This is a genomic window from Mycobacterium sp. UM_Kg1, assembly GCF_000972925.1.
Lineage (GTDB): Bacteria > Actinomycetota > Actinomycetes > Mycobacteriales > Mycobacteriaceae > Mycobacterium > Mycobacterium hiberniae.
The window spans coordinates 1-43,778 of record NZ_JRMK01000020.1; the positions used below are offsets into that span (position 1 = coordinate 1).

Annotated in this window: 45 protein-coding genes, 1 tRNA gene and 1 pseudogene; 19 read left to right on the forward strand and 28 right to left on the reverse strand. The window is 67.2% G+C overall.

The window, feature by feature from the left end; translation table 11 throughout:
• From LI92_RS22920 to LI92_RS05055, 6 genes and pseudogenes are all read right to left on the reverse strand, one after another.
• Window positions 1-574 (reverse strand): annotated as a pseudogene (locus tag LI92_RS22920) (hypothetical protein); the annotation flags it as partial.
• 566 nt (window positions 575-1,140) lie between these two features.
• Window positions 1,141-2,028 carry an SDR family NAD(P)-dependent oxidoreductase gene (locus LI92_RS05035; protein WP_046316640.1) on the reverse strand — a complete coding sequence of 296 codons (888 nt, stop codon included), beginning with the start codon at window positions 2,026-2,028 and terminating at the stop codon, window positions 1,141-1,143.
• Entirely contained in the window at window positions 2,025-2,450 is a 426-nt protein-coding gene (locus LI92_RS05040; protein WP_046316642.1) for a carboxymuconolactone decarboxylase family protein, read from the reverse strand. The genes LI92_RS05035 and LI92_RS05040 overlap by 4 nt, the downstream gene beginning before the upstream one ends.
• Window positions 2,451-2,460: 10 nt before the next feature.
• Entirely contained in the window at window positions 2,461-3,321 is an 861-nt protein-coding gene (locus tag LI92_RS05045) for an NAD(P)-dependent oxidoreductase (RefSeq protein WP_046316644.1), read from the reverse strand.
• 74 nt (window positions 3,322-3,395) lie between these two features.
• Window positions 3,396-4,148 carry an SDR family oxidoreductase gene (locus tag LI92_RS05050; protein WP_046316646.1) on the reverse strand — a complete coding sequence of 251 codons (753 nt, stop codon included), beginning with the start codon at window positions 4,146-4,148 and terminating at the stop codon, window positions 3,396-3,398.
• 31 nt (window positions 4,149-4,179) lie between these two features.
• Window positions 4,180-5,649 carry an aldehyde dehydrogenase gene (locus LI92_RS05055; protein ID WP_046316649.1) on the reverse strand — a complete coding sequence of 490 codons (1,470 nt, stop codon included), beginning with the start codon at window positions 5,647-5,649 and terminating at the stop codon, window positions 4,180-4,182.
• A 197-nt stretch (window positions 5,650-5,846) separates the two neighbouring features.
• Between LI92_RS05055 and LI92_RS05060 the strand changes: the two genes are divergently transcribed.
• From LI92_RS05060 to LI92_RS05105, 10 genes are all read left to right on the forward strand, one after another.
• A complete protein-coding gene (locus LI92_RS05060; protein WP_152665341.1) occupies window positions 5,847-6,467 on the forward strand; it encodes a TetR family transcriptional regulator in 621 nt (206 codons plus the stop codon).
• Window positions 6,467-7,693: a cytochrome P450 gene (locus tag LI92_RS05065; protein ID WP_046316654.1), complete on the forward strand. Its 1,227-nt coding sequence runs from the start codon at window positions 6,467-6,469 to the stop codon at window positions 7,691-7,693. The genes LI92_RS05060 and LI92_RS05065 overlap by 1 nt, the downstream gene beginning before the upstream one ends.
• The gene (locus tag LI92_RS05070; RefSeq protein ID WP_046316656.1) at window positions 7,694-8,521 is read left to right on the forward strand and encodes an SDR family oxidoreductase; all 828 of its coding nucleotides are present in this window, start codon (window positions 7,694-7,696) and stop codon (window positions 8,519-8,521) included.
• Window positions 8,518-9,915 carry a lanosterol 14-alpha demethylase gene (gene cyp51 / locus LI92_RS05075; RefSeq protein ID WP_046316658.1) on the forward strand — a complete coding sequence of 466 codons (1,398 nt, stop codon included), beginning with the start codon at window positions 8,518-8,520 and terminating at the stop codon, window positions 9,913-9,915. Before LI92_RS05070 ends, cyp51 begins: the two co-directional genes overlap by 4 nt.
• A 19-nt stretch (window positions 9,916-9,934) precedes the next feature.
• On the forward strand, window positions 9,935-10,141 hold the full coding sequence (locus LI92_RS05080) for a ferredoxin (protein WP_046316660.1): 207 nt from the start codon (window positions 9,935-9,937) through the stop codon (window positions 10,139-10,141).
• 2 nt (window positions 10,142-10,143) lie between these two features.
• Window positions 10,144-10,698 (forward strand): nuclear transport factor 2-like protein, encoded by a 555-nt coding sequence (locus tag LI92_RS05085; RefSeq protein ID WP_046316662.1) that lies wholly within the window; start codon window positions 10,144-10,146, stop codon window positions 10,696-10,698.
• A 27-nt stretch (window positions 10,699-10,725) separates the two neighbouring features.
• Window positions 10,726-11,832, forward strand: a complete 1,107-nt coding sequence (locus LI92_RS05090; RefSeq protein ID WP_046316664.1) for an NAD(P)H-dependent amine dehydrogenase family protein — start codon at window positions 10,726-10,728, stop codon at window positions 11,830-11,832.
• Window positions 11,833-11,850: 18 nt separating this feature from the next.
• Entirely contained in the window at window positions 11,851-12,591 is a 741-nt protein-coding gene (locus LI92_RS05095) for a glucose 1-dehydrogenase (RefSeq protein ID WP_046316666.1), read from the forward strand.
• A 51-nt stretch (window positions 12,592-12,642) separates the two neighbouring features.
• On the forward strand, window positions 12,643-13,893 hold the full coding sequence (locus LI92_RS05100) for a cytochrome P450 (RefSeq protein ID WP_502691400.1): 1,251 nt from the start codon (window positions 12,643-12,645) through the stop codon (window positions 13,891-13,893).
• A gap of 139 nt (window positions 13,894-14,032) precedes the next feature.
• Window positions 14,033-15,160: an NDMA-dependent alcohol dehydrogenase gene (locus LI92_RS05105; RefSeq protein WP_046316668.1), complete on the forward strand. Its 1,128-nt coding sequence runs from the start codon at window positions 14,033-14,035 to the stop codon at window positions 15,158-15,160.
• A gap of 205 nt (window positions 15,161-15,365) precedes the next feature.
• Here the strand turns inward: LI92_RS05105 and LI92_RS05110 are convergent, their stop codons facing one another.
• Complete coding sequence (locus LI92_RS05110; RefSeq protein WP_046316722.1) at window positions 15,366-15,896, reverse strand: YceI family protein; 531 nt, start codon at window positions 15,894-15,896, stop codon at window positions 15,366-15,368.
• Between the two features lie 111 nt (window positions 15,897-16,007).
• On the opposite strand from LI92_RS05110, the gene LI92_RS05115 reads away from it, so the two are divergent.
• Window positions 16,008-16,412 (forward strand): HIT family protein, encoded by a 405-nt coding sequence (locus LI92_RS05115; RefSeq protein WP_046316670.1) that lies wholly within the window; start codon window positions 16,008-16,010, stop codon window positions 16,410-16,412.
• A gap of 3 nt (window positions 16,413-16,415) precedes the next feature.
• On the opposite strand, the gene LI92_RS05120 is transcribed toward LI92_RS05115, so the two are convergent.
• Both LI92_RS05120 and LI92_RS05125 read right to left on the reverse strand, forming a co-directional pair.
• The gene (locus LI92_RS05120) at window positions 16,416-17,879 is read right to left on the reverse strand and encodes a sensor histidine kinase (RefSeq protein WP_046316672.1); all 1,464 of its coding nucleotides are present in this window, start codon (window positions 17,877-17,879) and stop codon (window positions 16,416-16,418) included.
• Window positions 17,880-17,920: 41 nt separating this feature from the next.
• Window positions 17,921-18,640, reverse strand: a complete 720-nt coding sequence (locus LI92_RS05125) for a response regulator transcription factor (protein WP_046316674.1) — start codon at window positions 18,638-18,640, stop codon at window positions 17,921-17,923.
• A gap of 109 nt (window positions 18,641-18,749) precedes the next feature.
• Here LI92_RS05125 and LI92_RS05130 point away from each other — a divergent pair, with 109 nt between their 5' ends.
• Both LI92_RS05130 and LI92_RS05135 read left to right on the forward strand, forming a co-directional pair.
• Window positions 18,750-19,523 carry a hypothetical protein gene (locus tag LI92_RS05130; RefSeq protein WP_046316676.1) on the forward strand — a complete coding sequence of 258 codons (774 nt, stop codon included), beginning with the start codon at window positions 18,750-18,752 and terminating at the stop codon, window positions 19,521-19,523.
• Window positions 19,524-19,594: 71 nt separating this feature from the next.
• Window positions 19,595-19,669, forward strand: a tRNA-Thr gene (locus LI92_RS05135).
• 60 nt (window positions 19,670-19,729) lie between these two features.
• On the opposite strand, the gene LI92_RS05140 is transcribed toward LI92_RS05135, so the two are convergent.
• From LI92_RS05140 to LI92_RS05155, 4 genes are all read right to left on the reverse strand, one after another.
• Window positions 19,730-20,593 carry an alpha/beta fold hydrolase gene (locus LI92_RS05140; protein ID WP_046316678.1) on the reverse strand — a complete coding sequence of 288 codons (864 nt, stop codon included), beginning with the start codon at window positions 20,591-20,593 and terminating at the stop codon, window positions 19,730-19,732.
• An 87-nt stretch (window positions 20,594-20,680) separates the two neighbouring features.
• Window positions 20,681-21,547: an SDR family oxidoreductase gene (locus LI92_RS05145; RefSeq protein WP_046316680.1), complete on the reverse strand. Its 867-nt coding sequence runs from the start codon at window positions 21,545-21,547 to the stop codon at window positions 20,681-20,683.
• A gap of 2 nt (window positions 21,548-21,549) precedes the next feature.
• Window positions 21,550-22,371 carry an SDR family oxidoreductase gene (locus LI92_RS05150; protein ID WP_046316682.1) on the reverse strand — a complete coding sequence of 274 codons (822 nt, stop codon included), beginning with the start codon at window positions 22,369-22,371 and terminating at the stop codon, window positions 21,550-21,552.
• Between the two features lie 44 nt (window positions 22,372-22,415).
• Window positions 22,416-23,348 carry an enoyl-CoA hydratase gene (locus LI92_RS05155; RefSeq protein WP_046316684.1) on the reverse strand — a complete coding sequence of 311 codons (933 nt, stop codon included), beginning with the start codon at window positions 23,346-23,348 and terminating at the stop codon, window positions 22,416-22,418.
• Window positions 23,349-23,447: 99 nt separating this feature from the next.
• On the opposite strand from LI92_RS05155, the gene LI92_RS22925 reads away from it, so the two are divergent.
• Both LI92_RS22925 and LI92_RS05160 read left to right on the forward strand, forming a co-directional pair.
• Window positions 23,448-23,621 (forward strand): hypothetical protein, encoded by a 174-nt coding sequence (locus LI92_RS22925; RefSeq protein WP_109559861.1) that lies wholly within the window; start codon window positions 23,448-23,450, stop codon window positions 23,619-23,621.
• Window positions 23,621-25,114 (forward strand): alpha,alpha-trehalose-phosphate synthase (UDP-forming), encoded by a 1,494-nt coding sequence (locus tag LI92_RS05160; protein WP_286134870.1) that lies wholly within the window; start codon window positions 23,621-23,623, stop codon window positions 25,112-25,114. The genes LI92_RS22925 and LI92_RS05160 overlap by 1 nt, the downstream gene beginning before the upstream one ends.
• A gap of 44 nt (window positions 25,115-25,158) precedes the next feature.
• Here LI92_RS05160 and LI92_RS05165 read toward each other — a convergent pair whose 3' ends face one another.
• The 13 genes from LI92_RS05165 to LI92_RS05225 all read right to left on the reverse strand — a co-directional run bounded on the left by LI92_RS05165 (window position 25,159) and on the right by LI92_RS05225 (window position 37,425).
• On the reverse strand, window positions 25,159-25,698 hold the full coding sequence (locus LI92_RS05165; protein WP_046316724.1) for a hypothetical protein: 540 nt from the start codon (window positions 25,696-25,698) through the stop codon (window positions 25,159-25,161).
• Window positions 25,699-25,715: 17 nt separating this feature from the next.
• Window positions 25,716-26,204 (reverse strand): hypothetical protein, encoded by a 489-nt coding sequence (locus tag LI92_RS05170; protein WP_046316726.1) that lies wholly within the window; start codon window positions 26,202-26,204, stop codon window positions 25,716-25,718.
• On the reverse strand, window positions 26,201-26,866 hold the full coding sequence (locus tag LI92_RS05175; protein ID WP_046316687.1) for an Rv1363c family protein: 666 nt from the start codon (window positions 26,864-26,866) through the stop codon (window positions 26,201-26,203). Before LI92_RS05175 ends, LI92_RS05170 begins: the two co-directional genes overlap by 4 nt.
• Window positions 26,863-28,551: an MCE family protein gene (locus LI92_RS05180; protein ID WP_046316689.1), complete on the reverse strand. Its 1,689-nt coding sequence runs from the start codon at window positions 28,549-28,551 to the stop codon at window positions 26,863-26,865. The genes LI92_RS05175 and LI92_RS05180 overlap by 4 nt, the downstream gene beginning before the upstream one ends.
• 6 nt (window positions 28,552-28,557) lie before the next feature.
• The gene (locus tag LI92_RS05185) at window positions 28,558-29,733 is read right to left on the reverse strand and encodes an MCE family protein (protein WP_046316692.1); all 1,176 of its coding nucleotides are present in this window, start codon (window positions 29,731-29,733) and stop codon (window positions 28,558-28,560) included.
• Window positions 29,730-31,055 (reverse strand): MCE family protein, encoded by a 1,326-nt coding sequence (locus LI92_RS05190; protein WP_046316694.1) that lies wholly within the window; start codon window positions 31,053-31,055, stop codon window positions 29,730-29,732. Before LI92_RS05190 ends, LI92_RS05185 begins: the two co-directional genes overlap by 4 nt.
• Window positions 31,052-32,110 (reverse strand): MCE family protein, encoded by a 1,059-nt coding sequence (locus LI92_RS05195; protein WP_046316696.1) that lies wholly within the window; start codon window positions 32,108-32,110, stop codon window positions 31,052-31,054. Before LI92_RS05195 ends, LI92_RS05190 begins: the two co-directional genes overlap by 4 nt.
• Window positions 32,097-33,134, reverse strand: a complete 1,038-nt coding sequence (locus tag LI92_RS05200; protein ID WP_046316698.1) for an MCE family protein — start codon at window positions 33,132-33,134, stop codon at window positions 32,097-32,099. The genes LI92_RS05195 and LI92_RS05200 overlap by 14 nt, the downstream gene beginning before the upstream one ends.
• The gene (locus tag LI92_RS05205; protein WP_046316700.1) at window positions 33,134-34,306 is read right to left on the reverse strand and encodes an MCE family protein; all 1,173 of its coding nucleotides are present in this window, start codon (window positions 34,304-34,306) and stop codon (window positions 33,134-33,136) included. Before LI92_RS05205 ends, LI92_RS05200 begins: the two co-directional genes overlap by 1 nt.
• Before the next feature lie 40 nt (window positions 34,307-34,346).
• On the reverse strand, window positions 34,347-35,189 hold the full coding sequence (locus tag LI92_RS05210) for an MlaE family ABC transporter permease (protein WP_046316702.1): 843 nt from the start codon (window positions 35,187-35,189) through the stop codon (window positions 34,347-34,349).
• A complete protein-coding gene (locus LI92_RS05215; protein ID WP_046316703.1) occupies window positions 35,186-35,950 on the reverse strand; it encodes an MlaE family ABC transporter permease in 765 nt (254 codons plus the stop codon). Before LI92_RS05215 ends, LI92_RS05210 begins: the two co-directional genes overlap by 4 nt.
• A gap of 240 nt (window positions 35,951-36,190) precedes the next feature.
• Entirely contained in the window at window positions 36,191-37,102 is a 912-nt protein-coding gene (locus LI92_RS05220; RefSeq protein ID WP_046316704.1) for a 3-oxoacyl-ACP reductase, read from the reverse strand.
• A 128-nt stretch (window positions 37,103-37,230) separates the two neighbouring features.
• A complete protein-coding gene (locus LI92_RS05225; protein ID WP_046316706.1) occupies window positions 37,231-37,425 on the reverse strand; it encodes a ferredoxin in 195 nt (64 codons plus the stop codon).
• Between the two features lie 192 nt (window positions 37,426-37,617).
• On the opposite strand from LI92_RS05225, the gene LI92_RS05230 reads away from it, so the two are divergent.
• Both LI92_RS05230 and LI92_RS05235 read left to right on the forward strand, forming a co-directional pair.
• Window positions 37,618-38,796 carry an acyl-CoA dehydrogenase gene (locus LI92_RS05230; protein ID WP_046316708.1) on the forward strand — a complete coding sequence of 393 codons (1,179 nt, stop codon included), beginning with the start codon at window positions 37,618-37,620 and terminating at the stop codon, window positions 38,794-38,796.
• Between the two features lie 35 nt (window positions 38,797-38,831).
• Window positions 38,832-39,929 (forward strand): acyl-CoA dehydrogenase family protein, encoded by a 1,098-nt coding sequence (locus LI92_RS05235; protein WP_046316711.1) that lies wholly within the window; start codon window positions 38,832-38,834, stop codon window positions 39,927-39,929.
• Between the two features lie 18 nt (window positions 39,930-39,947).
• Here the strand turns inward: LI92_RS05235 and LI92_RS05240 are convergent, their stop codons facing one another.
• Entirely contained in the window at window positions 39,948-40,421 is a 474-nt protein-coding gene (locus tag LI92_RS05240) for a nuclear transport factor 2 family protein (RefSeq protein WP_046316712.1), read from the reverse strand.
• A gap of 29 nt (window positions 40,422-40,450) precedes the next feature.
• Between LI92_RS05240 and fadD17 the strand changes: the two genes are divergently transcribed.
• Window positions 40,451-41,968, forward strand: a complete 1,518-nt coding sequence (gene fadD17, locus LI92_RS05245) for a long-chain-fatty-acid--CoA ligase FadD17 (protein ID WP_046316714.1) — start codon at window positions 40,451-40,453, stop codon at window positions 41,966-41,968.
• 38 nt (window positions 41,969-42,006) lie between these two features.
• Here fadD17 and LI92_RS05250 read toward each other — a convergent pair whose 3' ends face one another.
• Window positions 42,007-42,552: a TetR/AcrR family transcriptional regulator gene (locus tag LI92_RS05250; RefSeq protein ID WP_046316716.1), complete on the reverse strand. Its 546-nt coding sequence runs from the start codon at window positions 42,550-42,552 to the stop codon at window positions 42,007-42,009.
• A gap of 190 nt (window positions 42,553-42,742) precedes the next feature.
• Here LI92_RS05250 and LI92_RS05255 point away from each other — a divergent pair.
• On the forward strand, window positions 42,743-43,778 hold a 1,036-nt coding region (locus tag LI92_RS05255), incomplete at its 3' end, for a cytochrome P450 (RefSeq protein ID WP_046316718.1).

Consider the following 43,778-nt stretch of genomic DNA (forward strand, 5'->3'; position numbering starts at 1 on the left):
CCCCGCCATTGAGCCCGGCCACCCCCGCAACACCGGCACCCCCATCGCCGAACAAGAACCCGCCGTCACCGAGATCGCCGAACCACCCCGACCCGCCCAACAACGACTCGTTGGCCCCGGCGAACCCATCCAGGCCGTTACCGATCAACGCCCGCCCGAACAGGTCCACGAACGGCTGGTTGATCAACTCCAGAAACGGCTGGTTACCAGCGATGAAGTCCTGCGACAAGGTGTACAGGGGCAGGTACAACTGCTCGTGGTAGAACGTCGCCACCGCGAGATCGAACTGCTCGAACACCCCATAGAAGAACTCCGCGGCATCTGCCGAGCCCGCGTCGCCGAACCCCGCCCACAGATCCGCGTCCACTAATGCCTCAGCCGGCTCCGGTCCCTCAAGCCACCCCGCCCACACAACCGGATCCAGCAGATCCTCAAAATCCGCCGCCGCCACCGGCGCAGGCGACAACCCCACCGCCAAGAACGCGGCAACAGCACTACCGGCCCCCACCGCAGCACGCCCCACCGAACGCCGACCCGACGAACGGACAACTTTGCTGTTGCAGTGACGAGCCACGTGCTGCTCCTGGATTGGCGGGTCCTCAACCGAGGGTGCGGCGATTCCGCGAAGACGGAAGCTACCTAAGCGCCGTTATGGCCGCCAATCGAAACTGGAGAGAAGTTTTCCGATGTGGACCAAATGAGAGTGAATAGGCCCTAAACAGCCAGGTCGCCTTCACTTGGGCGATGATGTCCATCACAGAAGACAGCTGAAGTGAAATTACTCATAGGGCAACTAACCGAATGGTGGTTTTTCCCTGAGAACTGACGCAATCCCGCGTCGGTGATTCTTGCCCAAGACCACGGTAACGCCCAAACGAGCCCAGCGATAGGCGTTTGTCGGGGTACTTTTCTCCACTTATCTCCCAGCTGATCCGCAGCGGTCCAGCGACGATGCCCGCCGACCCCGACTTCCAATGCCCTTCAGCCGCGCCCACTACCACGAGGAGCACACCCCACACCCGACTCTCAGCGCGATGCGCCGCGCGCCACTGGTCGCATGGCCGGCCCGCATCTGCCTGCAAGCAGACGACGGACGCAGGAAAAAATGGCACCGATGCCGTGGACAACCGTCCGGACCGGTCAGATCTTCGCCACCATCGCGTGCAACTCTTCGAAGGACCACGGCGCACAGCTCTGGTGGTCGCGGTAGCCCAGAACCGCCGGAACCGGCCGCTCGAAACGGCCCACGAAACCCCCCGATGCCAGAAAGACCGACCCGGTCACGCCGGCCGCCCGGTCACTGGCCAGATAGGCATACAACGGTGCGACATAGTCGGCGGGAGCCGGATCCAGCGACGCCCGCATGCTGATCTCGTCGAGCAGCCCGCGGGCGTGCAGATCGCGGATGTGTTGCTCGTAGTCCTCACCGGTGGACAGTCGCGTCTTCGCACCGGGGCACACGACGTTCGCCCGCACCCCGTACTGCGCAAGTTCGGCAGCCACGGCCACGGTCAGCCCGTTGATCGCACCCTTACCGGCCGGATATCCCGTGCCGCCGTAGTCACCCAGGAACGCCACCGAACCGCTGTTGACGATCGAACCGCTGCGCTGCTCGGCCATGATCGGCGCGGCGGCCCGGCAGGTCTGAAAGACCGTGCCCAGATGGGCGTCGAGCAGCTCGTGAAACTGCGCGGTGGACACCGACAGGATCGAGGAGCCGGCGGGTTCGGCGATGCCGGCACAGTTGATCAGCACGTCCACACTGCGGTATTCCTCGCGACAGGCCTGCACCAGCGCCACGGCGGTCGCCTCGAGATGAGCGGCGCCGGATACGCCGACAGCGCGGCCACCCGAACCGGTGATCGCGCCCACCGTCTCGGCGACCGCGTCCGGGTCCCGGCCGTTCACCACCACTCCGGCGCCGCACTCCGCCAGCAGGTGCGCCACCGCTTGGCCGATACCCCGGCTGCCGCCGACGACGACGGCTCCCCGGCCGGCGAGCAAGTCCGGCGCGCCGTGCTGCGTCACTTGCCCTTCTGCTTGTCCAGCACCGCCGTGACGTTGGCCTTCTTGTCTTCGCCCTTGCCTTCGGCGGCGGCCTTGTTGCGCTTGGCGATCACCTTCTCGACCACGGCGTTGAGCACCGAACCCCGCGGAAAACCCACGTAGTGGGTGATGAAGATCGCCATCTCCCGCAGCTCGTCCTCAGTGAGCTCGCCGTTGTGCAGGGCCGCGTTGACCTGGATCTCCGCCAGATCCTTGTCGCCGACCGAGGTGACCACCGTCAGTGTCATCAACCGCTTGTCGCGCATGGAAAGCCCCGGGCGGCTCCAGATTCGGCCGAACAGGTGATCGGCGGTGAGCGCGAAGTACTCGCCCGGCATGTCGGGCATCTCCCAGGCGTAGACCTCATTCATCTTGGCCAGCCCGGTACGGCGCAGTTCGTCCATCAGATCTCTCCTAATCCTCGGCGTGCGGCACACCCAGGCCGGCCGCGAGTTGGGTCAATGCCACCTGGGCGAGCGGGAGGTCGACCCCGTTGGCCTGCCCCAGGCCCAGCGCGAGACGCAGGTCCTTCTCCCCGAGCTCACGGGTGTGGGTGAAGGCCTCGCGCAGGAAATGCCCTTCCGGTAGCGGGGCCGTGGAGTCGAGAAACATAATCGCGCCGGGTCCGCCGGCGAGGGCATCGGTGTGCCGCACCACCCGGCCCAGGGCCTGCAGATCCAGCCCCGCCGCCTCGGCCAACTTCATAGCCTCGCCGGCCGCCGCAAAGCCGGTGAACGTCAACATGTTGCGCGCCAGCTTCATCCGGGTTCCAGCGCCGGGCCGCCCGGCGTGGATCACCAACGACGCCCACTGCTTGAACGCCGGCTTGATCTGTTCGTAGACCGCCCGCTCGGCACCGACCATGGTGGCCAGTTGGCCCTTCTCAGCCGCACCGGCACCACCGCTGACCGGTGCGTCGATGACGTGAATACCCTGCTGCGCCAGCTCTTCGGCCAACTCGGCGGCCGTGGTGTCGGCGATCGTCGAGTGAATCGCGATGACGGTCCCCGGCTTGGCCGTGGTCACCAGTTCGGCGACCACCTGGCGGACCTGGGCATCGTCGAGCACCGTGATGCTGATGATGTCGGCGCTCGCTCCGACCTCGGCGATACTGTCGGCGGCGCGGGCCCCGGCCTGCGCCAGTGGCGCCATCGCCTCAGCACGCAGGTCGAATACCGTCAGACCGCCGGGCCATTCGACCAGCCGCTGGGCCATCGGCGCACCCATGTTCCCCAGCCCGATATAGCCCAGGCGGGGTGTTTCCGTTGCCGTCATACGTTCGGGCTCCTTCTCATCGCTTCGTCACCTTCGCCGTGCGGCCGGGGATCCCGGCACTCCGTCTGCGCCGGTCAGGAGCGGATGATCTGTCCACCATCAACGTTGAAGATCTGACCGGTGATCCACGACGCCTGGTCCGACAGCAGGAACAGACACATCGGGACGAGATCCTCGGGCGTGCCCATCCGGGCCAGCGGCAGCTGCTGCACCATCTGCTTGACGATGGCCTGCGGGGTGGTGACCCGGTTGGCCTCGGTGTCGATCGGCCCGGGCGCGATCGCGTTGATCCGGATGTTGCGCCAGCCCAGTTCGCGAGATAGCTGTTGGGTCAGGCCGTTGACGCCCACCTTGGCCAAGCCGTAGAAGTTGGCGTAAACCCATGCCGCCGTGGAGGACTGGTTGACGATGGCGCCACCGCCGCGCTGGGTCATGTGCTCGTAGACAGCCCGGGTGCAGATCAGCGCACCGTCGAGGTTGACGCGCATGAACTTCTCGTAGTAGTCCCAGGGAACGGTCAACAGACCGTCGAGCTTCATTCCACCGAAGATCGCGGCGTTGTTGACCAGGTAGTCGATCCCGCCGAACTCCGCCACGGCGGCAGCCGCCATCGCCTGGGCCGACTCCACGTCGGAGACATCGACCGGCACGGCGATGGCCTTGCCTCCGTCGGCGACGATCTGCTCGGCCACGGCCTTCGCGCCGTCGAGGTTGATGTCGGCGACCACCACCGCGGCACCGCCTGCGGCCAGGGCCTGGGCGTAGGCCTGCCCGATCCCGCCACCGGAGCCGGTGACAATTGCCACCTTGTCGTCGAATTGGCCCATCTGTTGTTCTCCCTTGATCCGGTGTTTGTCGCTAGTTCGCCGCTGTGGCAATGGCTTTGATTTCCAGGTATTCCTCGAATCCGGCCAAGCCCATTTCCCGGCCGTTGCCGGACTGCTTGTATCCGCCGAACGGCACATCCGCGGAGTACCAGACGCCGCCGTTGACGTTGACGGTGCCGGCTCGCAACCGTGCCGCCACCCCGGCCGCCCGCTGCGGGTCGGCGCCGTAGACGGTGCCGGACAACCCGTAGGGCGAGTCGTTGGCGATGCGGACCGCGTCGTCGTCGCCGTCATGCGGGATCACGGTGAGCACGGGCCCGAAGATCTCCTCGCGGGCCACCCGCGCCTCATTGGTCAACCCGGCGATCACGGTGGGCTCGATGAAGAAGCCGGCGGGCTGGTCGGCCGGACGTCCACCACCGCAGGCGAACTCACCGCCCTCGGCGATGGCGAGGTCCAGGTAGCTTTGCACCCGGTCGCGCTGGCGCGCCGAGATCAGCGGTCCGCAGACAGTCCCGGGCTTGGACGGGTCGCCGGGCTTGATCGAGCCCATGGTGCGGGCGGCGATGGCGACCGCCTCGTCGTAGCGGGCCCGCGGCACCACCAAGCGGGTGGTGATGGCGCAGCCCTGCCCGGCGTGCAGACAGACCGAGAATGCGGCCACCGAGCAGGCCGCAGCCAGGTCGGCGTCGTCGAGCACCAGGAACGCGGACTTGCCGCCCAACTCCAGGAACACCTTCTTGATGGTGGCGGCGGCATCGGCCATCACGCTGCGCCCCGTGGCCGTCGATCCGGTGAAGGAAACCATGTCCACCCGGGGGTCTTTGGCCAACATGGCGCCCAGCGCATGGTCGGTCGAGGTGACGATGTTGACCACACCCGGGGGGATGTCGCTGTTCGCGACGATCAGCTCTCCGAGCACCGCGGCAACCCACGGGGTGTCGGGCGCCGGCTTGAGGACGACGGTGTTGCCGGCGGCCAGCGCGGGGCCCAACTTGGCCAGGTTGATCTGGTGCGGGAAATTCCACGGGGTGATGGCGCCCACCACGCCGACCGCCTCGCGCACCACCGTGCGCCGCGTCGGGATGCCCAGCGGGGCAGCCTGCCCGAGATCCTGTGTCCACGCATAACTCTCGGCCGTGTCGGCGGCGAACCCGAGGTCGCCGATCGGCCCTTCCAACTGCGCGCCGGCCGTCAGCATCCGCGGCGCGCCCACGTCGGCGATAGTCAGCTCCCGCAGTTCCTCGACGTGCTCGCGCATCGCGTCGCGCAGCTGGCGCACACACCGCACCCGCAGCTCGGTGTTGGTCGACCAGTCAGTCTCATCGAAGGCCCGGCGCGCCGCACCGATGGCGCGGTCCATGTCGGCGGCGTCGGCATTGGCCGCCTCACCGAGCACCTCTTCGGTGGCCGGGTTGACGGTGGCGAAGCCGCCGGCTCCCCCCGAGGTCAGCTCGCCGCCGATGAGCAGCCGGCTCCCGCCGTCAGCCAGTAACGCCATCAGTCACTCCCACAGCTAGGTCGCAGTTGTCGCGTGGCGAACACCGCGAAAATAGACACATGTCCGTTATCGCCCCGTCGAACCCTAGACCGACAGTTGCCGAACCCGCAACCCTGTCGGCGTAAAACCGTTTATTCCCAGGGGACTTGCCGAACGATTCGCCATTCAGCTACGTTGGACACGTGTCCAGCGAATCGGTGGCGGCAGTCGCAGCGTCCAACGCTGCCCCGGCCGAGCCGGGAACTGCAACCAGCCCGGCCGCACCCCGGAACCGGCGCCAGGAGGAGACCTTCCGCAAGGTGCTGAGCGCCGGAGTGGAGATGCTGCGGGAGAAGTCGTACGCCGACCTGACCGTTCGCGCGGTCGCGGCGCGCGCCAAGGTCGCGCCGGCGACCGCCTACACCTATTTCTCGTCGAAGAATCATCTGATCGCCGAGGTGTATCTGGACTTGGTTCGCCAGGTCCCCTACTTCACCGACGTCAACGAGCCGATGCCGAGCCGGGTCAACCAGGCGCTGCGCCACCTGGCGCTGGTGGTCGCCGATGAGCCCGAGGTCGCGGCAGCCTGCACGGCGGCGCTGCTCAGCGGCAACAGCGACCCCGCCGTGCGGGCGGTGCGTGATCGCATCGGCGCCGAGATCCACCGGCGCATCACCTCGGCGTTCGGGCCCGGCGCAGACCCGCAGAAGGTCTCGGCCCTGGAGATGACCTTCTTCGGCGCCCTGGTCAACGCCGGCAGCGGCGCCTTCACCTACCACCAGATCACCGATCGGCTGGCCTACGTCGTCAACCTGATCCTCGAACCAGGAGCCCCGTGATGAGCCCGCAGGCTGTGACATCCGACCCCCCGGTCCTCAACCCGTACGACTACGACTTTCACGAGGATCCGTTCCCCTACTACCGGCGGCTGCGCGACGAGGCCCCGGTTTATCACAACTCCGAGCTCAACTTCTGGGCGATTTCGCGCCACCAGGATGTGCTGCACGGGTTCCGCAACAGCGAAGCCCTGTCCAACCGGGACGGGGTCTCCCTGGACCCGGTCTCACGCGGCCCGCATGCCCAGCTGGTGATGTCGTTTCTGGCCATGGACGATCCGCAGCACCTGCGGCTGCGGACCCTGGTGTCCAAGGGCTTCACCCCACGCCGGATCCGGGAGCTGGAACCGCAGGTGATCCGGCTGGCGCGCCAGCATCTGGACAATGCGATCCAGCCCGGAGCGGACGGCACCTGCGAGTTCGACTTCATCAATGACTTCGCCGGCAAGCTGCCGATGGACGTCATCTCAGAGCTGATGGGTGTGCCCGAGGCCGACCGGGCGCGGATCCGGGAACTTGCCGACGGGGTGCTGCACCGCGAGGACGGGGTGACCGACGTTCCGCAGTCGGCGATCCAGGCGTCGGTGGACCTGATGACCTACTACAACGAGATGATCGCCGAGTTCAAGAAGCGCCCCGCGGACAATCTCACCTCGGCGCTGCTGGAGACCGAGGTCGACGGCGACCGGCTGGGCGACCAGGAGATCTTGGCGTTCCTGTTCCTGATGGTGATCGCCGGCAACGAAACCACCACCAAACTGCTGGGCAGCTCGGTCTACTGGGGCCACCGCAACCGCGACCAGCTTGCGTCGGTGTTCGCCGACCGCTCGCGGATTCCGCTGTGGGTTGAGGAGACACTGCGTTACGACACCCCCAGCCAGATCCTGGCGCGGACCGTCGCGCAGGACTACACCCTGCACGGAACCACCATTCCCGCCGACTCGGTGGTGCTGCTGCTGCCCGGTTCCGGAAACCGCGACGAACGCGTCTTCGATGCCCCCGACAGCTTCCGGATCGGCCGTGACATCGGCTCCAAGCTGCTCAGTTTCGGCAGCGGGGCCCATTTCTGCCTCGGCGCACACCTGGCCCGGATGGAGGCGCGGGTGGCGCTCGACGAACTGTTCAACCGGATCAGCGACTACCAGGTCGACGAGGCCAACGCCGTGCGGGTGCACTCCTCCAACGTGCGCGGCTTCGCCGACCTGCCGATCACCGTCAAGGAGGCATAAGTGCCACGTTTCGACCCGTCCCCCGCCCGGCGGCCCGCCATCATCACGGGCGCGTCCTCGGGTATCGGCGCGGCCACCGCAGAAGAGTTGGCGCGCCGCGGATTCCCGGTGGCGCTCGGCGCCCGCCGCACCGACCGCCTTGCCGACCTGGTGGGCAAGATCCGCGACAACGGTGGCGAGGCAGTGGCATTCAGCCTGGACGTGACCGACGCCGACTCGGTCAAATCCTTCGTGGCGCAAAGCATCGACGCACTCGGCGACATCGAGTTGCTGGTTTCCGGCGCAGGCGACATGTACCCCGGCCGCATTCACGAGCTGCCCACCGAGGCATTCAACGACCAGATCCAGGTACACCTGGTCGGCGCCAACCGGCTGGCCACCGCGGTACTGCCCGACATGGTCGCCCGCCGGCGCGGCGACGTCATCTTCGTCGGTTCGGACGTCGCACTGCACCAGCGCCCGCACATGGGCGCCTACGGCGCCGCGAAAGCCGCGCTGGTCGCGATGGTGCGCAACCTGCGGATGGAATTGGAGGGCAGCGGGGTACGGGCCTCCATCGTCCACCCGGGGCCGACCCTGACCGAGATGGGCTGGAAGTTGTCGGCCGAACAGGTCGGACCGATGCTGGAGGACTGGGCCAAATGGGGCCAGGCTCGGCACAGCTACTTCCTTCGCCCAGAGGATCTGGCCCGAGCCATCGCGTTCGTCGCGGAGACGCCGCGCGGCGCACACATCGTCGACATGGAGGTGCAGCCGGAGGCGCCCCTGCTCGACACCGCCTCCGATCGCTACCACCTGCAACTGGGTGAGGAAGGAATGCCGTCATGACCCGCGAGATCGACGATGCCGCCGCCGGAGAAGCAGTGGCGGCGCTGGCGACAGAGGTTCCCCGGGTGTCGGGGGGCCAGGCCGAACACGGCCACCTCGAAGAGTTCCGCACCGACCCGATCGCGTTGATGCAGCGGGTCCGCGACGAGTGCGGCGACGTCGGCTGGTTCGATTTGGCCGGACGCAAGGTGGTCCTGCTGACCGGCGCCGAAGCCAACGAGTTCTTCTTCCGCTCCACCGACGACGACCTCGACCAGGCTGCGGCCTACCCCTTCATGACCCCGATTTTCGGCAACGGCGTGGTGTTCGACGCACCGCCGGAGCGGCGCGCAGAGATGTTGCACAACACCGCACTTCGCGGTGAGCACATGAAACGGCATGCCAGCACCATCGAATACGAAGTGCGCCAGATGATCGCCGACTGGGGCGACGAGGGCGAGATCGACCTGTTGGAGTTCTTCGCCGAGCTGACCATCTACACCTCGACGGCGTGCCTCATCGGCCGCAAGTTCCGGGAGGAGCTCGACAGCCGGTTCGCCAAGCTGTACTACGAACTGGAGAACGGCACCGACCCGCTGTGCTACGTCGACCCCTACCTGCCGATCGAAAGCTTCCGCCGCCGCGACGAAGCCCGCGTACAGCTGGTGGAACTCGTGCAGGGCATCATGGATGGCCGCCGTGCCAACCCGGAGACCGACAAGAAGCGCCGGGACATGATCGACGTGATGGTGTCGATCCCCGACGAGAACGGCAATCCGCGATTTTCCGCCGACGAGATCACCGGAATCATCATCTCGATGATGTTCGCCGGGCATCACACCAGCTCGGGCACCAGCGCCTGGACGCTGATCGAGATGCTGCGCCACCCCGAAGCCCACGCCGCTGTGATCAACGAGCTCGACGAGCTCTACGCCGACGGCGGCGAGGTGAGTTTCCATGCACTGCGCCAGATCCCGAATCTGGAGAACGTGCTCAAAGAGACGCTGCGGCTGCACCCCCCGCTGATCATCCTGATGCGGGTGGCCAAGGGCGAATTCGAGGTCTGCGGCTACCCGATTCACGAGGGCGACATGGTTGCGGCTTCGCCGGCCGTCTCCAACCGGATTGCCGAGAACTTCCCCGAACCCAATGCCTTCATTCCGGAACGCTACAACGAGCCCCGCGAGGAAGACGTCGTCCATCGCTGGACCTGGATCCCGTTCGGAGCCGGCCGGCACCGCTGCGTGGGTGCGGCCTTCGCCACCATGCAGATCAAGGCGATCTTCTCGGTCCTTTTGCGCGAGTACGACTTCGAGATGTCGCAACCGCCGGAGAGCTACCGCAACGACCATTCCAAGATGGTGGTTCAACTGGCCCGCCCCGCCAAGGTGCGGTACCGCCGGCGCAGCAAGTAGAGACCGAAGGAGCACGGTGATGGGCAGCTACACAGTGAAAGTGGACCTGGACTTGTGCCAGGGGCACGCCATGTGCGAACTGGAGGCACCCGACTACTTCCAGGTGCCCAGGCACGGCAAGGTCGAAATCCTGAACTCCGAGCCACCCGACTCCGACCGTGGTCAGATCAAAGAGGCCGTACGGGCCTGCCCCACCCGAGCGTTGTCCATTGAAGAGAAGGAATAGAGATGCCGACTTCCCACCCACACCCCCGCGAGGTTCTCGAGGACTGGGTCGAGCGCTGGTTGCAGGCCAACCGGGACGCCGAGGCGGCCGGTGACTGGCGGCCGCTGGCCGACTTCTACGCCGATGACGCCACCTACGGCTGGAACATCGGCCCCAAAGAGGACGTCATGTGCGTCGGCATCGACGAGATCCGCGACATCGCCCTGGGACTGGAGATGGAGGGGCTGGACAACTGGCAGTACCCGTACCAAAAGGTCCTCATCGACGACAAGCAGGGCGAGATCGTCGGCTTCTGGAAGCAGGTCGCCACAGACGCCGACGGAACCGAATCGGAGATCTACGGGATCGGCGGCAGTTGGTTTCGGCTCAACGCCGACGCCAAGATCGAATGGCAGCGTGACTTCTTCGACTTCGGTCACGTCCAGAAGCTCTACCTGGATCTGATGACAGCGGGCAAACTCTCCGCCGGCATGCAGAAACGCATCGAGCGCAGCCTGGCCGGCGAGAAGCTGCCCGGCTACTACCCGCTGGGCACATCGCCGGTTCCGCTCTGGTGAGACACGACTGAAATCCCAGGAGGTCTCGTGGCCCTACGCGTCGCTCTGATCGGCACCGGCAATGCCGGGCGCATCGCCCTGCGCGGGCTGATCACCAACCCCGCCTATGAGCTCACCGGGGTGTGGGTCGCCACGGCGGCCAAGGTGGGCCGCGATGCCGGCGAGCTCGCCGGTCTCGACATCCGGACCGGCATCGCCGCCACCGACGACTTCGATGCGATCATCGGAGCCGAGCCCGAGGCCGCGGTGTACTGCGCGATGGGCGACACCCGGCTGCCCGGCGCGATCAGGGACGTCTGCCGGCTGCTGGCCGCGGGTATCAACGTGATCGGGACGGCTCCGGGGGTGCTGCAGTACCCCTGGGGAGTCATCCCGGACAAGTTCATCGCACCCATCGAAGAGGCGGCCCGGAAAGGCAATTCCAGCGTCTACGTCAACGGCGTGGACCCCGGCTTCGTGACCGACCTGGTGCCGCTGGCCTTCACCAGTACCTGTGCGCACATCGAACAGGTCCGCTGCCTGGAGATCGCCGATTACGCAACCTACGACGGCGCCGAGGTCATGTTCGACGTGATGGGCTTCGGCAATTCGCTCGACGAGGTGCCGATGCTGCTGCAGCCCGGCATCTTAAGCGTTGCGTGGGGCGCGACGATCCGCGAGCTCGCCGCCGGCCTCGGGGTGACGCTGGAGGCCATCACCGACGCCTGCGAGCGCGAACCGGCCCCCGAGGCGTTCGACATCGCCGCCGGGCACATCCCGCAGGGCGGCGTTGCCGCACTCAAGTTCGAGATCAACGGCATCGTCGACGGCAAACCCCTGATCGTGGTCGAGCACGTCACCCGGCTGCGCAGCGATCTGCGGCCCGACTGGGCGCAGCCCGCACAGCCCGGCGGCTCCTACCGGGTAGAGATCACCGGCGAACCGTCCTACACGGTCGACATCTGCCCGACCAGCCGGCACGGCGATCACAACTACGCGGCGATCGCCGCCGGTGTGGGCCGGGTCGTCAATGCGATTCCCGCCGTCGTGGCAGCACCGGCGGGCATCGTCACCACCCTCGACCTGCCGTTGGTCAGCGGGCCCGCCGTCATAGCGGCCACCGGCGACCCCGGCACCGAAGACAACCAGCACTGACCGAAAGGCGGACGGCCCATGGGGCGGGTAGACGGCAAGGTAGCACTGATCAGCGGGGGCGCCCGGGGCATGGGCGCGGCGCACGCGCGGATGCTGGTCGATGAAGGCGCCAAGGTGGTCATCGGCGACGTGCTCGACCCCGAGGGCGAGGCACTGGCGGCGGAACTGGGCGACGCCGCGTTGTATGTCCATCTCGATGTCCGGGACCCCGAGCAGTGGGCTGCCGCGGTGGCGGCGGCCGTCGAACGGTTCGGGAAGCTGAATGTGCTGGTCAACAACGCCGGAACCGTCGCCCTGGGACCGCTGCGCAAGTTCGACCTGGACCAATGGCACAACGTCATCGACGTGAACCTCAACGGCACGTTTTTGGGCATGCGCGCCGCCATCGACTCGATGATCGCCGCCGGCGGCGGGTCCATCATCAATGTGTCCTCGATCGAGGGCCTGCGAGGTGCGCCGATGGTGCACCCCTACGTAGCATCGAAATGGGCCGTGCGGGGCCTGACGAAGTCCGCCGCGCTGGAGTTGGCGCGCCACAACATCCGGGTCAATTCGCTGCACCCCGGTTTCATCCGCACCCCGATGACCGAACACCTGCCCGAGGACATGGTGACCATCCCGCTGGGCCGGCCCGGTGAATCCGAGGAAGTCGCCACGTTCGTGGTGTTCCTGGCCAGTGACGAGTCTTCCTATGCCACCGGTTCGGAGTTCGTCATGGACGGCGGCCTGGTCACCGATGTTCCACACAAGACCGGTTGAGCCCGGCATCGGGATGACCGAGCGCTATTCGAGCTCCAACGACAATCAGAGGTGGCCGTCTTGACATCAGCTCAATCAGCCTGTCCCTTCGGGTCGGGATTCGACTTCACCGACCCGGATGTCCTGCTCAACGGAATGCCGATCAACGAGTTCGCCGAGCTGCGCAAGACCGCACCGGTCTGGTGGAACGAGCAGCCCGCCCACAGCAACATCTTCGATGACGGCGGCTACTGGGTCATCAGCAAACACCAGCACATCAAAGAGATCTCGCGCGACAACGACGTGTGGTCGACCAACGCCAAGGGCGCGGTCATGCGACTTCCCGACGGCATCACCGCCGACCAGTTGGACTTGACCAAGGCGTTGTTGATCAACCACGACCCGCCCGAGCACACTCGGCTGCGCAAGCTGGTCTCTCGCCTGTTCACGCCGCGCTCGGTGGCTGCCCTGGAGGAGAAGCTGGCCCATTCCGCCCGGGAGATCGTCGCCGCGGCCGCCGCCAAGGACAGCGGCAACTTCGTCGACGACATCGCGATGAAACTGCCGCTGCTGGCCATCGCCGATCTGATCGGGGTTCCCGAAGCCGATCGGGAAAAACTGTTTCACTGGACCAACTCGATCATGAACACCGACGACCCGGACTTCGACTCCGATCCGGCGATGGCCAACGCCGAGCTGATGGGCTACGCCTACACCATGGCCGAGCAGCGGAGGCGCTGTCCGGCCGACGACATCGTCACCCGGCTGGTCCAGGCCGACCTCGACGGCGAATCCCTGGGCGAGACCGAGTTCGCGTTCTTTGTCATCCTGCTGGCGGTGGCGGGTAACGAGACGACCCGTAACGCCATCACGCACGGTATCGACGCGTTCGCCGGGCACCCCGACCAGTGGGAGCTCTACAAGCGGCAACGGCCCGAGACCGCTGTCGACGAGATCGTGCGCTGGGCGACCCCGGTGCACTGCTTCCAGCGCACGGCCAGGGTCGACACCGAGGTCGGCGGGGTGGCCATCGGCCAGGGCCAGCGGGGCGGACTGTTCTACAGCTCGGCGAACTACGACGAGGACGTCTTCGACCGGCCGTTTCGCTTCGACATCCTGCGCGACCCCAACCCCCACCTGGCGTTCGGTGGGCAGGGCACCCACTACTGCATCGGTGCCAACCTGGCCCGGATGGAGATCCGGCTGATCTTCGACGAGATCGCCGATCAGCTCCCGGACATCACCAAGCTGGCCGAGCCGCAACGACTGCGTTCCGGCTGGATCAACGGTGTCAAGGATCTGCAGGTCGCCTACCACGGCTGAGCCGCCGGTCGCGCAACCGGATGCCGGTCGATGCATGGGGTGTTTGCGGGGACCTTAACGCCGCCCGGCAGCGGGTTATAGGCTCCGAGCAAGTGAACTGCCGGACGTCCCGGAAATTCAAGAGGAAAGCAGGTTTGCGGTGAAGACAAAGGGTGCGTTGCTCTGGGAGTTCAACAAGCCGTGGTCGGTCGAGGAGATCGAGATCGGTGACCCCCAGAAGGACGAGGTCAAGATCCAGATGGAGGCGGCCGGCATGTGCCACTCCGACCACCACCTGATGACCGGCAGCATCCCTATGGCCGGCTTCCCGGTCCTTGGCGGGCACGAGGGCGCCGGAATCGTGACCGAGGTCGGTCCCGGGGTGGAGAATCTGGCGCCCGGCGACCACGTCGTGTTGTCGTTCATTCCGTCGTGTGGCACCTGTGCGACCTGTCAGTCCGGCATGCGCAACCTGTGCGACCTGGGCGCCGGTCTGCTCAACGGCGTGGCGGTCAGCGACGGCACCTTCCGGGTCACCGCGCGCGGCCAGGGCGTCTACCCGATGACGCTGCTGGGCACCTTCTCGCCGTGGATGGTGGTGCACAAGTCCTCGGTGGTCAAGATCGACCCGTCCATTCCGTTCGAGGTTGCGTGCCTGGTCGGCTGCGGCGTCACCACCGGCTACGGGTCGGCTGTCCGCAGCGCCGACATCCGTCCGGGTGAGGACGTGGCGGTCGTCGGTGTCGGCGGCGTGGGCATGTCGGCACTGCAGGGCGCGGTCAACGCCGGGGCCCGCAACATCTTCGTCATCGACCCGGTGGACTGGAAGCGCGACCAGGCCCTGAAGTTCGGCGCCACCCACGTCTACCCGGACATCTTCGCCGCGATGGGTGGGATGATGGAGGTCACCCACGGGCTGATGGCGCAGAAGGTGATCGTGACCGTCGGCGAGGTGCACGGCGCCGACATCGACAACTACATGATCCTGACCGCCAAGGGCGGCACCTGTGTGCTGACCGCGATGGGGTCCATGCTGGACAACCAGGTCACGCTGAACCTGGCGATGCTGACGCTGCTGCAGAAGAACCTGCAGGGCACCATCTTCGGCGGCGGCAACCCGCAGTACGACATCCCGCAGCTGCTGTCGATGTACAAGGTCGGCAAGCTGAATCTGGACGACATGGTGACCCGCCAGTACAAGCTGGAGCAGATCAACGAGGGCTACCAGGACATGCTGGACGGCAAGAACATTCGGGGCATCATCCGCTACACCGACGCCGACCGCTAGCGCGGCGGAGCCGGGCGCGGCGGGTCGGCGTTAAGGGCCCCGCCGACCGCTAGCGCGGCGGAGCCGGGCGCGGCGGGTCGGCGTTAAGGGCCCCGCCGACCGCTAGCGCGGCGGAGCCGGGCGCGGCAGAAGACACCGGTTGACTCTGCGCCTACCAGGCAAGCTCCTCGCACTTTCGCCTGGTAGGCGCAGAGTCAACGAAAGACTAGGCGGGCCGGAACACCAGACTGGCTTTGAGCTTGGTCCGGTTGCCGACCATGCCCAGGAAGTTCCCCTCGACGGCGAACTGTTTACGGGTGACGGTCGCCTCGGTGTTCAGGCGCACGCCGCCGTCATCGAGCGGGGACACCTCAACGTTCAGCGGCAGTGCTCCGGTGATGCCCTTGACGGTCAGTTCGGCGTCCAGCCGGACGGTATCGCCACCGGTGGACTCGCCCCCGGTGACCACAACAGTGATGTCGGGGTAGCGGTCGGTGTCGAAGAAATTCGATCGGCGCAGATCGTGGTCGCGGGTGCCCAGTCCGGTGTTGATCGAGGCGGCCTTGACCTCGACCCTGCCGGTCACGGTCTTGTCGTCCTTGATCTGGCCCCTGCCGCTGAACTCGGTGAAGGCTCCCCGAACCTTCAGCGCTCCCCACATGGTGCCGTTCTCGAATCGGATGCTCGACTGGCCCGGATCCAGCTCCCAGGTGCCGACTGCCTCCGGGCTGCTCAGAAAGGTTGCGACAGATGACATCTCATCTCCTCGGCCGGCGGCTTTGAAAGCCCGCACCATGAGCATCAGCTCACCATCGATGATACGCAGCAGCGGCCGTTTCATCAGGCTCTCGGCGCATATGCTGAACCCATGACCACCGTCTTCACCAAGATCATCAACCGGGAGCTGCCCGGGCGTTTCGTCTACGAGGACGACGACGTCGTCGCGTTCTTGACCATCGAGCCGATGACGCAGGGCCACACGCTGGTGGTGCCCCGTGCCGAGATCGACCAGTGGCAGGACGTCGACGGCGCCGCCTTCGCTCGGGTGATGGCGGTGGCGCAGCGGATCGGCAAGGCGGTCTGTCGCGCGTTCGACACCGAACGCGCCGGGATGATCATCGCCGGTTTGGAGGTCCCCCACCTGCACGTGCACGTGTTCCCCACCCGCAGCCTGGCCGACTTCGGCTTCGCCGGCGTGGATCGCAGTCCCACGCCGGAATCGCTGGACGAGGCGCAGGCCAAGATCAAGGCCGCACTCGCCGAACTCGACTGAGGCTCAGACGATCTCAGCTGGAAGATCGACATCTGGAGCGGGTGCGCTGGCAAGACGCGGCAGCGCGACCCGGAACGTGCACCCCTGGCCCGGCGGCGAACTCACGGTCACGGTGCCGCTGTGCGCCCGCGTCAGCGAGTCGACGATCGAGAGCCCCAAGCCGGTGCCGCCGCTGGCCCGCGCCCGCGACGAGTCGGTTCGGAAGAATCGTTCGAAGACCCGTTCCAACTCCTGCTCGCTCATGCCCGGTCCATGGTCGACGACCTCGAGGATGGCGTCGTCGCCTTCGGTGCCGACGCGCACGGTGATCGGGGTTCCATCCGGGGTGTGTTGCAGCGCATTGGTGACCAGATTGCTCAACACCTGCCGCAGTCGCGCTTCGTCACCGAGCACCTCCGGCGTCCCCGGGCCGTCGAAGACCTCCAGCTCGACACAGCGGTCCGGTGCGGTGGCCCGGGCGTCGTGCACCGCGTCGGTGGCCAGCACCAGCAGGTCCACCCAGTGCCGCTCCAGCGGGCGCTGAGCATCGGTTCGGGCCAGGAGCAGCAGATCCTCGACGAGCAGTCCCATGCGGCGGGCTTCGCTCTCGATGCGGGACATCAGCAACTCCACATCGCGGGCAGCGCCTTGCCGGTAGAGCTCGGCGAAGCCGCGAATCGTGGTCAGCGGGGTGCGCAGTTCGTGGCTGGCATCGGTGATGAACCGACGCATCCGTTCCTCGGAGAGGCGCGCATTTTCCGCGGAGGCCGCCGACGAGGCCACCGCCTCCTGAATCTGGGCCAGCATGCCGTTGAGCGCTAGGGTGAGCCGTCCGACTTCGGTGCGGGGATCCCGTTCCGGGACACGGCTGTCCAACTGGCCGGCGGCAATGGCCGCCGCGGTCCGTTCCACCTCACCCAGCGGCCGCAGGCTGCGGTTGACCACCACGTATCCGACGGCTCCCAGCACCACCAGCACGCCAACGCCGATCGTCACCTGCCACCAGGCGACGTAGCGCAGTGTGGCCCGGGGATCGGAAAGATCCCTGGCCACGGTGATCAGCCGGCCGTTCTCACCGTGTACCGACAGGGCCCGCCACTGCACGCTGGAGCCGTCGACGGAGCCGATCGTGACCGGCACGGGCCCCACGTCGTTGTCCGCCGGCAGCAGCGGCTCGGCGTTCTGGTCATTGACCACCGTCCAGACCCTGCCGTCGGGGTCGACATCGCGGACGTAATAGCTCGTTGGGGGCCGACCGGCGTGGGGATCCTCGCCGTCCCGCGAGGGCGCCCGCGTTCGTTGTTCCAGGGCCCAGCCCTGGGAAGCGTCGATGAGGGTGGCGTCGATTCTGCCGATCAGACGGTGTCGCAAGATCGTGGTCACGGCGTACCCCTGCGCCAACAACCCGATGGCCACCATGGCCAAGGTGGCTGCGACCAGACTCACCTTGAGCGGCAAGATCTCTCGGAGGGGTTTGACCGTCCCCATGACTTACGACTGCATTCTGGCGTTCGCCGGCCGAACGCCGCTCATCGCGGCTCGCGAAGCACGTAGCCGACCCCGCGCAGGGTGTGCAGCAGACGCTTGTCCCCGGTGTCGATCTTGCGCCGCAAGTAGGAGACGTAGGACTCCACGACGTTGACATCGCCTCCGAAGTCGTAGCGCCACACATGGTCGAGAATCTTCGGCTTGCTCAGCACGGTGCCGGCGTTGATCACGAAGTACCGCAGCAGGGTGAACTCGGTGGGCGACAAAGACACCGGTTCACCGGATTTCCACACTTCATGGGTGTCCTCGTCGAGTTCGATGTCGGCGAACTTCAGTCGGGAGTTACGCGGCTCCTGGGCGCCCTTGCCCGCCCGGCGCAGGATGACGCGCAACCGGGCCACCACCTCCTCCAGGCTGAACGGCTTGGTCACGTAGTCGTCGCCGCCGAGCGTCAGCCCGGTGATCTTGTCCTGCAGAGCGTCGCGGGCGGTCAAGAACAAGGCCGGGGCGTCGATGCCGTCGGCGCGCAGCCGGCGCAGCACCCCGAAGCCGTCCATGCCCGGCATCATCACGTCGAGGATCACCGCGTCCGGTCGGATCTCCCGGGCGCGGTCCAGCGCCGCGGGGCCGCTGGAGGCGGTGTAGACCTCGAACCCCTGGAATTTGAGGCTGACCGACAACAGTTCGACGATGTTGGTTTCGTCGTCGACCACCAGGACGCGGGCCTCCGGTGCGGCGTCTTGCGCAGCTATTGCTCCCATACCGACAATTCCCTCGCGGACCGATGAAAATGACCTGGATATTGGCTGTACATTTGTTGTCAATCAAACTAGCCGATGGGCGCTCCGAACGGCCCCCTAGACTGGCCTCGTGAGCCTGGTCAAGCAGCTGGTCGCCGTGTACACCGCTCCGGCGCGTATCGGTCTGTCGATCGCCGACGCCGGCCTCGGCGTCGCCAGTACGGCACTCGGACTGGCACGGCAGGCACTCGGCGAAGCCGCAAAGCCGGGGTCGAGCAACTCCATGGCGCAGATCCTCGGTCTGGAAGACACCATCAGCCGAGCCAACCGGCTCGCCAAGTTGATGGACGACGACGCCCCGCTGGGGCGGGCGCTGGCGCCGGGAGGTCCGGCGGACCGGTTGCTGGCACCGGGCGGCCTGATTGACCAGTTGACCGGACCGGGAGGGGTCGTCGACCGGCTTACCGCCGAGGGTGGCGGCCTGCAGCGCGCTCTGCAGCCCGGCGGCCTGGTCGATCAACTGACCGACGAGGACGGGCTGATCGAACGACTGCTGGCCGAAGACGGCCTGGCCGACCGACTGCTGGCCGAAGACGGGCTGGCCGACCGGCTGCTGGCCGAAGGCGGGCTGATCGACAAGCTGACCGCCCGTAACGGACCGCTGGAGCAGCTCACCGGTCTCGCCGACACCCTGAGCCGGCTGGCCCCGGGTATGGAGGCCCTGGAGCCGGCAATCGAGACCCTGCAGGAGGCGGTGATCGCCCTGACGCTGGTGGTCAATCCGCTGAGCAATATCGCCGAACGTATTCCCCTGCTGCCCCGCCGATCCAGCCGGCGCTCGCCGACCCGGACGGTGCGCTCCCAACGCGTGATCGACCAGGACCCGACCGATCCCGCAAGCTGATCCCACCGCGATCGGGCGGTGCCCGGGTCTGCTGCGCTCGCGGCCGCCGCTTAAGCTGGCAGCACCAACCCGCCTCCTTAGCTCAGTGGTAGAGCACTCGCCTTGTAAGCGAGCGGTCGTCAGTTCAATCCTGACAGGGGGCTCCAAGAGATACCTGGTAGCGCGACCGCAGGCGCACGTGGCGGCCGGCCTCCCACTCCCGGCGGCTAGTGGTCGCGGGTCAGGTACTCCAGCACCACCCGGGTGAAGGCGTCCTTGGCCTCGATCATGGTCCAGTGCCCGCAGTTGGGGAACACGTGCACCTCGGCGTCGGGGATGGTCCGCATCGGGATCAGCGCCATGTCCAGCGGGCTGACCCGGTCGTCGCGGCCCCAGGTCACCAGGGTCGGCGTCTTGAGCCGGTGCATCATCGCCCACGGCAGCGGGGCCTTTGACGCCTGCATCATCTTCACCATGTTGGTGAAGGATTCCTTGCCGTACATCCGCCGGGCGCTGGCCAGGGTGTCGGGCTCGGTGGCCAGTGCCCACCGCTCCTCGATGAGTTCTTCGGTGATCACCGACGGGTCGTAGACCATCGAGTGCAGCCACCGCACCAGTGCCTCGCGACTGGGATTGTCGACGAAGTCCTGCAGCAGCCGGATGCCCTCGGCCGGTCCCGGGCTGAGCAGGTTGGTGCCGATCCCGCCGATGGTCACCAGTCGGTCGACTTTGTCGGGGTTGCCGATGGCGTAGCCGATGCCGACGCCACCACCCATCGAGTTGCCGACGATGCTGAACCGGTCTAGGCCCAGCGCCTCGGCGAAGGCCGGCACCGCCCCGAACGCCGTCACCATCGGATGCCCGCCGAAGTCGTCGCTGACCCCGAATCCGGGGAATTCCAGCACCAGGCAGCGGAAGCGTTCGGCGAACGCGGGCAGCACGCCGCGGTAGTTGCGCCATCCGGTCACCCCGGGGCCGGAACCGTGCAGCATGAGCAGCGTCGGCCCGTCACCGGCCTCGTGGTAGCGCAGCACCCCCTGCTCGGTGGTGACCTCGCGCAGGGTCTCGTCGTGGCTCAGCTCTGCCGGCATGTGTCTCCTCAGGATCCCCGAATCTCTTAGACACGCTAACGCCGAACTGCTCCGGGGACGGTGCCGGGGTCCGATCTCGCCGGCGAGCTAGCCGCGATCGGGCTCCGGCGACGTCGGCCGGAACTTGCCGAACCGCATCAGGTAGCGCGGCACACCCGTGGCACCGACACAGCGCGGCCAGTCGTCGGCGCGGAAGTAGGCGTCCGAACCGCCGTCGACGAAGATCACGCTGCCGCAGAGAAAATCCGCCGCATCCGAGAGCATGAACAGCATCCAGTCCGCCAACTGGGCGGGATCGCCGTAGCCGCCGACCGGCACCGGGAAACTGCGGACCGCCTTCTCCTGGCCCGGGGTCGCAAGCTGCTTTTCCAGCAGCGGTGTCATGATCGCCCCCGGCGCCAGGGCGTTGAGCCGGATGCCGGCGCCCGCCCAGGCCGGCTGGACCGCCTGCCGTCGCACCCACCGCGAGACGGCGATCTTGGAGGCCGCATAGGCCATCGACGGCGCACCGGGCCCGAACAGGCGCAGCCGGCGCACCGCCTTGGGCGCTTTGCCGGCGAGCAGTGCCCGCACCGCCGCCCCCGGCACCACCGGCACGGTGGTGGTCGAGTTGCTGGCGATCACCACCACTTTGGCTCCGCCGGCCGCGGCCAGCGCCGGTCGCCACGCCTGCAACAGGTCGACCACGCCGAAGTAGTTGACCTGCAGGATCAGTGGCACCGCCCGCGGTGTGGGTCCGACGCCGGCGGCCAGTACCGCCCCGTCGAGGTGTCCCCCGCAGCGCTCCAGAACCTGCTGGGCTGCCGCCGCCCGACCGTCCGGGCCGGAGAGGTCGGCAACTACGTCGGCGTCGCGCAGGTCGACGCCGATCACCGTGTGGCCTTGAGCCCGAAGTTTCTCCGCGGCCTGCCGTCCCATTCCGGATGCCGACCCGGTGACCGCATAAGTGCCCACGGCTAGTCCTCCTCCACCACTCCGCGCAGCCCGTCCGCGCCGAACGCCGGCTCCAGCATCGCGGTGAAGTCCGGCCCGCGGCGCAGCATCTGCCCACCGTCGACGTTGATGATCTGGCCGGTGATGTACCCGGCCGCGTCGCTGAGCAGGAACAGTGCCAGGTTGGCCACATCCTCGACCTCCCCGGGGCGGGGCAGCGGCGTACAGATGCGGTAGTCCTCGCTCAGCTCGGGCGAGTCCAGGATCGGGGCGACCAGCTCGGTGCGGGTCAGGCCCGGCCGGATGCTGTTGACCCGCACCCATGAGGGTCCCAGTTCGTCGGCGGCCAGCTGCATGAGGTGGTCCAGCGCCGACTTGGTCGGCCCGTAGGCGCCGAACCAGCGGTGGGTATTGCTGGCCGCGATTGAGGAGATCCCGACGAACGAGCCGCCCCCGCCGCGCACCAGGGCCCGCCCGGCGTGCTTGAGCACGTACATCGAACCGTTGACGTTGAGGTCGACGGTGCGCCGCCAGGCCTGGGAGTCGATCTGGGTGATCGGCCCGATGGTCTCCGAGCCGCCGGCGCAGTGCACCACCCCGTGCAGCCTGCCGCGCGGGGCGGCGGCCTCGACGGCGGCGATCACGCTGTCTTCATCGGTGACGTCGGCCGGCAGGTGCCGCACCTGCTCGCCGAGTTCGGCGGCGACGGCCGCCAGCCGTTCGGCGCTGCGACCCACGATGAGCACGTCGGCGCCGGCGGCGGCCAGCGCGGCGGCCACGGCCTTACCGATGCCGCTGCCGCCACCGGTGACCAGGTAGCTGCGGTCTTGAAAGCTGAGCTGCACGCCGACCCCTCACGTCGTCACTGTCGAACAAGTCACCCGGCCGGTCAGGGCTGGTCGCGGCGGGCCAGGCCGGTGGCCTTGGCGGTGCGCCAGTCCGGCACCTCGGGCGGCAGCGCGATCGGCGCGTTGTTGTCGTTATGCGCGGTCCAGTGCGCGTGGCCCAGCTGGTGGATGTGGAAGCCGTGCCGCAGGGCCTCGCTGAACCCCATCGCATCGGCGGCGGCGTTCACCGAGTCCTTGATGAGCAACGCGGCCATCGTCGGCAGGTCGGCGATGCGGCGGGCGAACTCCAGGGTGCGGTCGGCCAGCTCCTCGGTGGGAAACACCTTGGAGACCATGCCCAGCCGGTAGGCCTCGTCGGCGTCCAGCGAGTCGCCGGTCAGCAGCAGCTCCTTGGCCTTGCGCGGCCCGAACTCCCAGGGGTGGGCGTAGTACTCCACCCCGGGCATCCCCAGCCGCACCCCGACCACGTCGGAGAACCGGGCGTTGTCGGCCGCGACGATCAGGTCGCAGGCCCAGATCAGCATCAGCCCGGCGGAGATGGTGTTGCCCTGCACCGACGCGATGGTGATCTTGCGCAGGTCGCGCCAGCGGCAGGTATTGGCGAAGTAGTAATGCCACTCTTGCAGGTAGGTCTTCTCGACACGCGCCTCCCGGGTGCCGCCGTTGCCGGTGAAACTCCGGTGTTGGTTCGGCCCGGGCAGGCGTTCGGCCACCGCCGCCTCCGAGCCCAGGTCGTGACCGGCCGAGAAGTTCTTGCCGCGCGCCCCCAGGATCACCACCCGCACGTTGTCGTCGGTTTCGGCCCGGCAGAACGCTTCGTCGAGCTCCACCAGCAGGGTACGGTTCTGCGCGTTGTGGGTCTCCGGGCGATTCAGCCAGATCCGGGCGATGCGCCCGTCGTCGACGGTTTCATATTCGACATTGCCGCCCGAAGCGTCGCCGGCCCGGTTCGATGCGGTCTGCGATGTGACCATTGCCTCCACCCTCGTCGTCGTCGCATCACAGGCTACGGCGGCGACCACCAGCTGCCCGAGCCAGGTGTGACACAGCGCGCACTTCGCTAGAGTCAAGTCATGCCTGCTAAATCCGAACCCGCCGACATCGAGGACGTGGAACCGCTGGCCGACAGCACCGCGAGCCAGGCCCGGCGCGTGGTTGCCGCCTACGCGGAGGACGCCGACGAATGCCGGGTGTTTCTCGCCATGCTGGGGATCGGGCCTGCGGCACCCGAGAAAAACGGGGCGTAATGCCCGAGTCGGGGGGCCCCGGCGCGTCTCGGCCGCACCGACCCGACGGTTCGGGCCAGGTGCCGCCGGTCGAACCGGGAGACTCCGATTTCGTCGTCGTGGCCAACCGGCTGCCCATCGACATCGAGGTGGCGCCCGACGGCACGACAGCGTGGAAGCGCAGCCCGGGCGGGCTGGTCACCGCGCTGGAGCCGCTGCTGCGTAAGCGGCGCGGGGCCTGGGTGGGCTGGCCGGGAAGCCTGGATGCCCCTGCCGAGCCCATCGACGTCGAAGATCTGCGCCTGCATCCGGTTCCGCTGAGCCCCACCGATATCGCCGAATACTACGAGGGCTTCTCCAACGCCACGCTGTGGCCGCTGTATCACGACGTGATCGTCAAGCCCATCTACCACCGGGAATGGTGGAACCGCTACGTCGACGTCAATCGCCGCTTCGCCGAGGCCGCTTCACGGGCCGCCGCGCCGGGCGCCACGGTGTGGGTCCAGGACTACCAGCTGCAACTGGTCCCCAAGATGTTGCGGACCCTGCGCCCCGACGTGACCATCGGCTTCTTCCTGCACATCCCGTTTCCGCCGGTAGAGCTGTTCATGCAACTGCCGTGGCGCACCGAGATCGTCGAGGGGCTGCTCGGGGCAGACCTGGTCGGCTTCCACCTGGCCGGCGGGGCACAGAACTTCTTGTTCCTGGCGCGCAAGCTCGTGGGCGCGCCCACCTCACGCGGGTCGGTGGGGGTGCGCAGCCGATTCGGCGAAGTGCGGCTGCCCGACCGCACGGTGCGAGTCGGCGCCTTCCCCATCTCGATCGATTCCGGCGAACTCGACCGCAAGGCCCGGGAGCGCGGAATCCGGCGCCGCGCCAAGGAGATTCGTGCCGAACTCGGCCATCCCCGCAAGATCCTGCTCGGCGTCGACCGGCTGGACTACACCAAGGGCATCGACGTGCGGCTCAGGGCGTTCAACGAACTGCTGGCCGAAGGACGCGCCAAGCGCGACGACACCGTGCTGGTGCAATTGGCGACGCCGAGCCGGGAGCGGGTGGAGAGTTACCAGATCCTGCGCGACGACATCGAACGCCAGGTGGGCCACATCAACGGTGAGTACAGCGAGGTCGGTCACCCGGTGGTGCACTATCTGCATCGCCCGGTCCCCCGCGACGAACTGATCGCGTTCTTCGTGGCCAGCGACGTCATGCTGGTCACTCCCCTGCGCGACGGGATGAACCTGGTCGCCAAGGAGTACGTGGCATGCCGCAGCGACCTGGGCGGGGCCCTGGTGCTGAGCGAGTTCACCGGTGCCGCGGCGGAGCTGGGCCAGGCCTACCTGGTCAACCCGCACGACATCGAGTGCGTCAAAGACGTCATCGAGTCAGCGATCAACCAGACCGAGGAGGAGGGCCGCCGGCGGATGCGGGCGCTGCGCCGCCAGGTCCTGGCGCACGACGTGGACCGCTGGGCCCGGTCGTTCCTCGACGCGCTCGCCGACGCGGCGACCTGACGGGGGGGGATTCCCGCCGCGGCCGAACGCGGCGGATGCCGAGCTCAGCTACACAGGTGGATCGGGTTGTCCTGGCAGGTCAGCGGGTAGTGAATCACCGGATTGGGCAGCGGCGAAACGAATGTCAGCGTGAAAGGGTGCTTCTCCAGTCCGGGCTGCATCCCGCAGACCGCGCTGTGGGAATGGGTATAGGTGCCCCGCAGCGACGTGTCGAACTGGTACATCTCTTCGCTGGCGGCCGTGGTGCCGTCGGAGCATCTGGTGCCGGCCAGGATCGGCGTCTTGTAGGTCCACTGTCCGTTGGACAGCTTGTAGGCTCCGGCCTGCCCCGGCGGACCGTTGCTCTCGACCTGCAGTTTGCAGCCGATCGCCAGGTGCAGCGGCACCCTTCCGTCGCCCACGATGGGGACGCACAGTGGGTAGATCCGCCAGGTGGCGGTGGTGTTGCCCTGCGTGTAGGTGAAGACGCCCTCGAGCGTGCCCTCCGGCGCCGCATCGTCGTCGGCGGCGGCCGGGGCTGCCAGCCCGGTGACCGCCGTCATCGCCACGGCCACAGCCATCAGGCCACGAATGAGTTTCCCCATGGCACCCATCCTTTCCGCTAGATCGGCACGATATTGCTGATGAGCCACTTGCGGTCGATCTTGCGGAAGTCGACGCGCAACCGGCTGCCCTCGTAGTACTTCTCCTTGGACTTGCCCGTCACCACGCGGTTCACGAAGACCAGCACCGAACCGGTGGTCCGCTTGGCGTCCAGTGCGCCGACGCCGACCACGTCGACCTGGTTCACCAGCTGCTTCTCCCGGGCCTGCGGAATGATCTCGTTGACGGCCCGGGCCTCGAACTCGCGACGGTAATCCCCGGTGAACAACGGGAACGTCTCGGTCAGGCTGCGCTCCACGGTCTTGTACTCGTAGCCGAGCACTTTGGGAATCTCGTCGGTGGTCAGCTGGGTCAGCTCGGTGCGGGTCGCCTGTTCACCGTGCGCCTCGACCCGGCTCCAATACAGCGAGCCCGCGGTGGCACCGAGACCCACGAATACTCCCAGCAGCCCGACCATGGCGACGAGCCCTGCCCATCGGCGACTCATCGGCTGCCGTCCGGCCACTTCAAGTCGTAGGCGGTCATGTTGCCGGCAGCGTCTTCGTGGACGATGATCCGCAGCGCGTAGGGCTGCGACGGCTTGTTGACGCCGTCGGCGTCGGTCGCGGTCGCGCGCATCGCCACCAATACCGACGCATTGCCGGCGACATCGTCCACGCTCTCCAGGGCCGCGGCGTTGATCACGGCCTCGGAACTGTGCTTGGTCTCACGCAGCAGCGCCTTGAGGTTCTCGGTGTTGCTGGCCATCGTGTCGCGCAGCGGGCCGCTGGTGCCCGCTACGAAGCGCTCCACCTGCTCGTTCACGGTGTCAGGCGTGTAGGTGTACATGTTCAGGACGGTCTGGACTGCGGTGTCGACGAAACGCTGGTCGCGGCTGTCGGAAGCGACGGCGTGCCGATGCTGCAGCAACAGCACCGCCACCACCCCGCCCAGCACGGTACTGACGCCCAGCACGACGGCAGCGGCCAGGACGGCGACCTGCCGGGCGTTGGCTCTCCGCCGCGGCGGCGGTCCCACCGGGCGGGCCGCTGCCACGGCGGCCCGGCTCGGCGTCGGGACCTGGACGGCCGTCGCCTCGACGGAATCGCCGGCCGGACCGGCCGCACGCGAGGCCCGGCGTCGCGGCCTGGTGGGCTCGGGACCGGTCACGTCTGCCTCGGCTCGAGCATCAGGTCGGCCCAGTTCTCGGCGGGCAGCCATTTGTCGGCCCCCGACACGAACACACCGGTCTCACCTGCCGGGTCGACAAACTTGCCGCTGCGCTGGTCGTAGCTGCTGTAGGCCACGCCGTTGGCCTGGGCCTCGGCCGGCGCCGGCCCGGGCGCGGGATCGCGTCCGTAGGCCGGCAGGCCACCGTTGCCCCCGGGGCTGGTCGGCATGTTCTGGTCCGGCGGCGCGTAGTACGGCCACGGCGCAGGGGCCGGCCCCAGCGCGTTCGGCGGGTAGGGCAGCGGGAAGGGCGGGTTGGGCGCCGGCCCGGGGCCCGCGGGCACACCCGGCGGCAGGGCCACCACCGGCGGGCCGGGGTCGTAGTCGGCCTCCGGCGGGATATAGGGGAACTTGTTCATCGGGTTGGTCATCCGGGGGTCGGTGACCGGGGTGCCGTAGGGAACCGGCGGGCCACGCCACGCATTGCTGCCGATCGGGACGAAGCCCCTGGGGTCACGGCACAGTTGAATGGTCGGCGCACGCTTGCCCGGGTATTCCATACAGGGATAGTTGCGCGCACCGCGGACCGCGACCGAATCGTTCTGGGCCGCTTTGCAGTACAGGTCCTTAGGCAGTTCACGCACCGTCTCGTCGGCAGGCGAGCGCATCTCGGTGAACGGCAGGAACCCGACGGTGCACGGCGGCGGGTCGTGCATGTCGATCTTGAAGTCCAGCTTGACGCCTTCTTCCATGGGCACGCCACCGGCGACGGTCATCAGCGCGGCCATCAGGGCGGGGAACACCACCAGCGCCTGTTCGATCGACTTGCGGTAGATGACACCGATCCGCCCGAAATTGGCCATGCTGGCGGCCAATGTCGGGAACGACGCCCGGATCCCGCTGAAGGTGGTGTTCGCCTCGTCGGTGACGGACGGCAGGACCGCCAGCACCTCGCGCAGTTGCGGGTCGGCGTTGCGCACCTCAGTGGTGACCGCCGCCAACGAGCGGGTCAGTCTCTTGATGTCGTCCCCGCTGCGAATCTGAGCGTCCAGGAACGGCTCGAACTGGTCGATGAGCGCCGACGTCGCGTCGAAGTTGTCGTTGGCTTCGTCGACCAGTTGCCTCGATGACGCGATCATCCGGGCCAGTTCCTGCCCCGAACCGTTGAAGCCCTCGAACGCGCTGTGCAGCAGTTCCCGCAGCCGGCTGTTGGCGACGCTGTTGACAAGTGTCTGGGCCTCGTCGAGCAGTCCGGCGATGTCCTGGCCGATCGCGGTGCGGTCCTGGCCGATGCGGGCACCGCCGCGCAGCGACCCGGCGGCCGCGGCCGCGGCGGCGTCCGCGGGCGGCACCAGGTCGATGTACTGCTCACCGATCGCGGACATGCTCTTGACGGTCGCGGTGACGTTCCCCGGGATCTTGGCGCTGCTGTTGAGCCGCATCTGGGCGTCGACCCCGTGGTCGGTGAGACGCACGTCTTCCACCCGGCCCACCGTCACGCCGCGGTAGGTGACATTGGCGCTCTTGTAGATACCGCCGCCACCGATGAAGTCGGCGGTCACCTTGTAGGTGCCGATGCCCAGCCGGCTCGGCGCATGCAGGTACAGGATCGAGATGGCGCCGACGGCCAGCACCGTGACCACGGCGAAGATCCCGAGTTGGATTCGGACAAGTCGGCTCAGCATGGCAGGTCATTCCTCATAACGGACAGCCGTTCCGGGCGGGATCTTGAACGGGTCGGCCGCCTGGCCCGACAGATTGGCCATCTCGCCGATCAAAAAGTCGGGCGGGTTCAGGATCTCGTGCATGTGCGGCATGTTCGGGTCGAAGGCCCCGGTGGTGAACACCGACTCACCGAACCGCCGCAACGTCATGTCGAAGGTGGTGTACACGTTGAGGTAGTCGCCGCGCACCGCGTTGCGCAGGTACATCGACGGGAACGGGAAAGTCGGGATGAACGGGAACGCCGACACCAGTTCGTTGGCGTTGTCGGCGAAGGCCTTGACGATCGGGTACAGGTCCTTGACGTCGGCGGCGAAGTCCTCTTTGGTCTCGGTCATGATCCGCGAACCGACGATCGCCAGCCGCTGCAGCGCCCCGAACGCATCGACGATGTTGGAGCGGTTGTCGTTGAGTACCTGCAGTGCGGCGGGCATGGTCTCCAGCGCCCGAGCCAGGCTGGGAGCACTGCCGGCCAGGGTCACTCCGACCCGGTTCAGGCCGTCGGCGGCCGCGATGATGTCGCGGGCCTGCACGTCCAGTGACGCGGTGAGCTCGGCCAGGCGCGGCAACAGACCGGTGAAGGTGCCGACCCGGCCGGCGACCGCCGCGTAGGCCTCCTCGGTGATGTCCTGCAGCGCTCCGAGATTGCCCTGGTTGACCACCACTCCCAGCGACGACAGCACTTCTTCGGTGCTGGGGTAGCGCCCGGTCCGGCTCAGCGGGATCTGATCGCCGTGAGCGAGCCGGCCGACCGCCGCCTCATCGTGCGGTTCGGACAGCTCGATGTGTTGGGAGCCCAGCAGGGAGGTCTGCGCGACTTTGGCGACGGCGTTGGCCGGCAGCACGACGTCGCCGTCCAGCGACAGTCTGACCGCTGCATAGAAGCTGCCGTCGGGCTGCTGGACGGCCTCAAGCCCGGAGACACTGCCGACGGTGACGTCGTCGACCATCACCGGTGAGTTCTGCGGCAGGGTCGTCACATCCGGCAGTTGCACCGTGATGCTGTAGGACCCGCGGCCATGGCCCGCGGTGCCCGGCATGTTCAGCGAGTTCAGACCGCCGAACTGGCATCCGGACAGCACCAGCACGCCGGCACCCAGGACCGCTGAGCGCCGGGCGGCGCCGGCCAGAGACTTCACGCTCATCCGCCCTCCCCTGGTGCACCGGCTCCAGGCTGCGGCGGGCCCGGCGCCCTGCCCAGCTGCCCCGGCGCCGGCGGCGGCAGGAACAGGGCGGCGACGTCCTCGTGGCTCGGCGGCGTGACACCCGGCTGCGGCATCCACTTCAAGTAGGGCACCGGGGTCTGCGCCTTAGCCTCAGTGGCCGGGGTGTCGTAGATGATCTGGCCCTTGTAGGCGGTGATCGAGTTGATCGGGTGGAACAGGAGCGGTATGAAGTTCATCGCCCAGCGGCGCATCACCGGACCCATTCGTTCCTTGCAGATCTCGGCCCGCTTGAAGTTGTCCGGCACCGAACCGACGTCGAACACGCCGCCGCAGATGAACTGCACGGGATTGGCGAAGTCGGGCAGGGACAACAAGCCCGACAGGGTGCCCTGGGCGGGGTTGTAGATGTTGTAGAAGTTGACCAGGCCGTGCGGCGTGATGTGCAGCACCTGCTCCAGGTCCTCGCTCTGGTCACTGAGCACCTTGGTGAACTCCGACAGCTTGTCGACCTGCGCGATCAAGGCGTCGTTGTTGTCGCGCAGGAAGCCCCGCACATCGCGCAGCGCCTGGTTCAGGGTGCCCAGTGTGACGTCCAGGTCAGTCGAACTGTCGGCGAGCACCGCGGACACGGCGGCGACGTGGTCGGTGAACTGCACGAGCTGCTCGTTGCTGCCGGACAGCGCATCGACCAGCACCTGCAGGTTCTTGACAGTGCCGAACAGGTCGGTGCGCGAGTCGCCGAGCCGGCCGGTCGTGGCCGACAGCTCCCGCAGTGCGTTGCGGAAGGAGTCCCCGTTGCCGTCGAAGGTGTCCGCGGCCTGGTTGACGAACACGCTCAGCGCACCGTTGGCCTTGCCCGGCTCGGGTGCCAGTTGCGCGCTGAGCTGCGTCAGCTCCTTCTTGACCTCGTCCCACTCGACGGGCACCGCGGTGCGATCCTCGCCGAGCACCGCTCCATCAGCCAGTCGCTCGCCGCCGGTGTAGGCCGGCGCAAGCTGAATGACCCTCGCCGACACGATGTTCGGCGCCATCAGCACCGCGTGCACGTCCGCCGGCAACACCACGTCCCGGTTCACCGACATGGTGATCTTGACGTTCTCCGCGCGCGGTTCGATCGACTCGATCCGGCCGACCGGCACCCCCACCACCCGAACGTCGTCACCCGGATACAGGCCGACCGCCGAGGCGAAGTAGCCGGTGATCCGGTAGGCACGCTGCGCGGGCAACACCAGATACACCCCGGCAGCCAACAACACGGCCAGCACGCCGGCGAGCACGATTCGCGAAGTCGGGCGCGTCATGGCGACTTCGGCTTAATCACGGTGCGCTCGGAAATCATCCCGCGCAGGTAGTCGGCCAGGCTGTCCGGCAGTTTGCCGGGCTGGAAGTACACGTCGAGCAGCACCTCCGACATCGTGGGCGGCGGCAGGCCATAGAGGTTGATCTGGAAACCCGGGCCCGAGGAGACCACCTCGCCCAGTGTGGTGGCGTATCCGGGCAACCGGTCCAGCGCACCGGCGATCCGGTCCTTGCGCTCGATCATGTTGTCCAGCACCAGGTTGAGCTTGTCCAGGGTCGGACCGATCTCCTGGCGGTTGTCGGCGACCAAACCCGACAGCTGTTCGGACACGTCATCGATGCCCGCGATCAGTGCGCCGAGCGCCTGCCGGCGCTCGTCGAGCGCGGCAAAGAGCTGGTTGCCGTCGAGCACCAACTGATTGACCTGCGCAGCGCGCTCGTTGAGCACACCGGTGACCGACTTGGCGTGGGTCAGCAGCTGACCCAGCGCCTCGTCACGGCGGTTGATGCTGCGGGACAGCGCCGTCACCCCGTCGAGCGCCCCGCGCAACTGCGGCGTCGCTTCGCGCATCGAGTCGGTCAGAACGGCCAGCGCCTCCTCGAAACGCGGCTTGTCCAGGTCGCGAACATTGCCGCCGAGGTCCTGCAGCGCGTTGTTGAGCGTGTAGGGCGAGCGGGTGCGTTCCAGCGGGATCTCCCGCACCGATCCGGCACCGGCCGGCGTGATCGACAGTGCCTTCTCGCCCAGCACGGTGTCGGTGCGGATCGCGGCCAGTGACTGGTCCCCCACCCGTACATCGCGGTCGACGGTGAAGTTCACCTTTGCGCTGGCGCCGTCCAGCGCCACCTTGGTCACCTTGCCCACCCGGATCCCCGACACTGTCACGTCGTTGCCGGGCATGATCCCGCCGGCATCGGCGAAGTAGCCGTGATAGGTCTTGCCCTGCGGGTAGAACGGCAGGCTGGTGTAGCCGAAGGACACCAACAGCAGGCAGGCGATCAGCGCCATGCCCAAGGTTCCGGTGCGAACCGGATCTGAGCGGTCAATTTTTGACAGGAGAACACCTCCCCTTGGTGGTGTCGGTCTGTCCGCCCATCGGCAGGATGATGTCGCTGCCGGCGGGTCCGTTGACCTTCATCGAGACCGTGCAGTAGTTGATGTTGAAGAACGAACCGTAGGCGCCCAGTGCGTTGAGCCGCAGGTAGTTCTCTTCCAGCGGATCGATGACGTCGTTGAGCTCCTGCTTGCGCTTGTTCAGCACCGTGGCCAGCGGCCGCGCATTCTCGATCACGCCCTGCAGCGGCCGCCGGGTGCGGCGCAGTGTGTCGGTGAGATCGTTCTCGACGGCGGCCAGCGGGCCGATCGCCCCGGCGATCGGGTCCTTGCCCTCGGCCAGGCCGGTGATGAGCTGCTGCAACCGGTCGACCGTGGCGTCGAACTGCTCGCTCTTTTCGTCGACCGTGGTCAACACCGTGTTCAGATTGTTGATCACGTCGCCGATCAGCTGGTCGCGGGAGGCCAGGGTGGTGGTGAAGGAGTTGGTGCTGGCCAGCATCTGCGTCAAGGCGCCGCCCTGGCCCTGCAGCAGCTCGATGATCGCGTTGCTGACCTCGTTGATCTTGTTGCCGTCAAGGCCCTTGAGCAGCGGGCGCATCCCGCCCAGCAGCGCGTCGAGGTCCAGCGCCGGCTGGGTGTGCTCCCGGGCGATGGTGCCACCGGGCGGCAGCTTGCGCAGGTCCCCGACGCCCGAGGCGATCTCCAGATAGCGGTCGCCCACCAGGTTCTCGTACCGGATCAGCGCACGGGTCGAGTCGTAGATCTGATAGCGCTTGTTGACGTCGAAGGTGACCTTGACGTTGTTGTCCCGTGTCAGCTCCACCCGTTTCACCGTGCCCACCGGGATCCCGGCGATCCGCACGTCCTCCCCGCCCCGGAGCCGAGACGCGCTGGCGAAGTCCGCGTGATAGGTGTGGCTGGACGCGAACCGGAATTCGCCGAATACCACCACCAGCCCCGCCGACACCAGCAGCATGGCGACGGTGAAGATGCCGACCTTGATCAGGGTCCCGCGCGTGTTCATCAGTATTCATCCCGTTCCGCGTAGGCGCCGTTGAAGAGGAACTGTGCGGTGGACGGGGCGTCGAACTGCAGCTCGGTGTTCGGCTGGAACGGGATGTAGGCGCTGTCGGTCACCAGGAAGGGTGACCGGAACCAGGAGCCGCCGAACTGCTTGCTGGGGATGTCCGGCAGGCCACGACAGTTGGGGCCGCCGGTCGCGTTGGCGATCGGCAGGCTCTCCGGAAAGGTGTAGGCCGGCGCACCGGGCAGGAAGTTGGAGTGCACGTACAGCGCCGGCTTGGTGCCGCCCAGGGAGGGGCCGAACCGCTCCAGCGACTGCTTGATCCCCTTGAAGAGGCAACCGAACTCCGGGGAGTACTCGGCCAGCAGACTGCCCAGGGAACGGAAGCGCTGAATAGCGGCGATGAAGTCGTCGGCGGCCGGCGCGAGCGTGTCGTAGCCGTTGTTGGCCAGACCCGTGGTAGCCAGCAGCGCCTGGCTGAGGTCGTCGCGCTGTTCCACCAGTGTCTTACTGAGGGTCGGGACGTTGTCGAACGTCGTCGCCAGGTCCGGTGCGGCGTCGCCGTAGATGTCCCCGACCACCGCGGTCTTGGCGAATCCCGACTGCAGCTGCGGCAGTTTGGGGTTGATCTTGTCCAGGTAACCGTTGAGTCCCGACAGCAGCGCGCCCAGGTTGTCCCCGTTGCCCCGCAGGCCCTCGCCCAGCGCGCTGATGGTGCCGTTGAGCTCAACGGGGTCGACCTTTTCCAGCACGTCGGTCAGCTTCTCGAACAGCGTGTTGACCTCGAGCTGGACGGCGGACGCCTGCACGTTGGCCCCGTTGTGCAACGCCTTGCCCGACGGCTCCGGCGGAGGGATGAACTCCACCGACTTGGCGCCGAAGATGGTGTTGCCGGCGATGCGCACCGCGGCGTTGGACGGGATGTAGGACATCGCCGAGCTGTCCATCGCCAGGATCAGCTTGGCCTGGTCGCCCTGGTATTTGATCGCCTTGACCTTGCCGACCTGGATGCCTCGGTACTTGACCTTGGCGTCCTGCTCCATCACCAGCCCGGCGCGCGACGAGGTGACGGTGACCTTGTCGGTGGAGGTGAACGCCGACGTGTAGGCCAGGTAGGTGAACACCGTGGCGGCAAGCAGGATCCCACCCAGGATTGCCGCGGCAATCCGCACCTGGGTACGCCTCGATCCCGTTTCCACCTGTATGTCCTTGCTAGCCCGAGAGGTTGAAGTTACCGGACCCGCCGTACACGGCGAGTGAAACGAACAGCGTAATGACCACCACCACCACAAGCGACGTCCGCACGGCCTGACCGACGGCGATGCCCACACCGACCGGACCGCCGGCGGCGTTGAATCCGTAGTTGGTGTGCACCAGCATCACCGCGATCGACATGATGATCGCCTGCAGGAAGGACCACAGCAAGTCGGTCGGGATCAAAAAGGTGTCGAAGTAGTGGTCGTAGAGGCCCGGCGACTGCGAGTTGATGAACACGGTGGTGGAGCGTGCCGCGAAGAACGCGGCCAACACCGACAACGAGTACAGCGGAATGATCGCGATCAGGCCGGCGACCAACCGGGTGGACACCAGATACGACACCGCATGGACCGCCATCGATTCGACGGCATCGATCTCCTCGGCGACCCGCATGGCACCGAGCTGGGCGGTGGGGCCGGCGCCGATGGTGGCGGCCAAGGCGATCCCGGCGACCACGGGCGCCACGATCCGCACGTTGAGAAACGCCGACAGGAATCCGGTCAACGCTTCGATGCCGATATTGCCCAGCGACGAGAAGCCCTGAACGGCGATCACCCCACCGGAGGCCAGCGTCAGGAAGGTGGCCACGCCGACGGTTCCGCCGATGATCGCCAGGGCACCGGTGCCCATGGTGATCTCTGCGATCAGCCGGACCGTCTCCTTGCGATATTTGGTCAGGGCGTTGGGGACGTAGCGGATCGAGTCGGCGTAGAACAGGGCCTGCTCGCCGAAGTTGTCGACGGCTTTGGGCATCCAGCGGAACAACCGCCGGAACCGCAGGGTGGCGTCATAGCTCACTTGACCAACACCCGCACGCTGATCGCGGTCATGACGACGTTGATGACGAACAGGCAGATGAAGGCGTACACGACGGTCTCGTTGACCGCGTTGCCGACGCCTTGCGGCCCGCCTTTGGCGGTCAACCCGCGATAGCACCCGATCAGTCCGGCCGCGGTACCGAACAGCAGCGCCTTGATCTCAGCCATCACGAGCTCCCCCAGTCCGGTCAGCACCGTGAGACCGTTGATGAAGGCACCCGGGTTGACGCCTTGCAGGAAGACGGAGAAGACATAGCCGCCGACCAGGCCGATGGCGCACACCAGCCCGTTGAGCAGTAGCGCGACGAACGTCGAGGCCAGCGCGCGCGGCACCACCAGCCGGTGGATGGGATCGATGCCCAGCACCCGCATCGCGTCGATCTCCTCGCGGATGGTGCGCGCGCCCAAATCGGCGCAGATGGCGGTGGCACCGGCACCGGCGACCACCAGCACGGTGACCACGGGACCCAATTGGGTGATAGTGCCGAAAGCGGTGCCGGCCCCCGACAGGTCGGCGGCGCCGATCTCACGCAGCAGGATGTTGAGGGTGAACGCCACCAAGACGGTGAACGGGATCGCGACCAGCAGGGTCGGCACCAGCGAAACGCGGGCGATCATCCAGGTCTGATCGAGAAATTCGCGGTACTGGAACGGCCGGCGGAACATCGCCCGGAAGGTGTCGATCGACATCTCGACGAAACCGCCCACGGCCCGGGCCGGAACCGTGAGCTGTTCGATCAAGGCACGTCCTTCCCGCAAGTGCGCTTCCGCGGCGTCGGTGGTCGCAAAACTGTATCCGGCAACCTCCTACGACCGGTGTCGTTCGTGCAAATTCGGACGCCACCACACGTGAGCCGGATCATACTAACTAGAACACGTTCTCAGTGTCAAAAGGCACCTCTCAGCTCAGTGCATGAGGCATTTGCCCTGGTCAGAACCGATTCTGACCCACGACACGGTGGAACGCGTTCTAATGGGGTGCTAGTCGCCGGCCATCAACTCCGAGGCGGAGAACGTGCGGGCGGGATCACGCCCAGCGAAGTAGTTGGCCAGGGTGTCCGACAGCCCGGCGGGGTCCCACGCCTGCCCGTCCGCGCTGAACCTACGCTCCACCGTCGGCGCGGCCATCAGGGTGACCTCGGGCCCGTAGACCACGAATACCTGGCCGTTGACCGCCGCGGACGCCGGAGACGCCAGGAACCGGACCAAAGTCACCACATGTTCGGGCGACAGGGGATCAATCTCGCCCTCGCCCACCTTGGCCTCGCCGAACACGTCGGCGGTCATGGCGGTGCGGGCCCGCGGGCAGATCGCGTTGGCGGACACGCCGTAGCGGTTCAGCGCCCGGCTGGCCGACAGCGTCAGCGCGGTGATCCCCGCCTTCGCCGCGCCGTAGTTGGCCTGGCCGACCGGGCCCATCAGGCCGGCTTCCGACGAGGTGTTGATGATCCGGCCGTAGACGGTTCCGCTGTCGGACTCCTTGGCCTTCTGCCGCCAGTAGGCGGCCGCGTTGCGGGTCAGCAGGAAGTGCCCGCGCAGATGTACCGCGATCACGGCGTCGAAGTCGTCGTCGGTCATGTTGAACAGCATCCGGTCGCGGGTGATTCCGGCGTTGTTGACGACGATGTTGAGCCCGCCCAGGCCGTCGGCGGTGCTGACCAACTCGTCGGCGGTGGATCGTTGGCTGATGTCACCGGCCACCGGCACGCCCTTGCCGCCCGCCGTGGCGATCTCATCGATGACGTCGGAGGACTCCAGCGCCGCAGCAATGTCGTTGACCACGACAGTCGCCCCGGAGCGGGCCAACCCGATCGCCTCTGCTCGGCCCAGGCCGGCGGCCGCGCCGGTCACCACGGCGACCTTGCCGGTCAGATCCCTCGCGCTGTCAGTCATCTACGCCACTCCTCTTCATCGCTGACGCTCTGCATCGTCGCCGGCGGCTGTCGACGCCGCTCCTGATGCGTCGCCGGCGCCATACGGCGCCGGCGGTTATGAATACCTCTAGTCGTTGCCGGTGGAGATTAGTCCTCGACGCGGCGCAGCGCGGCGCGCGGGCATTCGGCGATCGCCTGCTCCGCGTGGGCTTCCCGGTCGGCGGGAACCGGAGCGAATTTGACCTCTGCCTGCTCGTCGTCGTTCAGATCGAAGAGGTCGGGGTCGATTCCGACGCAAATCGCGTTGCCCTCGCAACGATCCAGATCTACCTCAACGCGCATGACATTCTCCTGTTAAAGCCCTGCGCCGACCGAGCACGTCGGGCCGACGTCGTCTACTAGTGTCACCATACGATCAGACAGCGTCCCCATACGACCCGCTAGGGCCGTTGGACCCCGGGAATAGAACGTGTTACAACGAGCTGTCGAACTGAATCTTATCGTGACACCGATCACCAGCGAAGGACTCCCCCGATGCAGATCAGCTACACGCCGGCCCAAGAAGAGCTGCGCAGCGAACTGAGGTCCTACTTCGCCACGCTGATGACGCCGGAGCGGCGCGAGGCCCTGAGTTCGACCCAGGGCGAGTACGGCACCGGCAACGTCTATCGCGAGACCGTGGCCCAGATGGGCAAGGACGGTTGGTTGACGCTGAGCTGGCCGAAGGAGTACGGCGGTCAGGCGCGTTCGGCGATGGATCAGCTGATCTTCACCGACGAGGCGGCGATCGCCGGCGCCCCGGTGCCGTTCCTGACCATCAACAGCGTCGCCCCGACGATCATGGCGTTCGGCACCGAAGATCAGAAGAAGTTTTTCCTGCCCAAGATCGCGGCCGGCGAGCTGCACTTCGCGATCGGCTACTCCGAGCCGGGCGCCGGCACCGACTTGGCCTCGCTGCGCACCACCGCGGTGCGCGACGGCGACGAGTACGTGATCAACGGCCAGAAGATGTGGACGTCGCTGATCGCCTATGCCGACTATGTGTGGCTGGCGGCCCGGACGAACCCGGAAGCCAAGAAGCATCGCGGTATCTCGATGCTGATCGTTCCCACGAGCGCCGAGGGGTTCTCCTGGACCCCGGTGCACACCATGGCCGGCCCGGACACCAGCGCCACCTACTACCAGGATGTGCGGGTGCCGGTGAGCAACCTGGTCGGCGAGGAGCACGCGGGCTGGAAGCTGGTCACCAACCAGCTCAACCACGAGCGGGTCGCGCTGGTGTCGGCGCAGCCGATCTTCGTGGCTCTCGAAGAGGTCCGTGAGTGGGCGCAGAACACCAAGGATGCGCACGGCAACCGGATCATCGACTCCCAGTGGGTGCAGCTCAATCTGGCGCGGGTGCTGGCCAAGGCCGAAGTGCTCAAGCTGATCAACTGGGAGCTGGCCTCATCCGACAAGGCCGCGCCGTCCCCGGCGGACGCCTCCGCGGCGAAGGTCTTCGGCACCGAGCTGGCCACCGAGGCATACCGGCTGCTGATGGAGGTACTCGGGACCGCCGCCACCGTGCGCCAGGACTCCCCCGGCGCACTGCTGCGCGGACGGGTGGAACGGATGCACCGCGCGTGCTTGATCCTGACGTTCGGGGGCGGCACCAACGAAGTGCAGCGCGACATCATCGGCATGGTCGCCCTGGGCCTGCCCCGTAACCGCTGACCTAACTACCCCAAGGACTTTGGAGGCAAGCACTCATGGACTTCACCACCACCGAAGCATCCGACGACCTCTCGGGTCTGGTCGCCACGATCGTCGACGCGGTGTGCACCCCAGAACACCAGCGCGCGCTGGATGCCCTCGAGCAACGCTTCGACACCGACCTGTGGCGCAAGCTCATCGACGCCGACGTGCTGTCCAGCGCGGCCAGTGAGTCGCTGGACGGCGGCGGGTTCGGTGTGCTGGAGCAGACGGCGATCCTGACCGCGCTCGGGCGTCAGCTGGCTGCCGTGCCGTACCTGGAGTCGGTGGTGCTGGCCGCCGGGACGCTGGCGAAGTTCGGCTCCGCCGAGCTGCAGCAGCAGTGGGGCGCTCCGGCCGTGGCCGGCCAGAAGATCCTCACCGCCGCACTCGACGGTGACATGGGCGAGGGTCCGGTCGCCGCGTCGGCGACCGACGGCGGGTTCCGGCTGACCGGTACCCGCACCCAGGTCGGTTTCGCGCCGGTCGCCGACGCCTTCCTGGTGCCGGCCGAGACGGATTCCGGTACCGCGGTGTTCCTGGTGGCCGCCACCGATCCGGGTGTGACGGTGACGCCGTTGGCCACCACCGGCCGCGGCAGTGTCGGGCACCTGGAGTTCGCCGGGACGCAGCTGGCGGCCGAGCGCCGCGTCGGTGGCGCCGATGCGCTCGACCACCTGATCAGTCTCGCGGCGCTGGGTCACAGCGCCTACCAGCTCGGGGTGCTGGAGCGCGGATTGGCTCTGACGGCCCAATACGCCCGTGAGCGGGAGCAGTTCGACAAGCCCATCGGCAGCTTCCAGGCCGTCTCGCAGCGGCTGGCCGACGGCTACATCGACGTCAAGGGTCTGCGGCTGACCCTGACCCAGGCCTCCTGGCGCGTCAGCGAGGGGCTGCCCGCCACCACCCAGGTGGCCACCGCCGCGTTCTGGGCGGCCGAGGCCGGGCACCGGGTGGCGCACAGCATCGTGCACATCCACGGCGGAGTCGGCATCGACACCGACCACCCGATCCACCGGTACTTTCTGGCGGCCAAGCAGACCGAGTTCGCGCTCGGCGGCGCCACCGGTCAGCTGCTGGCGATCGGCCGCGAACTGGCCGAGACACCGGCCTAGTTGGCCGGGCGGGGCGCTTCAGCGGTTCAGCGCATCCCCGAACGTCACCTTGAACCCGGGAAGGTCCGACAGCGGCACGGTGGCGTCGTAGGTGCGCTGGTAACCGGTGGCGCTGATCTTCCAGCCGTCGACGGTCCGGCGGTAGGTGTCGTGGTAAAACGCGGCGCCGATCAGCATCAGGTTGACGTCGGGCACGATCACCCGGTCCTGCAGATACCAGATGCCGGTGGCGGTGTCGGCTCCGGTGAGGGTGATCTCGGGGTGGTTGACCCGATGCTCGGTGATCACGTTGGCCGGCAGTGCGTTGCGCATGAACTCCACCAGCGATTCGCGGTCGGTGAAGGTGTGGTCGCTGCCCATCGACTTGCCATAGTCGGCGGTGACGTCTTCGGTCAGCGTGGCCGCGAAGTCGTCCCAGTGCTTGGTGTCCAGCGCCCTCAGGTAGCGGTACTTGACGCCCTTGATGGCTTCTATGGCCTCGAAATCAGTCACCGCCCTATTGCAGCACTAATCTGACCCCCATGTCAGCAGCGACCCTCCTCGACGAGCAGCCCACTGTTACCGCCCTACTGGCGCCGTTGGCCGACGTGGACGACCGGGGCGTCTTCTACCAGGACAGCTTCGTCAGCTGGCGCGATCACATCGCTGCGGGAGCCCGGCTGGGCGCCGCACTGCGGGCCCGTCTCGACCCGGAGAAGCCGCCGCATGTCGGTGTGCTGCTGGGCAATACCCCTTTCTTCTCGACGGTGCTGGTGGCCGCCGCACTGACCGGGATTGTGCCGGTGGGCCTGAATCCCACCCGCAGAGGAGCGGCACTGCAGCGCGATGTCGCCCACGCCGACTGTCAGCTGGTGCTGGCCGACAACACCGCCGGTGTCGAGGTGACGGGCATGATCGATGTCGAATCACCAGGGTGGCAGGCGGAATTGGCCGACTATGACGGTGCCCCGGTGACCTTCCGTGAAGCCGACGCCGACGAGCTGTTCATGCTGATCTTCACCTCGGGAACCAGCGGCGACCCGAAGGCGGTGCGCTGCACCCAGTGGAAGGCGGCGTTCCCGGGGGTGATGTTGTCGCAGCGATTCGGGCTGGGCACCTCCGATGTCTGCTATCTGTCCATGCCGCTGTTCCACTCCAACGCGGTGATGGCGGGTTGGTCGGTGGCGGTTGCCGCCGGCGCGTCGATCGCGTTGCGGCGCACGTTCTCCGCATCCGGGTTCATTCCCGACGTGCGCCGGTTCGGGGCTACCTACGCCAATTACGTGGGCAAGCCGCTGTCGTACGTGCTGGCGACGCCCGAGCGGCCCGACGACGCCGACAACCCCCTGCGCCTGCTCTACGGCAATGAGGGGGCGCCGCGGGATCTGGAGCGGTTCGCCGCCCGGTTCGGCTGCACGGTGGTCGACGCGTTCGGCTCCACCGAGGGCGGAGTGGCGATCGGGCGCACCCCGGACACGCCGCCCGGCGCACTGGGCCCACTGATCGACGGGAACACCATCATCGACGTCGAGACCGGCCAGGAATGCCCACCCGGCGTGGTCGGCGAGCTGGTCAACGCCAGTGGCCGCGGCCAGTTCCGCGGCTATTACCGCGATCCCGAGGCCGAGGCACAACGGATGGCCGGCGGCATATACCACTCCGGCGACCTGGCCTACCGCGACGAGGCCGGCTACGCCTACTTCGCCGGCCGGCTCGGCGACTGGATGCGGGTGGACGGTGAAAACCTCGGCACCGCTCCGATCGAACGCGTCCTGTTGCGCCACAATGCCGTCGCGCAGGTCGCGGTGTATCCCATCCCGGACCCGGCGGTCGGCGATCAAGTGATGGCCGCGGTGGTGCTGGCCCGGGGTGCGTCGTTCGACGCCGACGAGTTTCGCGCGTTTCTGGCCGAGCAGCCCGACTTGGGACCCAAGCAGTGGCCGTCCTATGTGCGAGTGGCCGACGAACTGCCGCGCACCGAGACGTTCAAGGTGCTCAAGCGGGTGTTGTCCGCCGAGGGCACGCAGTGTGCCGATCCGGTGTTCCAGATCCGTCGGTAACCCCATCCTTTCCGGCAAAGACGCTGGTGCGCAGCCGATCAGCTGAAGGCCGGCGCGACGAATCGCCGCACCATCTGCAGTTCGGTCTGGGTGTCACCGATGGGCCAAATCGCCAGTGACATGACCACCCGCACGATCCACTGGGCCGCCTGCGGATCGTCGGCGGCAATTCCGGTGAGGTCGACGGCGAGCCGGCCCAGCACCGGCGAGGCGGGCAGCTCGGTGAGATCGCGACCGTTGGTCACGCCGTCCATCATGTTGCGCACCGGGTCGGCCCGGATGTGTTCGAGGGCGACGGTGATCGCCTTGACCATCCGCTCCGGCCCGGTCAGGTCCTGCACCGCGGTGCGGACCGAGTCGACGATGCGGGCCGCCAAGCGCAGCAGCACGGCGTCGCGGATCTGGGCTTTACCTCCGGCATAGCGGTAGATGGTCGCCCGGGAGCAGTGCACATGCTCGGCCAGCGTCTCGATGTCGAAGGCCTCCAGCCCATCCCGCAGCACAAGTTCCGTGGCGGCCGCATAGATGCGGTCTGCGGCCGCCGCACGTCGCTCGGCCCCCAACAGCCAGTCATCTCGAGCCACCGTCCCGCCTTCCCGATTCGCGCGTAGCTCTACTGTCTCAGCTTTGAGACACGAGCGGGCTTAAATCTCAGGCTTTGTGCTGGTGCGTTCATCGGTGTGAAACGGCGTCCACCGCCTGCGGGCGATGGGGAAATCTCAACATCGGCCGCGGTGGTTGACGCGGCATATCCGCACCGGTCAGCGTGACGAAGTGACGACGCGCGAAGGCCGACTGGGCATGCTGTTGTTCGATGACAACTACGTACAAGATCCCTACCCGCTGTATCGGCGCATGACCGAGAGCGGACCGGTTCATCGCATCGGCGACTCGGGTTTTTATGCGGTGAGCCGCTGGGATGCGGTGAACGAGGCCATTGCCCGGCCCGAGGACTTCTCCTCGAACCTGACCGCGACCATGACCTATCAGCCCGGCGGCGACGTCGGCATGTTTGCGATGGAGGGCCTGGGTGGCAAAGGCCATGTGCTGGCCACCGCCGACGAACCCGCACATGCCGTGCACCGCAAGGCGCTGCTTCCACAGTTGGCGGCCAAACGCATCAGGGCCTTCGAGCCGTTTATCGCCGAGACCGGCCAGCAGCTGTGGAACACCCAGCTGAGCCGGGGGCGTATCGAGTGGATGGGCGCCATGGCGAATCGGCTCCCGATGATGATCGTGGGTCGCATCATCGGCGTGCCCGACTCCGACACCGAAAAGCTGGTCCGCTGGGGGTACGCGGCGACCCAGGTGGTCGAGGGGCTGGTCAGCGAAGACCAGCTCACCGCCGCCGGCATGTCCGTGATGGAGCTGGCGGGCTACATCGCCGATCAGTTCCAACGGGCCGTGGCAGATCCCCAGGACAATCTGCTGGGCGACCTGGCCACGGCCTGCGCGCGCGGAGAGCTCGAGGACCTGACCGCGCTGACCATGATGATCATCTTGTTCAGCGCCGGCGGCGAATCAACGGCGTCCCTGATCGGCTCTGCGGCGTGGATTCTGGCCACGAACCAAGACGTCCAACAACAGCTGCGCCGGCAGCCGGAACTGCTCGGTGCATTCCTCGAAGAGGTTCTGCGATACGAGCCCCCGTTTCGGGGCCACTATCGTCACGTGGTCAACGACACCGAACTGTGCGGCGTGCAGCTTCCCGCCGATTCACGTCTGCTGTTGCTGTGGGGTGCGGCCAACCGCGATCCGGACCACTTCGACGATCCCGATCAGTTCAGGCTCTGTCTCTTATACACATCTC

What these genes read in the sequence shown, in the direction of transcription:
- LI92_RS05080 (WP_046316660.1), top strand. Translation starts at nt 9,935, where the DNA reads ATGGGCAGCTACACAGTGAAAGTGGACCTGGACTTGTGCCAGGGGCAC.
- LI92_RS05045 (WP_046316644.1), bottom strand. Translation starts at nt 3,321, where the DNA reads ATGACGGCAACGGAAACACCCCGCCTGGGCTATATCGGGCTGGGGAAC.
- LI92_RS05120 (WP_046316672.1), bottom strand. Translation starts at nt 17,879, where the DNA reads ATGGGGACGGTCAAACCCCTCCGAGAGATCTTGCCGCTCAAGGTGAGT.
- LI92_RS05125 (WP_046316674.1), bottom strand. Translation starts at nt 18,640, where the DNA reads ATGGGAGCAATAGCTGCGCAAGACGCCGCACCGGAGGCCCGCGTCCTG.
- LI92_RS05180 (WP_046316689.1), bottom strand. Translation starts at nt 28,551, where the DNA reads ATGCTGAGCCGACTTGTCCGAATCCAACTCGGGATCTTCGCCGTGGTC.
- fadD17 (WP_046316714.1), top strand. Translation starts at nt 40,451, where the DNA reads ATGTCAGCAGCGACCCTCCTCGACGAGCAGCCCACTGTTACCGCCCTA.
- LI92_RS05235 (WP_046316711.1), top strand. Translation starts at nt 38,832, where the DNA reads ATGGACTTCACCACCACCGAAGCATCCGACGACCTCTCGGGTCTGGTC.
- LI92_RS05225 (WP_046316706.1), bottom strand. Translation starts at nt 37,425, where the DNA reads ATGCGCGTTGAGGTAGATCTGGATCGTTGCGAGGGCAACGCGATTTGC.
- LI92_RS05065 (WP_046316654.1), top strand. Translation starts at nt 6,467, where the DNA reads ATGAGCCCGCAGGCTGTGACATCCGACCCCCCGGTCCTCAACCCGTAC.
- LI92_RS05220 (WP_046316704.1), bottom strand. Translation starts at nt 37,102, where the DNA reads ATGACTGACAGCGCGAGGGATCTGACCGGCAAGGTCGCCGTGGTGACC.
- LI92_RS05190 (WP_046316694.1), bottom strand. Translation starts at nt 31,055, where the DNA reads ATGACGCGCCCGACTTCGCGAATCGTGCTCGCCGGCGTGCTGGCCGTG.
- LI92_RS05095 (WP_046316666.1), top strand. Translation starts at nt 11,851, where the DNA reads ATGGGGCGGGTAGACGGCAAGGTAGCACTGATCAGCGGGGGCGCCCGG.
- LI92_RS05160 (WP_286134870.1), top strand. Translation starts at nt 23,621, where the DNA reads ATGCCCGAGTCGGGGGGCCCCGGCGCGTCTCGGCCGCACCGACCCGAC.
- LI92_RS05185 (WP_046316692.1), bottom strand. Translation starts at nt 29,733, where the DNA reads ATGAGCGTGAAGTCTCTGGCCGGCGCCGCCCGGCGCTCAGCGGTCCTG.
- LI92_RS05050 (WP_046316646.1), bottom strand. Translation starts at nt 4,148, where the DNA reads ATGGGCCAATTCGACGACAAGGTGGCAATTGTCACCGGCTCCGGTGGC.
- LI92_RS05165 (WP_046316724.1), bottom strand. Translation starts at nt 25,698, where the DNA reads ATGGGGAAACTCATTCGTGGCCTGATGGCTGTGGCCGTGGCGATGACG.
- LI92_RS05110 (WP_046316722.1), bottom strand. Translation starts at nt 15,896, where the DNA reads ATGTCATCTGTCGCAACCTTTCTGAGCAGCCCGGAGGCAGTCGGCACC.
- LI92_RS05170 (WP_046316726.1), bottom strand. Translation starts at nt 26,204, where the DNA reads ATGAGTCGCCGATGGGCAGGGCTCGTCGCCATGGTCGGGCTGCTGGGA.
- LI92_RS05200 (WP_046316698.1), bottom strand. Translation starts at nt 33,134, where the DNA reads ATGAACACGCGCGGGACCCTGATCAAGGTCGGCATCTTCACCGTCGCC.
- LI92_RS05055 (WP_046316649.1), bottom strand. Translation starts at nt 5,649, where the DNA reads ATGGCGTTACTGGCTGACGGCGGGAGCCGGCTGCTCATCGGCGGCGAG.
- LI92_RS05155 (WP_046316684.1), bottom strand. Translation starts at nt 23,348, where the DNA reads ATGGTCACATCGCAGACCGCATCGAACCGGGCCGGCGACGCTTCGGGC.
- LI92_RS05115 (WP_046316670.1), top strand. Translation starts at nt 16,008, where the DNA reads ATGACCACCGTCTTCACCAAGATCATCAACCGGGAGCTGCCCGGGCGT.
- cyp51 (WP_046316658.1), top strand. Translation starts at nt 8,518, where the DNA reads ATGACCCGCGAGATCGACGATGCCGCCGCCGGAGAAGCAGTGGCGGCG.
- LI92_RS22925 (WP_109559861.1), top strand. Translation starts at nt 23,448, where the DNA reads ATGCCTGCTAAATCCGAACCCGCCGACATCGAGGACGTGGAACCGCTG.
- LI92_RS05230 (WP_046316708.1), top strand. Translation starts at nt 37,618, where the DNA reads ATGCAGATCAGCTACACGCCGGCCCAAGAAGAGCTGCGCAGCGAACTG.
- LI92_RS05040 (WP_046316642.1), bottom strand. Translation starts at nt 2,450, where the DNA reads ATGGACGAACTGCGCCGTACCGGGCTGGCCAAGATGAATGAGGTCTAC.
- LI92_RS05085 (WP_046316662.1), top strand. Translation starts at nt 10,144, where the DNA reads ATGCCGACTTCCCACCCACACCCCCGCGAGGTTCTCGAGGACTGGGTC.
- LI92_RS05140 (WP_046316678.1), bottom strand. Translation starts at nt 20,593, where the DNA reads ATGCCGGCAGAGCTGAGCCACGACGAGACCCTGCGCGAGGTCACCACC.